This window comes from Acidobacteriota bacterium, assembly GCA_019347945.1.
Lineage (GTDB): Bacteria > Acidobacteriota > Thermoanaerobaculia > Gp7-AA8 > JAHWKK01 > JAHWKK01.
This window is the reverse complement of record JAHWKK010000010.1, coordinates 57672-115342: the sequence shown is the minus strand read 5'-3', so window position 1 is coordinate 115342 and position 57671 is coordinate 57672. Positions and strand designations below refer to the sequence as shown.

Genomic DNA, 57671 nt, shown 5'->3' with positions numbered 1-57671 from the left:
AACGGCGTTCCGGAATAGCCGGCCGCGCCGCTCAGGGGAGCTCCCGTCCGACCGGATAGAGCAGATGCTGGTCATCGATCCATGGCGAGCGCTCGTAGAACCACCGACGCCGCGCAGCAACGGAGCCCGCGAGCTCCGGATCGCCTGCCAGGGCCGCGAGGTACTCCTCGTACAACTCGGGACTCTCCTCGATCATCCGCCGGGCCAGCGGCTCGACCACGTACGCTTCGATGTACTCCGTGCGGGAGAGGATGGAATGGAAAAATCCCCACTGAAGGAGCGAATCCTCCGACAGAGGTTCCAGCAGCAGCGCTGCGAGGTCAGCGAGCGGTTGATCCGCGGGGACGCGGACCGAACCGGCGGGCATCCGCTCCTTCCGAATCAGAGGTGAAATGCCGGTCGTCAGCCTGACGCGGCCCTCGAAAGCTGATTCGGCCAGCCGGGGATCGACCAGCCTGTACATTTCGAGATCGAGCTCCACGGCCTCGGAAGCCGGCTCCATGAGGATTCCGTGAGCTCGCAGGTTCTCGATGACGTCCGACCACTCCGCCGGAATCCACCACGCGGCCGGCCGGGCGGCCTGCTCCGCGATCACCATCTCCCGGTGGAGCGGGATCGACACGATGACGGGCTCGCCGGTCCACTCGGTGTAGAGGCCTCCGGTAAGGCCTGACAGGCGCCTCACGCCCCGAACGCCGCGGAAGTCAATCGTCCCGGGAGTCTCGGAGTAGCCCCAGTCGAGTGGAAATGATTCCGGGTCGAGTGCACGATCGCGGGCGATTGCCCGCCTCAGGGCACTCCCCTCTTCACCCGCGATTCGAAGCGCCTCTCGCAGAAACACGTAGGTTCCGAGCACGCGCTGATCGTACGGGTCGAGCGAATGATTCTCGACGAGGATCGACGGGAGATGGCGTGCATCCCCGTATCCGTTCGAAAAGCGTGGTGGAGCATTCCACTCGAAGATCCCGGCCGAAAGATCGTCGTCGTCGGCTGGAAAGACGAGAGGGCCCGGAACGTGACCGCTGCGAGCGAGCGCGGCGTCGACCGCGGGCCGGAGGACGTTGGCGAGCCAGCCGTTTCCGTGAGGCGAGTGCGAGTGCGTTCCGTTGAATCCGTAAGTGATGTCGTACTCGTAGTCGATGCCGTCGGTGACGTGAACATCGATGTAGAGGTGCGGGTCGTACTCGACGATCGTTCGAATCAGAGCCTGCACTTCGGGGGTATCGAGCTTGGTGAAATCCCGATTGAGATTGAGGTTGCGGGCGTTGGTCCGCCACCCCATTTCGACCGGACCGCGTTGATTGATCCGGCCGAATCTCGACGACCGCTCGTGACCGTCGACATTGAGAATCGGGATGAAGAGAAGATTCACCCGATCGAGAAGCGAAGCGATGCCGTGTGCGCTGTTTCCCGCGACGGTCAGACCGCGGAGGATCATCAGGCCCGCGTCCTTGCCATCGATCTCGCCGGAATGGATCCCGCCGTGAACCAGCACCGTGGGGCGGCGGTTGGCCGCGAGCGCCCGGGCATCGCCTGCGCCTTCGTTCGAAGCAATCACCATCACGATGTCGCGCCCCTCCCCGCTCTCCCCGATCGTCACCATCCGGAGTTTCGGAGAGGCGGCGACGAGTCTTTCCAGCCAGGCGACGGTCTCCTCGTAGGAGGGCGTTTCGGTCAGCCCGGTTCGTTCGGACGGGGTAATCCAGGGGTCGTCGGCCGGAACGATGAGCTCGCGGGTCTGACCATCCCACGGGACCAGAGGTGGTAGGGGGGGCTCCTGAGCGAGACCAGCTGAACCAGCCAGGCAGATCAGCAGGGGTGCAACGGCTCTCATCCGCCGATCATACTTCGAGCGGGGCGAAGCCTGCTTCCCGAGGGGCGACTTGCCAGCGTGGCCATGCTGTGGCACTCTGCATGTGGGTTCAGATGCGCTTGCAGGCGCCTACCGAAACAGTCTCCGAAATCGATGAACCGTCGATTGAGTCCGATGACTACAGGGTCAACGAGGTTCTGAGGTCGATCTGCTGGCTGGGGTTTCTCGCGCACACCGGATTCATTCCGCTCTTTTTCTGGATGGGGATCCCGACGCTGGGATATTTCAATATCTTCAGCGCGATCGCCTGGTTCATCGGGATTCTCCTCACCGCGCGAGGAGGCCAGGGTGCCGCGATCGGTCTGATCACGGTGGAGGTCATCGCTCACTCCTCTCTTGCAACGTGGTGCTTCGGATGGGATGCCGGATTCCAGACGTATCTGATGCCGATGCTCGCCTTCACCATGATGAACACCCGAATCGCGCGGTGGCCGATGCTGCTCCAATCGATCGGTATCGTCGGACTTTACATCGGGCTCTACCTGCTCATGCGGAACGTCCCCACTCCGCTGCCGGACATCGTCGTCGAGATCGCCTTCTATCTGAACGTGGTCATCGTCTTCTCGGCGCTCGGCATCATCACGTACTTTTTCCGGAAGGCATCCGTGAAGGCAGAGACCGCGATGGAGCTGGCTGCATCGACCGACATGCTCACGATGCTGCACAACCGCCGGCGCATGAGAGAGCTTCTCGACCTGGAGTGGAAGCGGTGTGACCGGTCGGGCGTCACGTTCGGCGTTCTGATGGGCGACATCGACAGGTTCAAAAGACTCAACGATCGTCACGGCCACGCCTGCGGGGACGAGGTTCTCCGAAATGTAGCCGCTCGCCTGTCGGCCAACCTTCGCGAGCAGGACATGGCGAGCCGGTGGGGCGGCGAAGAGTTTCTCATTCTCCTGCCGCACACCGACATCGAGCAGGCCCGTCTCACCGCCGAACGGATCCGGAAATCTTTCGAGAGCGAGCCCTTCTACTACGACGGAAAGGAGCTCCGTGTGACGCTCACCTTTGGCGTGGCGGTCTGCTCGCGAGCCGAGCCCGTCGAATCGTGCGTCAACCGGGCCGACGAGGCACTTTACGAAGGGAAGCGGCGCGGGCGCAATCGCGTGATGGTCAGCGAGACGCCGGCGATCTCGGAGGCACGCCCGTCCGGCGATGACGAAGAGTCCAGGCGCAGCTGAAATACCCTTGTCGTGTTCCCGATTACCGTAGCGCCATGAGCAATGCTGAAGACAGAAAAGTGATCTACTCGATGGTCGGCGTTTCCAAGCGCTACGACCAGAAGAAGGTTCTCGACTCGATCTACCTCTCCTATTTCTACGGGGCGAAGATCGGCGTGCTGGGAACCAACGGCTCCGGAAAATCGACGCTCCTCCGGATCATCGCCGGAACCGAGACCGAGTTCGAGGGGGAGACCGTTCTCTCGCCCGGCTACTCGATCGGTCATCTCGAGCAGGAACCGGCACTCGACGACGACAAAACAGTCCGAGAGATCGTCGAGGAGGGTGTCGCCGAGCTGTCGGCGCTTCTAAAGGAGTACGACTCGATCTCGGCCAGGTTCGCCGAGCCGATGTCGGATGATGAAATGAGCGCGCTTCTCGCCCGGCAGGGAGAGGTGCAGGAGCGGATCGAAGCGATGGATGGCTGGGATCTCGATTCCCGCCTGGAGCTGGCTATGGACGCGCTCCGCTGCCCCCCCGGCGATACGAAAGTCTCCGTCCTGTCCGGGGGCGAACGCCGCCGCGTCGCGCTCTCGAGGCTTCTGCTCAAAAAGCCGGACATCCTCCTTCTCGACGAACCGACCAACCATCTGGACGCCGAGTCGGTCGCATGGCTGGAGCATCACCTCCACGATTACGAGGGGACCGTCATCGCCGTGACCCACGATCGATACTTCCTCGACAACGTCGCCGGCTGGATCCTCGAGCTCGATCGCGGCCGAGGAATCCCATGGGAAGGCAACTACTCCTCCTGGCTCGAACAGAAACGGGAGCGGCTCGCAAACGAGGAGAAATCGGAATCGCAGCGGCAGAAGGCGCTCGAGCGCGAGCTCGAATGGATCCGTATGTCGCCGAAGGGTCGCCACGCCAAATCGAAGGCGCGCATCAACTCCTACGAGGAGCTGCTCAATCAGGAGATCGAGAAAGTGGCGAAGGAGCTGGAGATCTACATCCCTCCCGGCCCCCGTCTCGGCGACCTCGTCATCGAAGCGCATGGAGTGAGCAAGGCTTTCGGGGACCGGGTTCTCTTCGCCGACCTCGACTTCTCTTTGCCTCCGGGGGGAATCGTCGGGGTGATCGGTCCGAACGGCGCGGGGAAGACCACGCTCTTCCGCCTCATCACCGGGCAGGAGACGGTCGACTCCGGGACGTTCTCGGTTGGCGAGACGGTTCGTCTCGGCTACGTCGACCAGTCACGCGACACACTCGATGCCGGCCGCTCGATCTGGGAAGAGATCAGCGGAGGCCACGACACGATGAAGATCGGCAATCGCGACGTCAACTCACGAACCTACGTCGCACGGTTCAACTTTTCCGGCTCCGATCAGCAGAAGAAGGTCGGGGCACTTTCGGGCGGAGAGCGCAACCGCGTTCACCTCGCGAAGATGCTGAAACAGGAGGCCAACGTCCTCCTGCTCGACGAGCCGACCAACGATCTCGACGTCCATACACTGCGCGCGCTCGAGGAAGCTCTCGAGAAGTTCGCGGGATGCGCGGTCGTCATCAGTCACGATCGGTGGTTCCTCGACCGGATCGCAACCCACATTCTCGCTTTCGAAGGCGACAGCCGCGTCGTCTGGTTCGACGGTTCCTACTCCGAATACGAGGCGGACCGAAAGGAGAGGCTCGGAACCGACGCAGCCGTTCCGCACAGGATCAGGTATCGCCAACTGACGCGGGACTGATCGGATGGAGTGCCCGAAGTGCGGATTTCAGCAGCTCGATGACGCGTCCGAATGCCATCGCTGCGGAGTGGTCTTCGGCAAGCTCTACGATCGCCCCGACGACGGCCATCCCCCGGTGCTTCCGCCACTCCCCGTCGCGGCTCGGGTTGTCAACCCTGCTGTCGCGAGGCATCCCGCCGAGCCGCCGCCTTACCGGATGCTCGCCGTCGCGGCTCTCGTCGCGATCATCTTCAATTACCTCCCCGTCGTGAGCTGGGCGATGTCGGCGCTGGTCACCCTCTTTCACGAGTTCGGCCATGGGGTCGTCGCCTGGATTCTGGGGATTCCCGCAATCCCGGCGTTCGATTTCGCCTACGGCGGCGGCATCACGCACATGGTGGGCTTTCAGCCGGTGCTCGCCCTCATCGTATTCGGCCTCGCAGCGTGGGGGATCCGGACGCTGTGGGTGCGGGCTCACCGGAACGTCGCGATCGGCCTTTCGATCGTTCTCGCATTCTGGCTGATCGCCGTGACCTCCGAGTGGCGAAGGGAAACCGTGATCGGTGCCGCGGGCGTCGGTGGCGAGATCACGTTCGCCGCGATCTTCCTCTTCATGGGTGTCACGGGCGCCGGGCTTCGTCATCCCGAGCTCGAGCGTCCCCTCGCCGCCTTTTGCGCCTTCTATGCGGCATATCAGACGCTGCGCTTCGGCTGGGGTCTCGCGAACGACCGCGATTTCCTCGAGATCTACCGGCGCGGAAAAGGGGGCGCCATGATGAACGACCTCGAGGTGATCGCGCTCAACCTCCACATTCACACCCCGTTCAATCCCGGGATCGAGACGCTGGCGAAGCTCCTGATCTTCGCGGTTCCGATCGTCATGGGACTCGCGCTCTATGCAGCGATCACGAGACGGGCGATCTGATCGGGGCGGACGAAGGGCGTGCCGTTCTCGGAGACTCGGCGCTTCGCTTTGCCTGACTGTACTTTCAATCGAGATCCCTAACCCCCTGCCGAGCCGGACCACCAGTTAAGCTCCAGATCCGAACGTTGACTTTCTGAACTGTCCCTGCCATTCTCCGACGGTTATCAACCCTGCAGTTTAGGAGATTGTAAGTTGCTCAAGAGTCACTCGCTGTTTGGGGTTTCGATATTCGTATTCCTCACGCTTCCACTCGCGGGGGCCGAATGGTACGACCTCTACGACGAGGCGGTGCGATTGTTCGAACAAGGAAACGGTCGTGCAGCCATCGAGAAGCTGGAGCGCGCGCTCGAGCTCCAGCCTGCGGACAGCCTCCGCCTCAGAGTCAAACCCGGGCTGTACGTAGACTACCTGCCTCACGCATATCTCGCAGCAGCCTATCTCCAGTGCGGAGATCCTGAAGCAGGGCGCCATCATTTTCTGATCGCGGAACGCTCGGGTGTGGCAGAGCGAAGTGAGGTGGGAGAATCACTGATGTCAGCGCTGCGCTCCTCGTTCGGCGGCCCCGCTCCGGTCGAGCCGCTCTACCGCCGCTATGAGAAGAAAAGTCCAGTGCTTTCCGCGGAGGAGTACGCAAACGTTCGAGCCTCCATCGCTCGACGATGTGCGGTCCCGACCGACGCCCCGTCGCAATCGACACCGTGGTACTTCCACTACGAGCTGGCCCTGGAGCTGGAGCGTCGCGGCGATTCGCAGCGGGCGCTCGACGCCATGATCGACGCGACCGATCGGAAGCCGGATCCGCGTCTGCAGAGCAGAATGTACGGCATGTGGTTCACCGACTACACGCCGTACTTCTACATCGCTCGACTCCATGCCTCGCTTCAGAACTGGTCGTGCGCGATCGACGCACTCGAGCTTTCGAAAAAATTGCGCGAACTTCCTCAGTCGTCTCCACTGCAGGTGGAAATGGAGGCTCTCGAGCGGGACCTCGCCTCGAGAACTGTCGAGCAATGAGAGAGAACTGCACGATCTCGAGTGAGATGGCTCTCCCGCGCGGAATCAGCTCGTCGTCCGCACGCGCGATCGTCATTCTCGCGTTCCTGCTGTCTTTCGCTCTTCCGCTGTTCGCCGATTACCGCGACAGCTTTTCGAGAGGAATGCAGGCTCTCGATCGCAAAGACTGGGCGGGAGTCAGGAAGCACATGAGCGACGCCGCGTCTCAACATCCCGGTGAAGGGGAGCGGGTCAAGCTCTACGGGATGCGCTTCGAGGTATATCTCCCCTTCTATTACCTCGGCCTCGCCAACTATCACCTCGGTGATTGCCAGGGCGCCGTCGACGCGTGGAGACGCGCCGACGCGAACGGAGCCGTGAAGTCACAGGGATCGCTCTACAACCAGATGCAGACTTTTGCCGACGAATGCAGTTCGAAACTCGAGCAGGCGACTCCCCCACCGGACCTCGAGCCGCCCGCGCCCGAGCTGAAGCCGCCCGCGCCCGAGCTGAAGCCGCCCGCGCCCGAGCTGAAGCCGCCCGCGCCCGAGCCGAAGCCGCCCGCGCCTGAGCCAAAGCCGCCGGTCGTCGATCCTGTCCGGGTCGACAGGGCGATCAGCACGGCCAGCAGCGTGATCGAGCAGGCAAAGGAGCTGGCAGCGGCGACCGACCGGCTGGGCCGCGCGAGCGATACCAGCGGGTTCTTCGACGGCAATCTGCGGCAACGCCAGCAGCAGGGACAGCGTCTTCTGACCAGCTCTCAGGAAGCACTTCAGGTCGCGAAGAAAGGCACGGGGGCCGGTTCGATCGAAAACGCGGAAGAGGCAGCGACTCTCGCCAACCGAGCGATCGAAGAGTTTCGCGCGCTCGAGGGAATCATCGACGCGCGAAAGGAAGAGCAACGGCGCGCCAGGACGGCGACAGCCTCCGCACGGCAGGCGGCGATGGATCGCCTCGAAGCAGCGGCCCGGAACGGCCGATCCGCCATACGACTCGTTCCAGAAACCGGTCTTTCCCAGGCACTATCCGCCTCCGTCGGTGAATTGGAGACACTGATTTCCAGAGCAGGGCGGTTGAGCGATTCGGCATCAGCGTCGGAGATCGACGCGATCCGGCAGCAAATCGAGCAACTGACTCGCTCGATCGAGTCCGGCATTCAGCAGCTTCCGTCCGAGGATCTTCCGGTGCCGGCCGTGCCCACACCGCTTCTATCGGGCGCAGCCGCTTATTTCAACGGTGATTACGCAAAAGTGATCGGGATCCTCGCAAATGTTTCCTTCGAATCGGAGGAAGCTCGTTTTCATCAGGCGATGTTCCTTGCTGCCGCCCGTTACGCGCTGTATCTCATCAATGGTGGCAGAGACGCGGATCTCAGGAGTCTCGCGCGACAGAACGTGAAGGAAGCAAGATCGCTCTCGCCGGATGTCACGCCGAGCAGGACTCAGTTCTCCCCCAAATTCATCCGATTCTACGAAGATAACGGTTAACGCAGTTTCAACGTTTTACGGAGGCGAAGTATGAAAACGATGAGGGTTCAGGTTTTCCTCACATCTGCAGCAATCCTGCTGTTCCTTCCACTCTTCACCCCGGTTTATGGCCAGGCAGGGCAGAGTGGAGCTGCAAAGCAGCAGATCAGCAACATTCTCGGCTCCGGGGCACGCGCACTTGGAATGGGCGGAGCATTCATCGCGATCGCCGATGACGCCACAGCGGCTTCCTGGAATCCCGCTGGTCTCGCGATCCTCACGAGGCCGGAGGTCTCCCTGGTCTACTCTGATATCGATAGCCAGGAGATCTACGACTACGACTATGCTTTTCTGTTCACCGACGCCTTCGCGCCTGGTGAGGATCTGGCCGCCAATCTCACTGAGTTGGATGACATCGCCGACAGCACCGACTCCGGTATCGACTTTGCCTCCGCCACGTGGCCGGCACAGCTCTTCAATCGGAACGTCGTCACGCAGTTGAGTTATCGTCGGATCTTTTCGCTCCCGGATCTGGTCAACGAGTGGACCGAGGTCATCACGTTCACGGATGTAGCGACCGGAGAGGTGTTGTTTACGAGTCGCTCGCCCGCCCGATTCGAGACCGACGGAGGTGGAAGCGTCGATGCATATTCGGTCAGCTTCGCGCTGCCGATCGTCAGGGGACTGAATGTTGGCGCGACTGTGAACTACGTGGACGGCTCTCTCGGCTCTCGGGCGACATTGACGATCTTCGAGCCGGATGTCGACAATCCGCCGGCGTTTTTCGTCGAAAACTCCGAGCAGGATTTCGATTTCGACGGACTCATGTACGATCTCGGCGTCCAGTACAACATGAACGACCGCTTCTTCGTGGGAGCCGTCTACCATACCGGGTTCACGGCAGATGCCGACGAAACGTTCAGCTTCAGCACCCTTTTCGACGGAGAGGAATTCAGCGACTCGTTCTCGACCTCGGGTGAGGTCGACATTCCAGAAACCTGGGGAGTCGGCGTCGCGTTCCGGCCGATCGATCGGTTGACTCTCTCCGCCGATTACACCCAGTCCAACTGGTCGGAGGGCGTCTTTGTGGACGATGACGGATTCGAGACGCCATTTCCGTCGTTCGGCGAACAGCAGTTCGACTCCACCGCGATCCGTGCCGGCGGCGAGTACGTGTTTTTTCTCGGAAATAACGTCTTTTTTCCGGTCCGTGCCGGCTGGTTCGAGGAAGAGCAGATTTCGAATTTCTGGGGAGGTGAAAGCCAGCCGAGCTTCGACGGCTACTCCCTCGGCGCGGGGATCGCGATCGGCAGCATCCAGTTCGACGTGGCGTGGGTCGACACGAGCGGAGATGAAAGAGGAGTGCTGGGAGTCGTCTTCGATGAACCGGACGATGATCCAAACACCCTCGATCGGATCGAGATCGTGAACCAGAACCGCGACTTCTCGAGCGAGCGCCTGGTGCTTTCGGCGATCTATCGCTTCTGAACCGGGAGCCTGCCCTGGCTCGCCTCACGGCCCGCCGTCACGGCGGGCCGTTTTCGTGGTCCGAGTCGAGGGAACTCCTGTTTCGCTTATGCCGGTGATGTCGAGAATACGTCTTTGAACCCGCCTGATGACGTGTTCTGATCTGGATAGCACCCCCGGCTGCAAACAGGAACGGTGATCGTCGCATCGAACGGCATGTCCCTGCCCACACCGCCCCTCAATTACTGCCGGCCGAAACTTTCGAAATACTCCTCGGCAGTGGGCGGCTCAAATTCTTCCACGACGGTCCTCGCTCCCTGTTCACCGACCTCGATCTCGCGAGTGATCTCTCCATCACCACCCGGGCTGCTCATTCGAATCCGATAGGTCCCGGGGGGAACGCTCAGTGAAAGCGGCGTCGTGTCCGCGGATTCGAGGTAGTTGTTCCCGGCAGCGTCGGTCACTGCCAGCACGTTCGCCCACGGTAGCGCGTCGATCACGAGGTTCGGGCCCGTAGTCGCGACCACCGGATCCTGCGGCGGAGTCGCGATCTCGTCCTGAGAGGTGAGCTGCCACAATGCGATCCCGATCGCAATCACGAAGAGAAGGGCGACGACTCCGATCGCGGCGGGTTTCAGAGGAAATGCGGAGCGATCTCCCAGGGTGATGTCCGCAGGCGATCTCGGGAGAGGCACCTGCTCGGTCCTGCTGCTTTCAAGGCCTGGAACTGCCTGGGTCGGTTGCGACGTGCGAGCTGAAGCCGGCTGCGTGAGCGAGAACTGTCTCTCGCCCGTGACCGCCGGAACTGTAGGTCGCGCCTCCGCTTTTCGATCGAGCGATGCCTGTACCACCGTCTGAACCTGATCCGACCCGTCCGTTGCGGGATGAGGCTCTACCACCGTCTGTACGTCTTCCGGCGCCGGTTCGGCAACCGGCAATGTCTGCACGACGGTCTGCGTCTGATCGGATGGAGACGATTCGCGCGCCTTCTCTTCGAGAGCCGCTCGCGCGTTTCGCGCCTCTGTCGCGTGCGGGCCCTTCGGCCACTGTGCGAGGAAAGCACGCCATTGCTGCAGTCGATCTGCGCTCTGTGCTTCTTCGAATGCGGCTGCTTCCCGGTAAAACTCCCTGGCCTCTGCCTCGCGGCCGGAGCCGGAAAACTCTCGCAGGTAATGATCCCACGCTGCTGCGGTGGTGTTCCGCTGCGCCGCCTCCCATGCTTCCCGTTCCCTGCGCTCGAAATCGGCCTCGAGGCGCGCGAGCGCATCGCGAGCAGCGGCAAGCACCGCAGCGCTCCCCTCGGCGGCGACCCGCTCTTTCAGATCGTCGATCCTGCCCGCCGACTCGAGCTCATGAATCCGCTTCAGCTCTTCCGCTTCCGCATGCTCGAGCTCTCGCAGGCGCTGCGTCGCCGCGTCGGCGAACATGCCGCTCGGGTACGACTCGAGGAAGGAGCGTAAACCTTCGATGCCATCGACGACCGCTTCCCACGCACGAGCCTCCTCCAGATTCGTTCGGGCAGTCGCACTGTGGATGCCATCCGGAAACTCCTGGAGATACAACTCGAAACTTTGGGGAGATCGGCTGCTGCATGCCGCATCCCACGACATGTGATCGCGGATCTCACCGAGACGTGCCTCCGCGGTTCCAGCGTGCCGTCCACGCGGCCAATGGTTCAGATACTCCTTCAGTGCCGGCTCGGAGCCGGACGATGCTGCCTGCTTCCACGCTTCGAGCTCTCCGGCGAGCTCGGCAGCTTCGGCGGCCCGTTCCGACTCGGGAAACTCTTCAGCGAATTTTCGGAATCCTTCCACCGTGTCGGTCTCGATCGCCTCGGCGAAGCGCCGGTCGACCCGTTCGGCGTACAGAGCTTCAACTCGCTCGGTGGCCCGTGATGCGTGCGGGCCTTCCGGCCACCGGGACAGATATGCCCGCCACGCCTTCTCACTGTCGTGCCGGTTCGCCTCTTCGAACGCTTCGGCTTCGGCGATCCGCTCCTGCGCTTCCTGAAGCCGGTCGGAATGAGGATACGAATTGATGAATGCGGTCCAGACGTCTGCCGTACCCTCTTCTTCCGCCAGCGACCACGCCCTCTCCTCCTCTTCTCTCGCGCGAACGAGTGCATCGAGTCGCTTCTGGGCCTCGGGTGCGTGTGCACCTCCCGGCCATGAACCGAGGTATGACCGCCACATGTCTTCGGTGTCGATTTGCCGCGCCAGCATGAACGAGCGGGATTCGTCGCGGTTTTGCCGCGCAGCGTCGAGTCTGGCCGAGCCGGGATACGACTCGATGTACCGATTCCACGACGTTTCGGTTCCCTCGGCTGCTGCCTGCTTCCATGCTTCTTCTTCTGCTCGACGTTGCTCTGTGACCGCCTGTTCGACCCGCTCCAGCGTTTCACGCGCCATCCTTCCGATGTGCGAGTGCCGCGAGTGGGTGGCGGCAATTCTTTTCAGCTCCTCGACGTCATACGATTCCTCGAGTGATGCGAGCCGCGTCAGAATGCGAAGCTCTTCGACCCGGCTCCTCGCTTGCGCGACATGACGTCCTGCGGGATAGGATCTTAGATAGTCTGCATAAGCTTCGGCCGTGCCGAGCTCGTCTGCTTCTTCCCAGGCTTCCTCCTCCGGCCTCTGACGAGCCGTTCGGGCCTGAGGGACGCCGCCCTCACCTCGATGGGTCGAGGGTAGCGGCGTCACTTCTCTCAGGAGCACTTCTTCCTGATGCGAGGGAAGATCGGCGGCGATCTGCTCTCCGTAAACGTCCAGATCGATTTCGAGATTTTTCAAAAAGGGGCGCAGAGCCTGCGAAAACTCTTTTGCCGATTGATACCGCTGATCCCGGCGCTTCGCGAGCCCTTTGAGCAGGACGTCTTCCAGCTTTTCAGGAACTTGCAGCGAACGGTCGAGATCCGTGATCCGAGGTGCCGGCTCAGTGAGGTGTTTCACGGCATATCCCTGCGGATTGTGACTCGTGAACGGCGGAACACCGGCCAGCATCTCGTAGAGCACGACCGCGAGACAGTAGAGGTCGGCCCTCTCGTCGATCGTCTCGTCTTCATTGAGCATTCCGAGTTGCTCGGGAGATGCGTACTTCGGATTTCCCACGAACACACCGACCTGCGTCGCCTGTGTGAGGTCGGCCGGCCCTTCCAGTACTTTCGCGATACCGAGATCGATGATCTTTGCAACGGGTCGCTCGTCATGATCCAGAGTCAGCATGATGTTGTCAGCGGAGATGTCTCTGTGAAGGAGGCCCTTGCCATGGACATGGCGCAACCCGAACAGCACCTGAATCGCGAGGTGGAGTGTCAGATCGAGAGGAAAGCGCCCGTGGCGCTTGCTCCACTGCCTGATCGTGATGCCGTCGATGAATTCGGAGACGAGATAGTACGATCCGTCATGTGCGACGTCGAACTCGTGAACGATCGCGAAGTTGGGATGCTGGAGCCGTGTCGCGATCCGTGCTTCTCGGATGAACCGGCTGCGGAACGACTCATCCTCCATCAGCGACTTCTTCATCAGCTTGACGCAGCGGATGATCTCGAGGGTCTTATGGCGAACCTTGTAGACCTCGCCCATACCACCGACTCCGAGGAGGCTGATGACCTCGTACTTCTCTCCGATGAGGCTGCCGGGCGCGAGGCCCGCGACCCACTTCGGAAGCTCGGAGCCGCACATGCTGCACGATTGCTGTCCGCCTAGGTTGATCGAGCCACAGCTCGAGCATGAATTCGTTCCCGGACTTGCCGGATACATCGGTTGCTGGTGTCCGCCGATCGCCATTGCGGGTTAGACCTATTAGTGTCCGTAAATAAACCCTTGTTTACCTTCGCCTGGAGCGGGAAACTGCTTCATGTGAAGAGTGTCCGGTTCAGCGTCATCTTACAAAGTCGTACGCTTAAAAGCTATGCTTTCGCCTGTTCTACCGGGGCAGCGGGGGTCGAAAAGTGGGAGAAGGGGGGCGCGAAAGTGGGGCCAGTCTTCGGTTTTTCGGTCCGATCGACCCCGTGTGAAGTTTTGCGCCCGAATAGGGTGAAAGGTGGGGAGACCGGACGAAGAACGTCCAGACTCCGACCCCGCTTATGTCGAACCCCGGCATTGAGCCGGTCCCATTCCCTCTCCCCCGACGGAATGGTAGGATCGTTTCATGGCTAATACTTACGAATGCAAGCAGTGCGGAATGAGTGTCGACATGACATGCGGGAAGTGTGGAAAGAAGCTCGAGCACGACTCGATTCAGAAGGACGACGGGAGCAAAGTTGCGATCTCGAAGTGCCCCGAGGGACATGGAAAGATCAAGAGCCCGATGTGCTGCGCTCAGGACATGGTCTGCGTCGCCTGACCGTCGTAAGACGCGCAGTGCTTCAGCTCGTCGACTGACCGGACTTCGTTTTCAGGATCGGAGGCTCGTCGTCCGGTTCCTCGTGCATCCGTCCGCCTCGTACCGTTGCCCCGATCACCAGCGCCGCGCTGATGAGCACGACGTTCTTGATGATGTACTGTCCTTCCAACGTCGGCACGAACGGGATCAGCCGGAACGTCTCGGAGGGGAAAAAGAAGAGCGGCGTCACGGTCCCCAGCATCTGCGCCAGCAGGAGAAAGATCGTCAGCCGGAGCGCCACACCGAAGATCAACCCGAGACCGATGGCACATTCCCAGGCGGCCAGCACGGGGAGCGAGACGGCGGGGTAGACCAATCCCGCGGTCATGACCGAGATGGTCTTCGCCGCAAGGCTCTCGGCCGGACTCAGTCCGGGGAAGAATTTCAGAACGCCGAACCAGAGGAAGATCACTCCCAGACTCACCCTCAGGATCGGAACCCCGTTTTCCGCCATCCAGTGCGTGATCGCGCGGTCGACCCGGTCGAGCCGGCCCGGCAGACGATTTCCGTTTGTCTTCACGCGCAGATCATTTCACCAGGCCGGGGTGCTGTCCATCGGATGCGATGATGAGCTGGCAGAGGACATCCTGATCGACGTCGTCGAGACGCTTGATGTAAAGGCAGGACTGTCCGGTCTTGAACTTGCCCAGCTTCTTCATCAGCTCGTCGTATCGGCCGAAGCCGGCCATGATGTAGAGGGTGAGACTGGATTTTCTCGAGGAAAAGCCGGTCACCATCCAGTCGCCTTCGCGTCCGCTGTCGTAGACGTAGTGATAGCTGCTGAACCCGACGATGCTCTCGCCCTCTTCCGGGGGCTATGAAAGAAGCGGCGGGCGCCGGATGGCGTCGGTGGCGCGCTCGAACCAGCCGCCGATCTCGAACAGCTTCGCTTCGCCGAACGCCGGGCCGGTGATCTGCAGCGAGAGCGGAAGCCCGCCTTCGGTGAAACCCGACGGAATCGCGATCGCGGGGTGACCGGACAGATTCGCAGACGCCGTCATCACGTCGTTGAGATACATCGAGAGCGGATCGTCGATCTTCTCCCCGATCCGGAAGGCCGGTTCCGGTGTCGTCGGCGAGATGAGCGCATCGACTTTCGCGAGCGCTGCGTCGACGTCTCTCCGGATCCGCTCCCTTACACGCTGGGCCCGGCCGTAGTACGCATCGTAATAGCCCGACGAAAGCGCGAAGGTTCCCAGCATGATCCGTCGCTTGACCTCAGGGCCGAACCCTTCGGTTCGCGACCGCGTATACAACTCCTCGAGCGTGCCGGGCCGGTCCGAGCGGTGGCCGTACCGGACTCCGTCGTAGCGCGCGAGGTTGGCGCTCGCTTCGGCGTTCGCGATGATGTAGTAGGTTGCGATCGAGTACGGCAGCATCGGAATGCTCACCTCTCGGACCTCGGCGCCGCCGTTCCTGAGAGTCGCCAGGGAGCGCTCGAAGTTCTCCTTCACTTCGCCCTCGAGCATCTGAACGGCTTCCGCGATGACGCCGATCGTGACGCCTTCGAGATTTTCGACCTTCGAGGATCCACCATACGGACCGACAGCGACGTGCGCGCTCGTCGCATCGAGAGGATCGTGTCCCGCGATGACCTCGAGTACCAGCGCGGCGTCGTCCACCCGCTTGCCGAAGACCCCGACCTGGTCGAGGGACGATGCGAAGGCCACCAGACCCGAGCGGCTCACCCTCCCCCACGTCGGCTTGATTCCGACGATTCCGCACAGCGCCGCGGGCTGCCGAACCGAACCGCCGGTGTCCGAGCCGAGCGCGACCGGAGCCATCCTCGCCGCAACCGCGGCCGCCGAGCCACCCGAAGAACCCCCAGGGACACGCTCGAGGTCCCACGGGTTGCGGCATGGACCGAAAGCGGAATTCTCGTTCGACGACCCCATCGCGAATTCGTCGAGGTTGGTCTTTCCCGCAACGACCGCTCCGGCCGCGAGCAGGCGATCGATCACCGTCGCATTGCGCATCGGGCGGTAGTTTTCGAGCATCCGCGATCCGCACGTCGTACGGAAGCCGAGCGTCTCGATGTTGTCCTTTACGGCGACCGTCAGACCGGAGAGCGGCCCCGCAGGAACCTTCTCCAGCGCGGAGACCGTCCTTTCCGGGTCGCGCTCGAGAAAAGATCCGAGCGACGAATCGTGCCGCGCCGCATTCTGCAGGAACGCATCCGCGTAGTCCGCTCGCGACAGCTCCCCATTCGCCATCGCGCGAACCGCGTAGCGCACCGGCAGCTCGGTCAGCTTCTCAGAGCTCATCCGATCACCGGAGGAACGACGAAGAAGCCATTCCGAAAATCGGGGGCATTCGCGGCAATGGCATCGGCATCGAGCACAGATTCGACGACACGATCGTCGCGAGGCTCCATAGCCGCGATCTCATGGCCCTCGGGCTCCGCCGCCTCGAGCTCCCGAAGCTTGTCGATGTAGTCGAGGATCCGGCTGAGCTCGCCCGATATCTTCTCCAGCCCCTCTGCATTCAGCTCGAGCTTCGCGAGCGAGGCGATTCGCTTGACTTCCTCGACGTCGATCAACCGCTGGCCTCTCCGAGTTTCCGCATCGACGCGATCACTTCCGATTCATCCGGAAAACGACCCGTTTCATGCTTTGAAAAGATCAGTTCATCGTTTACTGAGACGTCGAAGATCCCATCCTTCCCCCGGACGAGCTTCGCTTCGACGCCGAGCTCCTGCTTGATTGCGGCCGCCAGACTGGAGGCTCTCGGCAGGTAGTTTCAAACGACGCAGTAATGGATGACGACATTCATTTTTCATCCTCCTTCTGGTTGTGCTCCCTATTGGAAACTCTTACACATGCTGTCATAAACCGAGAGTGCCGGAGAGGTAATCGTTGGCGAATCTCCCCGACGGATCGAACCGCCGCGCGGTCTCGACGAATTCGTCATATCTCGGATAGAGCCCGCGGAGGTCAACCGCTTCGAGCCGATGAAACTTTCCCCAGTGCGGTCGTGCGCCGAGCTCCCTCGCTAGCGTCCGTGCGATCAGATTGACCATCGCCGCAAAGTTCTCGAGCTCCGGACTGTACGAGAAAAGACTCAGCGAATACCACCATTGTTCCGCGGCGAGCGGAGCGGACATCGAGATCATCGTGTCGTCGTTCAGAACGCGCCGGAAGAAGATGGGGTAATGATGAGTCCAGATCCCTTCGATCCGTTTCGAGCCGGGGATCGCCGGGTCGGCGCGCCGCTCCCCTGCCGCGATCTCCAGAAGCGCTCGGACGAGGTCGACCGCTTCGTGAATGCGGTCCGGCGGAATCAGGAGCTCCATCTCGACGTGCCGGAACCAGTGATGATTCATCGTCAGGATGCGTTCGTTGTCATCGGCAACGACCACACCGGTGATGATCGCCTTCGGCACCACGCGTTTCAGGACACTCTTCGCCCCGGTCGTCCGAATCAGAAGCCAGAGCAGTGCGTGGAGACCGAAGTCCATGAACAGAGCGTTGACCCCCCGGCGAAACAGACGTTTGACCCAGCCGGAAGGGCGCTCGACGACGCGCCTCCGGAAGCTCGTCCAGGTCCATGCCCACGGCATCAGAATGAACTGCTGAAGCGGATACTCCTCCTCCCACGACAGGATCTCGTCGAGGGATTCCGCGTTCTCGAGAGATTCCTCGATCGAGAATTTCGGTACGACCTCGATCGTCACCTCGGTGATCACCCCGAGGGCCCCGAGGCTGCAGCGGACGGCTTCGAGGCCGGACCCCGAATCGATGACTCTCACCGATGGGACACCCTCACGGTCGAGCGTGATCATCCGAACCGCCGTGACGTACGACGAAAGACTTCGGGCGCCCGATCCGTGGGTTCCCGTTGCGATGGCGCCGGCGATCGTCTGCCGCTTGACCGCTCCGATTGTCGGAAGAGTCAGCCCCGCCGAATCGAGTGCGCGGAGGAGGTTCTCGATGGTACATCCGGCGCCGGCGTGAGCAACAGAACGATCACCTCTGCTCTCGACGCGAACGTCGTCGAACCGGCTCAGATCGAGCGCGAGCCCTTTCGTTTCGACAATCCGGTTCCAGGAGTGCAGCGATCCGAGCACCCGGAACGGCCGGTCGCGATTGTTTGCGAGCAGGTCGACAAGCTGGGCTTCATCGACCGGCACCTCGACGGAAGCCGGAATGAACGCGACATTTCTTCCGAAGTTCCAGACGGGAGAGCTGGCCATCGAGCCAACGATATCGAACCTTCAACCGAAGCCGGTGCATCCGCTTCCCGTCAGCCTTGTTCGCGCGCCACCGGGTCAGGCTCGTCGGCGGTCCGCTCCTGGATGTCGAACATCCGCCGGAGAGCGCGCTCAGCCGGGATCCGGATCTCCTCCGGCACCTCGATCCGATACTGAAGATTGGCGAGCGAATCGCGAACATCCTCGAGCGTGGTGACCTTCATGAACGTGCAGACCTTGCAGCCTTTCACGAACTCCTTGTCCGGTACTTCCATCGCCAGGCGATCCGAAAGCCCGCATTCGGTGACGACGAGGAACCGATCGCCATCGTTCTCCTTAGCGTAACGGACCATTCCGGAAGTCGACAGGACGGCGTCGGCGAGATCGGCGACGTCGGCTCTGCATTCGGGGTGGACGAGAATCCGGATCTCCGAATCTTCATCCCGGATCCTGCCGATCTCTTCCGGGGTGATCTGCTGGTGCACGTAACAGAATCCGTCCCACGGAATGATGTTCTTCTCCGGGACTTCCTCGGCGACATGAGCGGCGAGGTTCCGGTCGGGAGTGAAGAGAATGTTCTCGTTTGGAAGCGCCCGAACGATCTTTCCCGCATTCGCCGAGGTGCAGATGACGTCGGACAGCGCTTTGACGGCCGCGGTCGTGTTCACGTAGGAGACGACGGCCAGATCGGGATACTTCTCCCTGAGCTCCTCGATGCTCGCCTCGACCGCGTCGGCGGGAGCCGAGTCGGCGAGCTGGCAGCCGGCGAGAACGTTCGGCAGAAGCACCGTCTTCGAAGGATTGACGATCTTGGCGGTCTCCGCCATGAAGTGAACGCCGCAGAAGCAGATGACGTCGGCATCCGACACCTCGGAGGCCATCAGCGACAGCTCGAGTGAATCGCCGATGAAGTCGGCGACTTTTAGGATCTCCGGCCGGTAGTAGTTGTGCGCGACGATGACCGCGTTCTGCTTTTCTTTCAGCTCACGGATCTCGGCGTGGAGCTCTTCGAAGCGTGTGAAGTCGTCCTCGGTGTAGTCGTACGATTTGACGCGACGAAGATCCTCTGCTAGTGACGTCATCAATCCTCCTTCTCTCTTTATAATAGAAAAGAGCGCCGGGGAATGCCGCGGATTCAGGGATTAGGGGTTAGGGATTAGGGATTAGCGCAATGTCGGGATGGCGAGCGGACCCACTTCGCACGTGGGTCCTGGCTTAGGAAGGTTTTGTCCCCGCAGCCGACACTACGTACTGAATGGGCCGATCTGGCCGTGAAGCGCGAATGCTAATCCCTGATCCCTAATCCCTAATCCCTAAAGTCACGATCGTCGCCCCCCACTCTCCGCCGCCCGGACCGCCGTCGCGAAACGATTCGACGAAGTCGAGCTCCTCGAGCAGCGACCGGATGATCCGTCGCTGCACCCCGATTCCCTTGCCGTGGATAAGGCGGACTTCGCGAAACCCTTTTTCCCGAGCGCACTCGAGATAGTCGAGGACGACGTCGCGAATCTCCCGCGGTCGAAATGGATGGAGGTCGATGAAGTCCTCAATCGGAATCTCGACGACCTCGGGGAAGTCATCATCGGGTCGGTCTTCGTCGTCCATCGCTCTGACAATGGTATGGGATCGTGAATCACCGGTGCCGCTGACTGTGATTTTCTTTCATGAGCCGGCCCCCCGATCCTTCGCCGTCCTTCGGCGGCTCCAGGATGAACTAATGCTGGTTGATCGGCGCTCTGCTTGGTCTGACTGTACTTCCATGAGAGATCCCTCGCCCCCCGCCCGACCGCACGCTCGGGATGACCGGGACGGAGAAGCTTGTGACGTGACCGATCGTCCCGCCGTCTGGCTTCGAATGCCGCAGGTTACGACACCACACGCCGGTATTGACGCTTGAGATACATCCTTCCCCGCCCCGGTCGTCCCGAACGGGCGGCGAGCTTGCGGATTCGTTCCGATTCAGAGTATCGACGGGCGGGGCGTGAGGGACCTCCAGAACGAGTACAGTCAGGCCCAGCGAAGCGCCGACCCCACCTCGCCCTTTCTCCGGCGTAGCACGTGTTCATTTTCCGATCCCACGGGTCTTTTTCCCTGGTTGACGGCTCAGGATGACGAGTATTGGGATTTCGCGAGGGCAAACATACCTCCATGATCGTCCCTTTGCTGCAACGACACAACACTCGTCATTCTGAGCCCGGCGAAGCGCGGGCGGAGAATCCGGGCGGAGGCTCCCGAATCCCCGTTCTATTTCCCGAGGAACGGGTATGAAAAGTGGCGTGCGGGAACAAACGTCTCTTTGATCGATCGTTGCGAGGTCCAGCGGAGGAGATTGAGGTAGGAGCCCGCCTTGTCGTTGGTCCCCGAAGCGCGAGACCCGCCGAAGGGCTGCTGTCCGACGACCGCTCCGGTGGGTTTGTCGTTGATGTAGAAGTTCCCGGCGGTGTGTCGCAGCGTTCGCATCATCTCGACGATCGCATAACGGTCGCGCGCGAAGATGGCACCCGTGAGTCCGTACGGGGAGGTCGTGTCGCAGAGCTCGAGCGCCTCATCGATCTCGTCATCTTCGTAAACGTAAATCGTAAGGACTGGACCGAAGATCTCTTCCTTCATGAGCTTGAACTTCGGGTCCTTCGTGACGACCACCGTCGGCTCGACGAAGTATCCGGTGGAGTCGTCGCAGCCGCCACCGGCGATGATGTCCGCCCCCTCCTTCTTCGCGTGCTCGATGTAGTCTCTGATCGACGCGAAGGATTTCGCATCGATGACCGCGGAGACGAAGTTCGAAAAGTCGAGCGGCGAGCCCATCGAGATCTCATCGAGCTGCGAGGTCATCGAGTCACGAGCCTCGTCCCAGAGCGAAGCCGGGATGTACGCCCGCGATGCCGCGCTGCACTTCTGCCCCTGATACTCGAATGCCCCGCGAACGAGCGCGGTCGCGACCTCGACCGGATCCGCCGAGGGATGGGCGAAGACGAAATCCTTCCCTCCCGTTTCGCCGACGATGCGCGGGTAGGTCCTGTATCGGGCGATGTTTCCACCGATCCGCTTCCACATCGACTGGAAGGTCGCGGTCGAGCCGGTGAAATGAACTCCCGCGAGATCGGGATGATCGAGAGCCGGATCGCCGACGTCGGGGCCGTGGCCGGGAAGGAAGTTGATCACCCCGGGCGGGAGCCCTGCCTCTTCCATCATCCGGTAGAACCAGTAGCCGGAGTAGATCGCCGTTGATGCCGGCTTCCAGAGAACGACGTTACCCATCATTGCGGCGGACGTCGGGAGATTGCCGGCGATCGACGAGAAGTTGAACGGCGTCACCGCGAATACGAAGCCCTCGAGCGCGCGATACTCCACGTAGTTCCAGACGCCGGGCGAGCTCTGCGGCTGCTGGCGGTAGATGAATTCCATGTACGCGGCGTTGAAGCGGAAGAAGTCGATCATCTCGCACGCCGAATCGATCTCGGCCTGATGAACTGTCTTCGCCTGATTCAGCATCGTCGCGGCGTTGATCGTGTCGCGCCACGGCCCTGCCAGCAGGTCGGCCGCCTTCAGGAAGATGGCCGCGCGCGCTTCCCACGGCATCTCCGACCATTCCTCCCACGCCCGTTTTGCAGCCTCGACCGCCTGTTCGACTTCCGGCGCTCCAGCCTGGTGGAAGTCGCCGAGGACGTGCGCGTGGTCGAACGGACAGACGGTCTGATCGAGATTGCCGTTCCGGATCTCTTCTCCTCCGATGATGATTGGAATCTCGATCTTTTCGGACATCATCTCCTCGAGTTTTTTCTCGAGCGACGCGCGTTCCGCCGAGCCGGGCGCATACTCTCGCACCGGCTCGTTGACCGGAGTAGGAATGTTGACGATACCGTTCATCGAAGCCTCCAGCAGAGATGTGGGTCCGCTCGAGCCCGGGTCCGGGCGAGCGGTTCCAGCCTATCGCGCCGGCGGGCCGTTCCGCAATGGCCTCGATGATCGCCCTTCTTCGCGTACGATTCAGGGATGAAACTACGACCGGAACGATGGTGAGAAGGGTGCTGACGGCCATCGCAGGGCTCGTCGTCGTCGCAGCTGTCCTCTTCGGAGGTGCGACGCTGCTTCGGAAGACCTCCCTCTTTTTTCCCTATGCCTACCCTCAGGGTTTCTGGAACATGGACCAGCTCGTTCCGGTGCCGGAGGACGTCTGGTTCGAGACCGACGACGGAGTCCGGCTCCACGGCTGGCTCTTCCGCGCCCGGCCGGAAAAGGGCGCGATCGTCTGGTCCCATGGAAACGCGGGCAACCTGACGTTTCGAGCGGATGCAGCGGCGGAGCTGGCGCGCGCGGGACTGACGACGCTGGTCTACGACTATCGAGGCTTCGGCCGGAGCGACGGAACCCCGTCGGAATCCGCTCTCTACCTCGACTCGATCGCCGCGTACGACACCTTTGCAAAGCTGACCGATGCCCCGATCGCGGTGTACGGAGAGTCGATCGGAGGCGCCTACGCTGCCTGGATCGCCGCGAACCGACCCGTCTGTGCCGTCATCCTCGACTCCTCCTTCGCGTCGCTGCGTGAGGCCGCTCGCGCGATCTACGCTCCGCTGCGAGTCGACCTGCTTACCTGGGAGGGTCTCCGGACCGCGGAGTGGTCCCGCGATTCCGGTTCTCCCGTTCTCGTCATGCACTCGAGAAGCGACACGATTCTCCCGTTCGCCCTGGGCGAGCAGCTCCAGCAGCGGATCGGAACGTCGGCTTCGCTGTCGGTTTTCGAGGCGTCCGGGCATGGGACGCTGGCGTGGGATGAACGGGAGAAGTGGATGTACGAGGTGACTCGGTTCGTCGAAGCGAACTGCGGCGCCGATCGGTGACCGTCACAGATGCGTAACCAAATGCCTCCGCGTTCGTAATTAGAATACAGGAGGTTGCACAATATGAGATCTACCCTCGTGATCGTGGCCGCGCTGTTTGCGACGACCGGGTATGCTCATACCCCTGAAGAGGAACTGCAGGTCGTGCGCGTCGCTCTCAAGTATCACTTCGAGAATGCACAGACGCCAATCCGCGACAACACCATCGTCGTCGGACACGAAACCGAGGCGCTCGCGCCGAATACCCGCGACCAGAAGGCGCGTAAGGATTTCATCGAGCGAAACGAGGAGCGGATCGCGATCCTCCCCGACGGCCTCCCCCGCAACTTCGTCATCACTGACCTCTCCAAGTTCGAACGCGAGCGGGAGTTCGACTGGGAGAACTTCCTCTCGACGTTCCCCACTCCCTACGTGACGTTGAGGGTTGCCCGCCCCGGATTCTCCGATCCTGCTCACGCGGTCGTTCGCTTCGATCTGAAAACACCCGCTCAGGATGGCCCGACCCGGGTCACCTACCGGTTGGCCTACGAGAAGGGCGAATGGCGTGTTCTCGACGGCGGAAGCCGGTCGATCGAAGTCGAGCGCTGAGCTCCCCCTGCGGGCCAAATCTCCGTTTCCCTTTCAGTGCGACCTTTCGATCGTAATTGGGGCGTCGCGGGCTTCATCCGCCCCTGTCGCCATCTCGTGACCGCGTGTCGATTTCCCGGCTCCTGTATGATCCGATGAGGGAGGGATTCATGCGAACCCGATTCATCCTCATACTCGCCTCGCTCGCCCTCGTCGCATCTCCAATCCTCGGTGAGCGCTCCCCCGCCGCCGATGCCGTCGCGGAGAGGGTCATGAACGCGCTCGGCGGAGAGCAGGCCTGGAACGACACGCGGTTTCTCACCTTCTCGTTCGTCGTGGCCGATGGGGAGCAGACACTCGCGCGTCGCACGCACTACTGGGACAAATGGGAAGGCCGGCACCGGGTGGAGGGATCGACTGGCGAGGGCGTGCGCTACGTCGTCATTCAGAATCTGAACGAGAAGAGAGGGCGTGCCTTTCTCGACGGACGCCAGCTGGCGGGCGACGAGCTGCAGACGTGGATCGATCGGGGCTACGCGCAGTGGATCAACGACACCTACTGGTTGCTCATGCCTTACAAACTTCGCGATCCCGGGGTAAACCTCGCGCTCGATCGCACCGAGACGATGAACGGCCGGGACTACGACGTCCTTGCGCTTTCGTTCGAGTCGGTCGGTTTGACCCCGGGCGACCGTTACTGGGTCTGGGTCGATCGGAAGACGGGGATGGTCGACCGATGGGCATTCGTCCTCGAAGGGCAGGAGCCTCCGCCGCGTCCCTGGAGCTGGGTCGGATGGCATCGCGTCGGTAACATCATGCTGGCCTCCGATCGGATCCCTCCCGAGGGAACCCGCACGATCGGATTTCGCGACGTATCCGCTCCCCGCGCAATCCCCGACTCCGTTTTTACGGAGCTCGACGCCCCGGAAGTCACCTCCGTTCTTGTCCGCGCCGTCTCCCGCGATGCCAAGATCGTCGGCAGCGGGGTCGGCGGGGCAGAGATCACGGTCGCCGACGCCCGAACGGGTCGCGAGCTCGCACGAGGGGAACAGCAGGGCGGCACAGGCGACACCGGTCGGATCATCAGCACGCCTCATCCTCGGGACGGGACAATCTACGCGACCGAAGATGCCGCCGGATTCGAGGCGGTGTTCCTTCTCGACTCTCCGACCTGGATCGAAGTGACCGCCCGCGGCCCGCTCGGTCATCGGCAGGCGATCACGGAGAGCTCGAAGCGACTCCTCGTAGCGCCCGGGGACCGAATCGATGGAGAGGGCCTCCTGCTCGAGCTTCACGGGTTCATCGTCGAAGTGCTCGAACAGTCCGCGGGGACCGAGCAGATCGCCGTTCAGGCGCGGGTCCGGATGACCTGCGGCTGCCCGACCGAGCCGGGGGGTCTGTGGGACTCGGACGAGATCGACATCGTCGCTCAGCTGCTCGACGGCGACCGGATCGTGTCGGAAGTTCCGATGACGTATGCGGGGACGGAGAGCACGTTCTCCGCGACGCTTCCCCGTCACGACGCCGCGTCGAACATCCGCGTGATGGCGTCCCAGCCTGATGAAGGAAATACGGGGATGCACACGGTGCCGGTGAGGGCACGCTGATCCTGTCGAAGCTGGCCGGGCCCGGATCGAGGATCGCGCGATGAGAGCGCCGATGCTCGAGCACTGGCTTCTCGATCCGGAGATCGTCTTTCTGAATCACGGATCATTCGGGGCGGCGCCAAAGGTCGTTCTCGCCGAGCAGACCCGTCTGCGGGAGCGGATGGAGCGTGAGCCGGTGATCTTCTTCGTGCGGAAGCTCGAAGAGGCGCTCGACGCCGTCCGGGAGAGAATCGCACGCCTTGTGGGCGCATCCTTCGAGTCGATCGCGCTGGTGCCGAATGCCACCACCGCCGTCAACTCGGTCCTGTCATCAATCGACTTCCGCCCGGGCGACGAGATCCTCGTGACCGATCAGGAGTACAATGCCTGCCGGAACGTGATCGACCGGGTCGCGCAACGATCGGGGGCCGTCGTGAAGGTCGTCGAGATCCCGTTCGAGGGGGTCACCGAGGATGGCATCGTCGACGCGATTCTCGAGAGGGTAACGGATCGTTCCCGGCTGCTTCTCATCGATCACATCGTCTCGCAGACGGCGATCATTTTCCCGGTGCACCGGATCTGCCGTGAGATGAGCCGACGGAACGTCGAGACCCTGGTCGATGGCGCCCACGCGGTCGGCATGGTCCCGCTGGAGCTCGACGAGCTCGGAGCCGCCTGGTACACGAGCAACTGTCATAAATGGCTTTGCGCACCGAAGGGCTCGGCTTTTCTTCACACCCGCGAAGATCGCAGGTCGATGACGCGGCCCGCGATCATCAGCCATGGCGCCAATTCTCCGAGAACCGATCGAAGCCGATATCTCCTCGAGTTCGACTGGACGGGAACGTTCGATCCGACGGCCTGGCTCGCGACCGGCGCAGCGATCGACTTCATGGAGAAGCTTCATCCGGAAGGAATCGCAGGCGTCGCCCGCGAGAATCACGAGCTCGTACTGAAGGGCTACGACATTCTCTGCCGCGCGCTCCGGATCGATCCGCCGGTGCCGCGGGAGATGTTCGGTTCGATGGCCGCCGTGCGACTCCCGGACGGATCGGGCGACGCGCCGCCGACGAGCTTGTACGGCGACCCGATCCAGGACGAGCTGCTCGAGAAGTTCCGGATTGAAGTGCCGGTCGTCGCCTGGCCGGCCCCGCCGAGCCGCCTGCTGCGCGTCTCGGCCCAGATGTACAACGATCTCTCCGACTACGAGGCGCTCGCGGCCGCGCTGACGGAATTGCTGGAGAAGCAGGTTTGAGGTTGGAGGTTGGAGGACGCACGTTCCGCCGCCCAGATTCTTCGCCCGCGCTCCGCCGGGCTCAGAATGACGGATGCGGCGTTTGCGCGAAGCGAGATCATGGAGGAATGTTTACTCTCGCGCGAAAACCACCCCTCGTCATCCTGAGCCGCCGAAGGACAGCGAAGGATCTGGGCGGGGGCTCGTGGCGCAAAGCAACCCGCGGACTGAGTGCAACCGAGTCTAAGTCCTCTCCGTCCACGTCGGCGTGGTAACAATCAACCTGTACAAGGTGGCAACTGACAACTGGCCACCATCCTCCTGTTGCTATCCTCCAACCTCCAACTTCAAACCTCCAACCTCACTCCCCCGCTGCTATACACTTTCCTCTGATGAGCAGTCTCTTCGAGGACATCCGCAACGGTCAGATCGAGCGTGTGAAGGCCGCGATCTCGGAGAACCCCGCGATTCTTCAGCAGCGCGACGAAAACGGCGTCGGTCCATTCCTCACTGCGCTCTACAACCGTCAGACCGCGATTGCGGAGGTGATTCTGACGTGGGATCCGGCCCTCGATCTCTACGAAGCCGCCGCTGCGGGAGAGACGGAACGCGTTGCCGAGCTGATCGAAGCCGATCCGGAAAGCGTCAGCGCCAGCGCCCCCGACGGCTGGACCGCGCTCCACCTCGCCGCGTTCTTCGGGCACGCCGACGTCGTCAGAATTCTCCTCGACGCCGGCGCAGGGATCGACATGGTGTCAGGGGCGATGGGAAACACTCCGCTCCAGGCGGCGACGGCAAACGATCAGACCGAGGTCGTCGAGCTTCTCGTATCGCGCGGCGCTGACGTCTCCTGGGCCATGGCCGAGGGAGGATTCACCGCGCTCCACAACGCCGCGGCCCGCGGCAACGAACGAATCGTCCAGATCCTCCTCGACAACGGTGCGGATCCATCCGCCGAAGCCTCGGACGGGAGGACACCGATCGATTTCGCGCGTCCCCGGCATCCGGAGCTCGCGCAAATGCTCTCATCGAGGATCGCGCGGTAATGGCTACGGAACGGGTGACGGCGACCTGGGAGGAAGGGTTGCAGCAGGTTCGCGCGGTCCTCGACACGCCGCTGATGAAGGATTCCCAGATCACCCTCGGAAAACTTCTCTTTGTCGCGCTTCTCCTTCTTCTTCTATTACTCGTCTCGAAGATTCTCAAATCCCTTCTCGAGAACCGGATTCTCGGGCGGAGCTCGATGGACGTGAACACGCGCACGGTCATCGGAACGCTTTTCCAGTACGTCTTCGTCGTCGTCGGGTTCATGATCATTCTGCAGAGCACGGGCATCGACCTGACGACTCTGACCGTGATTGCCGGAGCGGTCGGTGTCGGGATCGGCCTGGGGCTGCAGGAAGTCTTCAACAATTTCGTCAGCGGCCTGATCATCCTTTTCGAGAGGCCGATCAAGATCGGTGATCGCATCGAGGTAGACGAAGTCAATGGCAGCGTCGTCGAGATCCGGGCTCGATCGACCACTGTGCTGACCAACGACAACGTGGCGATCATCATCCCCAACTCGAAATTCATGACGGAAAACGTCACGAACTGGACCTTCAACGATCGACGAATCCGCTTCGGCGTTCCGGTAGGCGTCAGCTACGACAGCAAACCGCGTGAGGTCGAAAAGGCGCTTCTCGAAGCTGCGGGGAAAGTGGACGCGATCCTTGCCGAACCCAAGCCGAAAGTCTGGTTTCGCGAGTTCGGCGACAGCGCGCTCATCTTCGAGCTTCGTGCCTGGACCGACGAGATGGTTCAGAATCGAGGGGAGTTCATCAGCCAGGTGAACTACGCGATCCACCAGAGCCTGATGGAGCACGACATCCGCATCCCCTTCCCTCAGCGCGATCTTCACGTGAAGAGCGGAGCGCTGCGGGTGATTCAGATTACCGGGGACGAGGATGGTGCGGCCGGGTCGCCTCCACCCGAACCGGTCTCCGGCTGACCCGCCACGATCCCGGAGAGGCGTTCAGGAGTCGAATAGACGATGCCATGCGCTCCGTCGATCTCGACAGTTCCGACTCCCAGATCTTTCAGACACTCGCGATCGAGAAGTGGATCGGTCTCTCCGATCACGAGCCGCGTGTCGGGAGGCAGACTCTCCGGAACGGTTGAAGCATCGCCAACGTAATCGAAGAAGCTGCGGACGAGCCGCAGCAGGCCGGACTCCCAGTAGGATCTGACTGCGATCGCGATCAGACCGTAGGGTTCTCGCAGACCGTCGAGCGCGATCTGAAGTGGCAGGGAAAGCTGGCGATGGGGCTCGCGGCTCCAGATCGGAGAGACCAGGAACGACGCGCGCACGAGATCGGGCCGCGCGCGCTGAACCTTCTCGACGATCTGTGCGCCGGTCGAATGGCCGAGCCAGATGGAATTGCGAAGCCCGACCTCGTCCGCCCACCGGATGATCGCGAGGACGATCTCATCGATCGTCCGGGCGTCCGCGTGCCTGCTGTGCCCATAGCCTGGAAGATCGGGAGCAATCGCGCCGATCCCCCGCGTCCAGAGGGCGCGCGCGAGCCGTCGAAAGTATCCCGAACGAATCCCGAGCCCGTGAATCAGGACGGCATCGGGGCTGCCGGAGCTGGCTCGATGACAGATGCGTCCTTCGCAACCGCGGATCCCCCACGTGAACGCAGCGCCGAGCGAATCGCGCGTGGACCGGGGAGCGCCTTCCAGGGAGACGAGGAAGTCGAGCAGGATCTCGTTGAAGCGAGCGGGCTGGTCCCACATCGGGACGTGTCCGGCCCCATCGAGCACCTCGAGACTCGAGGCAGGAAGAAGCTGCCGAAAGCGCTCTGCGTAGGAAAGAGGAATCACCGGATCGCGATCTCCCCAGATCAGAAGCGTCGGGATGTCGAGCGTCGGCAGGATCGAAGAGACGTCCCGCCGGAGCACTTCCGACAGCGCGAGCCCGACCGAGGTGGGCCCTGCTCTCATTAAATCGCGCAGCAGAACGGGGACGAAGGAGAGCAGCGTCGAAGGAGGCCGAAGCATCGCCCGAACGTGGGGACCAGGCCGAAGCGCGACCGGGAGCCCGGCCGAGGATACCAGCGTGAGCGACCGCGTACTGGCGGGAAAGCTCGCCGCGAAGTGAATCGCGATCGCGCCTCCCATCGAGTGACCGACCAGATGCACCGGCTCACCGATCCGCGTCGCGATCCAGCGCTCGACGAGAGTCACCGCGTCGTCGAGAGGGAGCGGAAGCGGAGCATCCGTCAGCGTCCGTTCGGCGCCGAATCCGACCAGGTCCACACCGAAGACGGTGAACCTCTCCGCCAGCGCGTCGATGTTCTTCTTCCACCATCCGAAGGACCCGCTCAATCCGTGCAGGAGGACCAGCGGCGGTCCCGCGCCAGTCCGATACTCCCGAATCGTCCACGGTGCGAGCTCGATCCGTTCGAATGTGCTCAATTCACTCCCATCCTCAGGTCGGATCGATTATGTCGCAACGTACGAGCGAGAGGGGGCAGGAGCTCTCGATTCCCGGATTGGACCGCCAGCTCCTGCCTGGTCGTTCGCGGCGCGCTCCGCGCGCTGCGGGGAGGATGGAATGAGGACGCGGCGCGGGAGCGACGCGTCAACGGCCGCGTGGAACGCGACACTCTCTCCGATTGTCCACTGGAACACAAGCTCGTGACGGTGCGGCTCGGCAGGAGCCTCGCCCTCCCGGTGGTGTGAGACATCGCGCAAGCTCGTGGCGATCGCAAACCGCATTGCCACCGGCTCGAGGCCCGAAGGGCCGTCACGGCGTCAGCCGGGCCCGGAAGGGCCCGGACAGCAAATCACATGACAGTGCTGAGCCCCGACGGGGCGGCACATTCAATCGCGGATTGTGATGGGTGACGTTGCGCTGCGCCCGCGCGTCACTGGCGAAGCGAGTTCTTCCGCAGTTCGATCATCTGCACGCGGTCGGGAGCTTCCGGTTGCTCCCCTTTTCGTCTGCATCTTTTGCAGACGCCGAGAATCTGGAGATTGTGAAAAGTCGGCTCGAAATCATGGTTCTCGCAGATGAGCTTTCTGCGGGCCTCGAGATCGGCGTCGTGAAACTCGACGACTGCCCCACAGGTCGTGCAGATGAGATGGTCGTGATGCTCCTCGTCACGCGTGACGCGCTCGTAATGGAAGTGATCCTCACCGAGGTGAACGCGCCGAACCATTCCCGATTTGACCAGGAGGTCGAGCGCGCGGTAGATCGTGGCGCGCGAGATCTTGACGTTCTTCTGCTTCAGCCGGAAGAGGAGCTCATCGGCTTCGAAGTGATAATGCGTGGCGAAGATCTCGCGAACGAGCGCTTCCCGTTCCGCGGTCAGCTTCTGGCCGTGCTCTTCGAGAAAATCGCGAAAGCGATCGACTTCGGACTGGATTGACGTCATTGCGGCACTTTGTAGCTTACCAACTTGGAGCGATTCCCGGTTATGCCCCGGGCCGTCAGATGGCGCCTCTCAGATCAGAAGGAGCGTCGCGAGGCCGAGAAACAATCCCATGCTGACGACGTCGGTCGCCGTGGTCAGAAAGATCGAAGAAGCGGTCGCCGGATCTGCACCGAGCTTTCGAAGAATCAGAGGGATCGTCGCTCCCGCGATTCCGCTGACCACGCAGCTTCCGATCATCGCCGCGAAGACGATGAACGAGAGCGTCAGCGGCTCCGCGGCCCCCTGCGCGCGGGCGGCCAGGTACATTCCGATCGCTGCGGTCACCCCCACCATCGCGCCGTTGAAGAGCCCCAGCAGACCCTCCTTCGCGACCAGCGCACGCTCCTTCCCGCTGTCGAGCTCACCGAGGGTCAGTCCTCGGAGTGCAACCGCGAGGGCCTGGCAGCCCGTGTTCCCGGATTGCCCGGCGAGCACCGGAAGGAAGGCGGCGAGAATCACGATTTCGTCGATGGTCCCCTGAAAGATGCCGACCACGGCCGCGGCGATGAACGCGGTGAAGAGATTGAGCTGGAGCCAGGGATGCCGAAACTTGAGGCTTCGCGGCCAGGGGGTCGATAGCCGCTCCTCTTTGTCGACGCCGACCATCCGGCCCGGCTGGGCGCTGATCTCGAAAGCCTGTTCCTCGAAAAGAACACGCCCCCGGACCAGGCCAACGAGGATGTTTCCTTCCTCGACGACGGGATAGATCGGAAAATGGCGGCTGACCACGAGCTTCATCGCCTCGGGCAGTTCCATACGAGGACTGAGGGTGAACGGCTCGGCGGCCATCACATCGCGAAGAATCGCATCATCGTCGGCGAGCAGAAGATCCCGCATCGTGACCAGTCCGAGTAATCGTCCCCCCTCGTCGACCACGTAGAGATACGTCACGAGCGTCGTCCGCGCGAGATCCTTTACGGCGTCGATCGCGTCGCTGATCGTCTGGTGAGGAAGGAGAACCGTGAGCGGTGGTTCCATCAGCCGCCCGACGGTGTCCTCCTCGTAGTTCTCGTTCCGGCTCCATTGGTTCTGCTGAAGCGGCGGCGCCGCTTCGAGGATGGCCTGCCGCGCATCGACGTCCATCTCTTCGAGAATGTCGAATGCAATGGCTGGATTGATCTGCTGCAGCACCTCGACGGAAAGATGCGGATGGGTCTCGTCGAGCAGCTCTGCCGCCTCTTCGCTGCTGAGTTTCACGATCCGGTCGCGGATCTCTCCCGTGGCATCCTTCTCGTCGGCATTCGGCTCGGCGTTCGGCTCGATCTGAGTCATTGGCTCCTCCAGACGGGGGGATTATCGCGCGGTTTCCTGTATACCCGAGTCTTTTCTTCACCCGTTTCATCGGGAGCAATTGCTCGACGCTACGCGCCGGTGAATCGGAAATGAACGCGAGAGAGTCGGAGAAAGGGCGAAGTGGGGCCGGCGCTCCGCTTGGTCTGACTGTACTCTCATGAGAGGTCCCTTCGGTTCCCGCCACCGCTCACCCCTCAGGGCAGGCTCCTCGCGCCCCGCCCGACTACCCGCTCGGGACGACCGGGCGGTAAAAGCATTTGAGTCGAGGGCAAATTGTGCCGCATGGCCTGAATGCGACTGACTGCCCCTAACCGACGCTGACACAGCCTTCCCCGTCCCGGTCGTCCCGAGCGGGCGGCGAGCTTGCGAATTGGTTCGATTCGGCGTACCTACGGGCGGGCAAGCGAGGGACCTCCAGAATGAGTACAGTCAGGCCCAGCGAAGCGCCGATCAAACCAGCAGTTCGTTAGGAAAGCGAGATCGCAAACTTCCGGGATCAGGGTGCGAGTGTGAAGGCGGAGCAGTGCCGCGGCCGCACGGCGGAGAAATGACGCTTGTCCAGTGTGATGATCAGTTCGGTCTCGACGGTCTCGGCGAGACTCACCACCGACGCGTCGGTTCCGCCGAGCGGAAAATCGGCGTACGTTGACACGAGCTCCGAGATTCTGGGCCACTCCTCCCGCGACGGTCCACGAACATCGAAGTCCTGCAGCCCTCGCAGAAACATCGCCTCGACCGCGGGACCATGGCGCCTCCCGAGAATGAAACTCACCTCGGCGACGCAGAAGGCGGGGATGACGAGATGATGGCGGGTGTCCTCGAGGAGGGCCAGACAGCCTTCATGGTCGGGGTCGGCGGAGTTCGCGACCGCCAGAAGCGGACCGCTGTCAACGATCGCGATCAATGACATCCGGCCACTCTCGCTCGAGCTCTTCGTCGATGTCGGCCGCGCGGGGGAGCTCGCCGTCATCACAGATGCCCGCCCAGGAAACGCGTCTGACGGAGGGCGAAAGGACGGCGATGATGGCGTCCCGAATCACCTCCGAGACACTGGTACGCCTCGCCTCGGCCTCGTACTCGACCATCTTTGCCAGGTCCTCCGGAAGGCTCATCGTTATGCGCTTCATACGTTCATACTAACATACTCAAGAGTGGATGATTTCCCAAATCGAGGGGCGGGGTGACTCACCTCTGGGGGTTGGAAGCCGGGCAAAAGGCCCTGACAAGTCTGGTTCGTTCAGTCGCGGAAGGCGACGGCGATGCTCCCGACGATCAGGCCGGCGGCGACTGCGGCGGCGCCCCAACCCTTCGCGAGGAACTGTGTCGGAGCGACCGGGTTTGCGGGAAGGTTGAAATCCCTCGCGCTCCCCCGCATCAGGAAGATCGCATGGGTTTCGCCCACGCTGGTTCCCTTCGCGTCGTAGATCTCCGCGTCGACGACTCCCTGATTCCTGAGCGCGAGGAGCCGCTCCTCGGCTTTGGCCTGCATCTGTTCGAGCGGTCCGAACGCGATCGACTCGGTGGGACACGCCTTCGCGCACGCCGGTGTCAGCCCTTCCTTCTGACGGTCGTAGCAGAACGTGCACTTGAACGCCCGGCCGTCGTCCGGTCGGCGGTCGACGACGCCGAAAGGACAGGTGACGACGCAGTACCCGCAGCCGTTGCAGATGTCGGGCTGGATGTAGACGCCTTCGAACTCGGTGCGGACGATCGCACCGGTCGGGCAGGCCTCGAGGCAGCCGGCGACTTCGCAGTGCTTGCAGACGTCGGAGAGGAACTGCCAGGTTGCAGCTTCCGGTGCGGCGCCACCGGGACCGGGCTCCGGCTCCCCCTCGACGAATTTCACGTGTCGCCATGTCGAATGGCCGAGCTCGACCGTGTTGTCGTACGAAAAGCCGCTCCAGGAGAATCCGTCGTCCGGGACGTCGTTCCACTCCTTGCACGCGACTTCACATGCCTTGCATCCGATGCAGACGGTCGCATCGGTGAAGAATCCGGTCGCCGTCACGTCCGGCTCCCGACGGGACGCAGATCGCACAGCAGACCTTTCGATTCCATGATCTTCACATTCGGCTCTTCCGACAGAGCGACCAGATCGTTCACGATGTCACCGGTCACCACTCCGTTCGAGCCCCAGTGATAGGGCAACCCCACCTGATGAACGACTTTCCCATCGATCTCGAGCGATCGCATTCGTGGCGTAACCAGCGCTTTCGCCCGGATCCGTCCGCGCGGGGTGGCGATCTCGACCTCGTCGCCATTCCGAACCGCGCGCTCCGAGGCGAGCTGCGGCGAGATCTCGCAGAAGAGCTCCGGCTGGAGCTCGGCAAGCCGCGGAAGCGTGCGTGTCATTCCGCCCGCCGTGTGATGCTCGGTCAGGCGGTAGGTGGTCAGAACGAACGGATAGCGCTCGTCCGGCGACTCGGCCCACCGCGTCGGATCGGGCTCCAGTCTCGTCGCGGCGGGATTCACCTGCTGATCGTAGAACGGATTGCGGATCGGTGCTTCGAGCGGCTCGTAGTGCGCCGGAAGCGGGCCATCCCTCAGACCCGACGGTACCCAGATCCACCCGGCTCCATCCTGATGCATGATGAAAGGCCGATCACCTCGCAGAGCATCGTCCCCCGTCGCACCGTCGTCAGGGATGTAATCAGGCCGCTTCGATGACGCGAAATCGGGCGTGTCGAGCCCCGTCCATTTCTCCGCGACCTCGTCCCACCAGACGAGCTTCTTGCTCTCGCTCCATGGGGCGCCGTCGGGTCTGGCCGACGCGCGGTTGTAGAGGATGCGGCGATCCGAGGGCCACGCCCAGCCCCATCCCTGGGCGTAGGGGCCGGTGGGGGCTCTCTCCCGCGCCCGGTTCCGCCCTTCCTCCGGAAACACGCCCGAATAGATCCAGCATCCGCAGGAAGTCGAACCGTCGGCCTCGAGGTCCCCATAGCCCGAAACGAGCTCTCCGGTCGCCGTTCTGGAGCCGTTGATCTCCCGCAGAACCTCCTCGGCGTCCGGCTCCCCTTTCGAATCGGTCCGGTAGTCCCAGGTGAGAGCGCGGAGCGGCTCGTCGATCTTCCGATTCTCCTCCTCTGCGCGCGCCTTGAGCAGGCGCCCGAGGTGGACCATGAACCACGTCTCGCTGCGGGCGTCGCCCGGAGGCTCGACGGCGCGGTCGTGCCACTGGAGAAGGCGTTGGGTGTTCGTGAACGTCCCATCCTTCTCGGCGTGGCCCGCCGCCGGAAGGAGAAAGACCTCGGTTTCGATCTCCTCCGGTTTCGTCTCGCCACGCCGCACCTCGGGGGAGTTCCGCCAGAAGCTCGCCGTCTCGGTCTCGACCAGATCGCGAACGACCATCCAGTCGAGCTGCGCGAGCGCCTTTCGCTCGAAACCGGAGCTCGGGGCGCCGACCGCCGGATTCTGCCCCATCACGAAGAGCCCCTCCAGCTCGCCTCTCGCCATCTCGAGCCAGTAGCCCTGATGAGAATGATCCCCAGTCACGCGGGGGAGCCAGCCGAAGCCCCAGTCGTTCGACTCGGTCGCCGCGCTTCCGTAATACGCCTTGAGCAGACTGACGAGATACCGGTCGTAATTCGCCCACCATCCTTTATCGACCTTGTGAGCGAATAGATGTGCGTCGAGGTTTGCCGACTCTCCGAGTTTCGGCATCGCGAGATAACCCGGCAGGATGTCGAACAGCGTCGGTATGTCGGTCGACCCCTGGATCGACGCATGTCCTCGCAGAGCGAGAATGCCGCCACCGGGCCTTCCGATGTTACCGAGCAGCATCTGGAGGATCGCGGCCGTCCGGATCGTCTGGACGCCCGACGAATGCTGGGTCCATCCGACCGCATAGCAGATCGCCGCCGTCTTCTCCGGTCCCGACGCTGCGCTGAAGATCTTGGCGATCTCAACGAAGCGATCCCGCGGCACTCCGCAGACTCGCTGGACCATTTCGGGGGTATACCGGCTGAACTGCGCTTTCAGCTTCTGATAGACCGTGCGAGGATCTTCGAGCGTGTCGTCGCGCTCGATCCCTTCGAAGTCGAGTCCCTCCCCTCCACGGTCGGAGGAGTCGGGTTCACGGTTCGCACGCTCACGGGAGTTCCGATAGAACCAGCTCTCCGGATCGTAGCGGGTCGGATCCTCTTCACCGTTCCACCCCGAAAACAGCCCTTCGTTCTCGTCCGGAAGGCGGAGGTCGTCTCTCAGAAGGACGGGCGCATTGGTGTACGCGACGACATAGTCGCGAAAGATCCGATCGTGCTCGATCACATGATTGACGAGTCCCCCGAGGAATGTGATGTCGGATCCCGCGCGTAGAGGAAGCCAGTAGTCGGCGACGGCCGACGTGCGGGTGAACCGCGGATCGACGTGGATGACCTTGGCACCACGCTTTTTTGCCTCCATCACCCACTGAAAGCCGACCGGATGGTTTTCGGCCATCGACGATCCCATGATGAGGATCGCGTCGGAGTTCGCGAGGTCCTGCTGGGCGGTCGTCGCCCCGCCGCGTCCGAACGAGGTGCCCAGACCGGGCACCGTGGAGCTATGTCATATCCTGGCCTGGTTGCTGACGCGCGTCATCCCCAGGCCGGCGGTGAAGAGCTTTTTGATGAGGTAGTTCTCTTCGTTGTCGAGCGTCGCACCACCGAGGTGCGCGATCCCGGCGCACTGCATCCACTGGTGGCCGTCGCGTTCGGGCACGAAGGTCCGCGAGCGCGATTCCCAGACGCGCTCGGCGATCATCTCCATCGCACGATCGAGCGGGATCTCGGTCCATTCGGTGGCGCGTGGGGCGCGATACTTCACCTTCGTCAGTCGTCCGGCATGGGTGAGCAACTGATGACTCGCCGAACCTTTCGGGCAGAGGCGCCCCCGTGAGATCGGCGATTCAGGATCCCCTTCGATCGCGACGAGCCGGTCATTCTTCGCATAGACGAGTTGTCCGCAACCGACGGCGCAGTAGGGACAGATCGATTTCGTTGCGCGCAGACCCTTCGTCTTCGTTTCGAGCGTTCGGGTTCGATCGGACATCGCCTCGGCGCCCGTTCCGTCGCTCCCGGTTCTGATCTGCCGGAGGAGAGGCCAGGCGTCGAGAAGAAATCGCTTCTTCATCGGGCGCGCTCGCTCGAGCCGGTCGTGACCGTTTCGCGCATCGAAGCGAACATGCCCGATTCGAACGCCGTGATCCGCCCGGTGAACGCGGATGCCGCGACGGTCAGCGGCGAGGCGAGCCAGAGCCGTCCCGGGCCGGAGCGCCCCTTGTAGTTCCGGTTGATCGCGCTGATCGTCACCTGCTCGGATTCGGTCGAGACGCCCGGCCCGCAGCCGATGCAGGCGCCGCATCCGGGGTGGATCAGCTCGACCCCCGCCTTCTCGAACGTCTCGATCATCCCCTGTTCGCGACAGAACTCCTCGACCATGCGCGAGCCGAACTGGATGTAAAACCTCACGCCGTCAGCGACTTTCAACCCCTCCTGCACCGCCTCGGCGCAGACGCGGTGATAGAAGATGAGATCATCGATCTTTCCAGCGGTGCAGCTTCCGCCGTACGCGATGTCGATCTCGACGTCGGCGACGTTGGCGACCAGCTCTCCGTTGGTCGGATCCGACGGAATCCCGTGATCGGGATCGCCCGGGTGCGCCACCATCGGAACGATCACGGCGAGATCGATGACGTGCGTGCCGCCGGCGTACTCGGCTCCGTGATCGGGTGCGACCGACCGGGCCCGCATCGCATCGACGTCGGCATCGGGTCGAAGTGACGCGATCCAGCGGTACGTCTCCTCGTCCGCGGCAACGATTGCTCCGCGTGCCGAGCATTCCGTCGCCATGTTCGCGAGCGTCGCCCGTTCGTCCATCGAGAGGGTCGCGAGGCCGGCGCCGGTGAACTCCATGACCCGGTTGAGCGTTTTCTGCGGACGTGCGTACTCGAGCAGGATGTGGAGCATCACGTCCTTCGCGGTCACGCTCGGCTGCAGCTCGCCCACGAGATCGAACCGGATCGCTTCGGGAATCTCGACCTGCGTGAATCCCGAATGGACGAGGTTCGCGTATTCGGTGGCACCGACACCCCACGACAGCGCATTGTTCACGCCCCCCATGCACGTATGGCTGTCGGTCGCCTGGATGAAGTCTCCCGGATCGACGAGCTCCTCCCGCGCCACCTCGTGACAGATTCCGGGCGAGATTCGATCGACCGCCGAGAAATCCCGAACTCCCGTGTGCTGCTGAAACTCCCGCTGCATCCGCCGCAGCGTCTGGATCTCGGGGATGAAGGGACGCATCTTGTCGACGTCGTCCGCGTAAATCAGGTGATCTTCGAAGACCGCGAATTTGGCGGGATTCCTGATCTCGTAATCGGGGCCATACTCCTGAGTCAGGAAATGATGGACCTGGGCGGTCGTGAACTCGTGCGTGTATCCGCCATCGACGTTGACGAGAACGGCATCACCCGGTTTGACGTACTCGCTTCCACAGCCGGGAAGGAGGTGCCGGGCGAGCACCTTCTCGGTCATGTTCATCGGCCGCTCGCCGGTGTCGATCGGTGGAATCTCGATCTCTCCGCTCTCGAGCGCCTTCGCAAAGGGAAAGAGTCCACCCCAGCGAACGATCAGCTGCGTGATCGGGTCGTAGTCCTCGTAGAGCTCCGAGAGGGGAATAGAATCGCCCTGCATCAGTCGCCGGAGAACCTCGTAATCCCCCATGAGGACGCCCTGATTGATGTTGTTCTGGGCGTGAATCGGAGCGAACGATTCGGCGATCGCGATCCGGATCCCGCTCCACTTCTCCGCCTGGACGGCGGTCTCCCTCGAGCTTCCCGTCCCCTTCCGGTAGCCGGAAACGATCACCTCGAAGTTGCCGTCGATCAGTGCGTCGGTCTCGAAAAGCCGCGCCCCATCGACGATCAATCCGGCATACGCATCCCTGGCAATGTCCTCGGGGCGATGCCGGAAGCAGACCCAGGCAGGGGTCATGGCGTCCGTGTTGATGTCGTCTAAAAGATCGTCGGGCACCTGAAGGTCGTCGAGCGTGAGGTCGAGCTCTCCGGAGAGCTGTTTCCGGATCAGATCCGGATCTTTGGTGAGAAACAGGACCCGTCTGCCGGATGTGAGCGTGACTTTTTCGGCTGGCTTCATCTGTCTGGATTCTATAACGCGGTCTGAGCGTGCAGGATTCGGGCACGTCACCCAATTTCAGCCAGGTAGTTGCCGGGCCATGATCGCGCCGTGCTCGGTAAACGCCCAGGGCAGCTTTCGGCGGCCACCATGTCCACTTGATGTCACAGATTGTGATTTCAAGTTCTCGAGCTCCTGCCGGGTGAGCTGGAATCGAAAATTGTCCGGAAATCGGGATTCGTTGCGTCTCACCGCCTGGTTCAGAGCCGACGTCGTGACGCCGTAGACCTCCGCAAGGTCGAAGTCGATCATCACCTTCTGACCCCGGATTTCGAAAATTCGGGAATCGACGTCGATCGATTTGACGCTCTTTGCCATCATCCTGTCCCGACGCGGTCGGCCGGCGAGCTCTTTACGGGCACCTCGAGCTTCGCGCATCGGCCATCTGCCGGAGCTGTGTCGTCTTCGCCTTCCCATTGGCATTCGTGATGCGCCCATTCTGTCAGAAGCAGGCGAGTCCGCGCTCACACAACCGGGTGCAGCAGGTTCAGCAGGAACATCGAGAAGAGGCCGACCAGAAAGAATCGGCCTATCTTCGCGTGCTGGCTCGACAGCCGGTGCATCTCCGGCAGCAGTTCGTAGACGCTGATGTAGATGAATGTTCCAGCCGAAAAGAGGATTAGACGGCCCACCGCCACCGGTTGATCGTCGCCGAGCCGGTGCATGACCGGGTCGAAGATCAGGACGCCCAGCGGGATCATCAGCAGTGCCCCCAGCAGCATCAACATGATCTTCCCCTTCCGGTAGCCGCCATGCCACAGCAGGACGGTCAGCGAGAACGCCGTCGGCACCTTGTGAAGCACCAGCGCGGCGAAAAGCGACGGCGTGAGCTCCGGTACGTGATGGCCCGAACCGAGCGCGATGCCATCGACGAGATCGTGCACCGCGATCCCGATGAAGGTCAGCAGCCCGAGCTCGTGAAATGCACCCGATTCTTCGTCGTGTGAGTGATGATGCGACATCGTGAGTTGTTCGATTCCGTAGAGCAGCAGAAAGCCGCCGAGAAGCCAGGCGAGGTTGCGGATGCCGGCGAGCTCGAGCGCTTCCGGGATCATGTGGATGAATGCAGCTCCGAGGATGACGCCGGCGCCGAACGCGATCCACTGGTGCGCCTGACGGTGAGACCATTCGAAAAACAGCGGAATTCCGCCCGCGAGAAGCCCCGCGGCGACGATGATCAGGCTGGATGTGAGTGCCGGGTCCAAATCGGGTCAGCTTTCGGAATCGCCCTCCGAATCGCCGGTGGATGATAGCCCACTCGTGGATCTGTCGGCCTGCTGCGGCTCAATTTCGCGCTGCGCCGTCGTTCTCGATTCGCTCCAGTTCTTCGATGCAGTCGGCTAGATGTTCCAGGACAGGATCGTCAACGAACTCGCCGGGCGGGAGTCGATGGAGCGTTCGGTCATTCGTCCATGATCGTTGCTTCGCGCAAACAAAACACTCGTCATTCTGAGTCCGGCGGAGCGCGGGCGAAGAATCTGGGTGGCTCGTGACTCACCTTGCATCAATCCGCCACGTTGACTCACGATCCCCCGACCAGATCCTTCGCGTCCTTCGGCGGCTCCTGATGAACGACCATGAAATTGTTGGACTTCGACCCTCCTGCAGCGCTTCGCCTGGTCTGATGTCCCAACCTGCGAGGTCCTTCGCCTGCCCGCCCGACCGCCCGCTCAGGATGACGTTGGTTTGAGTACGCGAGTTCGGTTGTTTCTGCAGGCTCGGCGATCCCCGCGCGTGCGCTAATCCCTGATCCCTGATCCCTGATCCCTGAAATCAGCTATGCCGGAGTGCGTCCGCCGGCTGGACTCGCGTCGCTCGGGAGCTCGTGGCATACGCGGCGATGAAACAGATGCCGATCGAGAAAGCGGCGATCGTCAGAAGATCGAGCGGACGGTTGATGAATGGAATCGAAGAGACGAAATAGACCTGCGCGATCTCCGGCCCGAACGATACGAGCTCGTATCGGGTGATGATCAGCGATGCGACCACGCCGATGCCGACACCGAGAGCGCTTCCCACGATCCCGACGATCAAGCCGTAGTAGATGAACGTCTTCCGGATCAGGCGCGACTCCCCGCCCAGAGTGATCAGCAGCGCGATCTCCCGTCCCTTCTCGTGAATCGTCATCACGAGCATCGACACGATGTTGAATGTCGATACCAGCACGATCATCCCGATCACGAGGAAGAGCCCGAACTGCTGAAGCGCCAGAAGATGGAAGAGCTGCTGGTTGCCTCTGCGCCAGTCGGTGACGGTGACGCCGTCTCCGAGCTCCCGCTCGAGTCCCGCGATCACGGTGTCGAGGTTGCTCCCCTCGACGACGTGAACCTCGATCGCAGCCGTGATGCCGGGCGAAGCGAGAAGTTGCCGCGCCGCTTCGATGTCGGTGAAGAGCCAGGAATCGTCGAGCTCGAAGAACCCGGTCTCGTAGACATTCCCGACCGTCCAGGTCTCCGAGCGCGGCAGGAAGGACCCCGAACGCTCGGTCGGAACGGTGATGGTCACGACCTCGCCGACGGTCACGCCGAGCCGGCGCGCGAGATGGGTGCCGATCGCGACGGTCCACTCTCCGCCGGCGCTTCTGAGCTCCCGCCCTCCGACGATTCTGGCAAGCTGCTCGCCGGGAGGGAGCGGGGAAGCCAGCCCCTTGATCATGACTTCTTCTCCCCGCACGTTCTTTTCCGAGGTGACGATCCCCCCCTGAAAGACGGCAGGCCACGCCCTCGCGACTCCTTCGACGGATTCCGCCCGGGCGATCATCGCGTCGGGGTCGCGGATCAGGCCCGTCTGGCTGAAAAGCATGATCTCCGCGTTACCGCCGAGGATCTTCTTTTCGAGATCCTGCCGGTAGCCGGTCATGAGCGCCATCGAGATCACGAGTGCCGTCACGCCGATGACGATGCCGCCGAGAGAGAGCAGACCGCCGAGCGTCACCAGCCGGTCGGTCGGACGGCGGAGATAGCGAAGCGCCAGTAGAAGTGGAAGATTCAACGGTTCGCCGTGCGGGAGCCGGAGTGTTCCTCGATCATCCGGAACAGCTCGCCGAAGAGATGCACCGAGTCGGAAGGACCGGGTGCGGCTTCCGGATGAAACTGAATCGCGATCACCGGTTCCGAGGTATGTCGAAACCCTTCGAGCGTCTGATCATTGAGATTGATGTGTGTCGGTTCGACACCGGGCGGAAGGGACTCCGGATCGACCGCGAACCCGTGATTCTGCGCGGTGATCTCGACCCGCCCCGTCCTGAGGTCCTCCACCGGGTGGTTCCCGCCGTGATGGCCGAACTTCAGCTTGTACGTTCGACCACCGAGCGCGAGGCCGAGCAGCTGATGACCGAGGCAGACACCCATGACGGGGATTCTGCCGATGAGATTCCGGATGTTCTCCTGTGCATAGGTGACGGGCTCGGGATCCCCGGGACCATTCGAGAGGAGCACGCCGTCGAAGCCCCCTTCGAGGATCTCCGATGCGTCGGTATCCGCGGGATAGATGACGACCTCCGCGCGTCGCGCAAGCTGATCGACGATGCGCTTCTTGATTCCGTAATCGTAGACGGCGATTCTCGCGGGTGTCTCGCCTTCGCCGGCAAAGGGGACCGTTCGGGGCGATTTCGAAGTGACCTCGCCGACGAGATCGCGGCCGGTCATCGACGGTGACTTACGAATGCGGTCGAGCGCTTCGTCGTTCGATTCGGACGCATCGACGATGACTCCTCGCGCGGCCCCTCCATCTCGGATCAGCCGGGTCAGCGCACGTGTATCGATCCCCATGATGCCCGGAATGCCGGCTTCGCGCAGGTACTGATCGAGATTCATTCCGGACTCCCGATGATGCGATTCGCTCATCTCCCGCACCACGAAGCCAGCCACCTGTGGTTTCGAGCTCTGAAGTCCCTCATCGCTCAGCCCGTAATTTCCGATGTGCGGACTCGTCATCACGACGATCTGGAAGCTGTACGACGGGTCGGTCAGAATCTCCTGGTACCCGGTCGAGGACGTATTGAAGACGACCTCCCCGACGCGCGGCTCTTGCGAGCCGAATCCTTCCCCTTCGAACACTGCGCCGCTCTCGATTACGAGCTTCACTGACATTCGGCCTCCCCGGTATCCCTCTGTTCTTCGGGTTGCTCTCCAATACCGAAGGCATGGAGCCATCTCACCCACTTCGGATGTTTCTTCTCGATCTTCGCAATCAGCTTGACGACCTTCGGGTGTTCGGGAAAGAGAAGGACGAAAGCGATCAGGAAGAAGAGCCATCCCTGGAGAACGGGAAGAAAGGATCCGACGATCCCGAGGAGGACGAACACTGCACCAATGAAGATGCGGAAGGTCCTGCCGTAGCGTTTTTTGTCAGATCCCGTGTTCTGTATGTTCACCGAATGTGTCCTTCAGGGCGTTTACGATCTCGCCGACCGTGGCGAGGCGCCGAACCGCCTCGACGATCGGAGGAAGCAGATTCCGATCCCGTGCCGCCGCCTCGGCGAGCTGGCGAAGTGCGGACCGGTGCTCTTCCGAGCGCGTCGAGTCGGAGTCTCGTGATGCGCGGAAGCTGCGCAGGCGCTCCACCTGTTCTTCCTCGCTCCGCTCGTCGAGTGTCAGAATCGGGAGGCTCTTCCCGGAGTCGTCCTCGAACCGGTTGACTCCGACCACCACCGAGGAGCCCTTCTCGGTGCTCAACTGCGCGCGGTATGCCGAGTCGGCAATCTCGTTCTGGATCCATCCGGCGTCGATCGCCTCGAGCGATCCGCCCATCTCGTCGATCTTTTCGATCAGAGCCCAGGCGCGTTCCTCCAGATCGAGGGTCAGCGATTCGACCGCGAAAGACCCCGCCATCGGATCTGCCGTCGATGCAACCCCGGTCTCGAATGCGAGGATCTGCTGGGTTCGCAGCGCGAGCGTCGCAGCATCTTCCGTCGGAAGAGCCAGCGCTTCGTCCTTCGAGTTGGTATGGAGCGACTGGCAACCTCCGAGGACCGCGCTCAGAGCCTGATAGGCCACCCGGACGACATTGTTCTCTGGCTGTTGCGCGGTAAGAGTCGATCCCGCAGTTTGCGCATGGAACCGCAGAGCCATCGCCTTCTCGGTCTTTGCTCCGAAGCGCTCGCGCATGATCTTCGCCCACATCCTGCGGGCAGCGCGAAACTTCGCGATCTCCTCCAGAAACTCGTTGTGAGCGTTGAAGAAGAACGAGATACGGGGAGCGAACAGATCGACGTCCAGTCCGCGCTCGACCGCTCGGGTGACGTACTCGATTCCGTTCGCGAGGGTGAAAGCGAGCTCCTGGACGGCCGTAGATCCTGCCTCGCGAATGTGATACCCGGACACCGAGATCGTGTTCCAGTTCGGCACTTCACGCGCGCAGAATTCGAAGGTGTCGGTGACGAGCCGCAGCGAGGGGCGCGGCGGAAAAATGTAAGTCCCGCGAGCCGTGTACTCCTTCAGAATGTCGTTCTGAATTGTTCCTCGTAGCTTTTCCCACGGGATTCCCCGCCGCTCGGCGACGACGAGAACCATCGCGAGCAGGATCGACGCGGGAGCATTGATCGTCATCGACATCGAGATCTCGGCGAGCGGAATCCCGTCGAGCAGCGTCTCCATGTCGTCGATGCTGTCGATCGCGACTCCGACCTTCCCCACCTCCCCCCGGGCGAGGTCCGCGTCCGAATCCATACCGATCTGGGTCGGAAGGTCGAAGGCCACCGACAACCCCGTCGTGCCACGCTCCAGAAGCATGCGATATCGGCGGTTCGACTCCCGAGCGGTGGAGAATCCGGCGTACTGGCGCATCGTCCAGAGCTTTCCCCGGTACATCGTCCTGCGGGGACCGCGCGTGTATGGATACGAACCAGGCTCGCCGAGATCGGCCGGATCGAAGCCGCGCTCGGCGAGGTCGTCCGGACCGTAGGCATTCGGCAGCGGGATCCCGGACGTCGTCTCGATATCGGCGTCGTCACTCGACATGAGCCGGAAGTATATCCGCCGATGTCTCGTTCCCGTCATATACTTACGCGGCTGTTTGAACGGTGTCCGCGGGGGCGGATGCCCGCATGGGATGGGACTCAGCGGAAACCTCCAGACGATGTCCACCGGCGATCTGCTGCAGTGGGCGTCACTCGCGAGAAAATCGGGTACTCTGCTCGTACGCCGTTCAGCTACTGAGAAGCGGATCTATTTTCGCCACGGTCGCATCCTCTCCTCTGCCTCCAATGACCCTCGCGAATACCTCGGTCAGTTCCTGATGTCGCATGGCTACATCACCGAGGAGGAGCTGAGCAAGGCGATGCAGGTTCAGAACGAGTCCGGCATGCTTCTCGGCAAGATTCTGGTCACGATCGGCGTCATCGACGAAACGGATCTGCTGCGACTGATGCGTCTGAAGGCCGAAGAGACCATTTACGATCTCTTCCTCTGGAACGAGGGTACCTTCGAGTTCGACGACGATCTGCTTCCCTCCTCGCAACTGGTCCCGCTGAGCGTAGACATGACAGGGCTGATGATGGAAGGATCCCGCCGCGCCGACGAATGGAAGCTCATCAGAGAGGTCATTCCGAGCGACGCGCTGATCCCGGTCCCGAAGAAAAAGATCGTCATCAGCGAAGCCGACGAGCAGATCCGACGTGTCGCCCAGGCGATCGACGGTAAGCGCAGCATCGCCGACATCATGCTCGAGAGCCGTGCGACGTCTTTCGCGGTCAACAGCACGATCAGGAATCTGCTCAGGGCGGAAGCGCTCACGCTGGAAGAGCGCGTCCGCGAGCTCCATGACGAAGAGTCGCGGGAAACCGAAACGGATGAGGACGGCCGTGACCCCGTCGACACCCTCCTGCAGCAGGGGCAGAAACATCTCCGTGCCGAGCACTACGAGCAGGCGATACGTGCTTTCCGAGCCGCGCAGGAGCTGGACCCGAAGGCCGCGAAGGTCCGGAAGGTCGTGGCTGATGCGGAGCTGGCCATCGGAAACGTACTGAAGCAACGCGGCATCCGCTCCGATATGGTTCCCGTGCTCACCCGGCCAGTCGAGGAGATCCTGGAGATGGATTTGAGTCCGAACGAGGGATTCGTCATCTCGCGCATTGATGGACACTGGGATCTCGGATCGATTCTCAAGGTCAGTCCGATCCGGGAGATCGACGGGCTTCTGATCTTCCACGAGCTCCAGGAGCGCGGTGTAATCGAGCTCCGCAGCGAGCCGTCGAAATCCGCCTGAGTCCCGAGCCGGCGTCCATTGTGTATGCTTGCCCGGCCACGCCACCCGGCATGGGACTTCCTACAGGACCGACCTCATGACTATGAAGCTCGACCGACTGCAGACCAAACTGTTCATCAACGGTGAGTTCACCGATGCGGAGAACGGCGAAACTTTCGCCACGATCAATCCCGCCACAGAAGAAAAGATCGGCGATGTAGCCTCGGCATCCCCCGCCGACGTCGACCGCGCGGTGAAGGCTGCGCGCGCTCAGCTCGAGCCCGGCTCCGCCTGGCAGAAGATGGCGCCGAGGGAACGCGGCAAGGTCCTCTGGCGTACCGCGGACCTGCTGATGAAGTACGCACCGGAGATCGGGAAAATCGAGACCGCCGACAACGGCAAACCGATCTTCGAGAGCCAGTACGTCGACATCCCCGCTGCTGCGGAATGCCTCTATTACTTTGCCGGATGGTCCGGAAAGAACACCGGAGAAACGATTCCAGTCAACGCGAGGGCGTTCACATACACGCTGCGCGAGCCCGTCGGCGTCGTCGGCTCGATCACCCCCTGGAACTTTCCGCTGATGCTCGCCGTATGGAAGATCGCGCCGGCGCTGGCCTGCGGCAACACGATGGTCTGCAAGCCGGCATCGAACACGTCGCTCTCGCTTCTCGCCTTCGCCGAGCTCGCCCGGGAAGCTGGACTTCCCGAAGGGGTCCTGAATGTGATTCCGGGTCGCGGGAGCGTCGTCGGCAATGCGATCGTCGATCACCCCGGCGTCGATGCGATCGCTTTCACCGGATCGGCCGAGGTCGGGCGCGGGCTGATGGCCAGAGCGGCGAAGACGCTGAAGAAGGTGTCGCTGGAGCTCGGTGGAAAGTCGCCCAACATCGTTCTCGCCGATGCCGATCTCGACGCCGCGGCCAAGGGGTCGCTGAACGCAATCTTCTACGGTAAGGGGGAAGTCTGCGCTGCCGGCTCCCGTCTGCTCGTCGATGACGCCATTCACGACGACCTGATGGACAGGATCCAGGGACGCGCGAAGAAGATGGTCGCCGACGATCCGATGAATGAGAAAACACGCCTCGGAGCCATCGTCTCCAAGGAGCAGATGGAAACGGTGCTCGGCTACATCGAGAAGGGAAAATCCGAGGGTGCAAAACTCGTCAGCGGTGGCGAACGGACCGACATCGGGACCGGAAAGGGCTACTTTCTGGAGCCGACCATCTTCGACGATGTCAGCCCGGAGATGACGATCGCCCGCGAGGAGATCTTCGGCCCCGTGCTCGCGACCATCCGGTTCGACGGTGAGGAGGATGCGGTGCGGAAGGGAAACGACACCGTCTACGGGCTCGCCGCGGCGGTCTGGACCCGCGACGTCTCCCTCGCCCATCGGGTCGCTCATCAGCTCAAGGCCGGCACCGTCTGGATCAACACGTACAACCTTTACGATCCTGCACTCCCCTTTGGCGGATTCAAGGAGTCCGGTTTCGGGCGGGATCAGGGACGGGACGCGCTCGAGAAGTACACCCAGACGAAGTCGGTCTGGCTGGCGCTGTGACGGGGTCGGATTCTAAATCTGACCCTCCAAATCACTTTTGGTTTCTCGGGCTCTTCCGGAGGTACAGGGCTGGCACCACGACGAGGTTCAGGAATGTGGAGGTGATGAGGCCGCCCAGAATGACCTGCGCCATTGGGCTCTGGATCTCGTTGCCGGGGGCACCCGAGGCGATGACGAGCGGGATCAGCGCCAGACCCGCCGTGATCGCCGTCATCAGAATCGGGGCCATACGCTCCTCGGAACCCTGACGCACCGCCTCGGCTACGGGAAGTCCTTCCGCGAGCAGTCGCTGGTAGTTGTTCACGAGCAGCACGCCGTTGCGCATCGCGATGCCGAAGAGCGTCACGAATCCTACGAGCGTCGCCACCGAGAGAATCCCTGCACCGAGCCGTTCACTCGTTCAGCTGCGGCGAGCAGATTCGAAAGCTGGTTCCTGGCTTCTTCAGCTCCTGTCCGGCGGGTGCGAATCATGATCTGCGAAAAACTGTACTGCACCTCACAGAATTTCGCCAGCCTCGCGACAAGGACACTGACGCTTCCGCTTGGTCTGGCGCTCGCGCCGAACTGTCTCGAGACGGAGTGGACTCTGGCGAAGTTGGATCCGCGGGACAAGGGGCAGGCACGGGAAGGCTATCGCCGGTTTGTTGCTGATGCTCGAGGAGCTTCATGCGAGCCGTGGGAGTCGCTGGTCGGTCAGATTTACCTGGAGGGAGGCGTTTTGCGACATGATTGAGACGATGATCTCGTCGCAGCCGCGAAAGTCGTGCGCATGCGCGCACCCAGCTCGAGATCGTGCAACCGACGCTGGACCACGTCATCGAGCTGGTACTCAGGTGGCCCTGACGTACCTGCTCATCGAATCCACGCTCAGCCTTTTGCCAGCTTGATCTTGTCGAGTGCCGCCTTCAGGCCCCGCGCCAGCTCCCCAGGCTCACCCACACCCCAGAAGTGCATGAAGAACAGACGCGGTTCCTCTTCCAGCATGTGATTGTGCAGCGCCGTCACCTCAATACCATGCTTGCGCAAGGTCCGAAGCACCGGATTGACCTCCTCGGCCTTAAGCACGAAATCGCCCGTGGTCGCCGCCTTGCCGTCGCCGACCGGCTGGAAGTTGATGGCGATCGCCGTACCCATCGATGGCGGCACAGCCATGGCTCCGGCCGTAATCTGCTCGGCGCGCGGAATGCTAACTTTGTAGACGCCGCCCTCGGCTTTACCCTCATGGCCCAGCACCCGCGCGATCGTTGCCGTGTCGATATCAAGCGCCGGCTCGCAGGCCGTATTGCCAGCGCGGTCCCCCGGCGTGCCGCTCAGTGCGATGGCATGGCGCAGCGTGCGGGCGAGTTCGACCGGATCGCCATGACCCTCGACGTGCATGTACATCGGGAAGGGCTCTGCTCGGAGCAGGTGATTGTGCAGCGCGGTGACTTCGATCCCGCCCTCGGCGAGACGTTTCATCACGGGGTTGACCTCTTCTTCGGTCAACACGAGGTCGCCCATGACCATGACCCGGTCGCCGCCGGCCGGGTGGAAGGCGATCCAGGAGCCGAGCGCGAGCCCGGGGCTGATCTTCACACCATCGAGCGTGACGGTGAGGTCCGTGCGTGGGAACCCGAAGCGGTGAATGCCGCCGGGCTGCTCAGTGGCCGGGCGGGCGAAAATCTGTTCGAGCTGGTTCCAGTCGATGTCGGCGCGGGCAGGACCGGCCAGTAATGCCAGGACAAGGGCCGCGGCGAGCGGCATAATCCGCATATTCGTCTCCCTTGGTAAATCTCCCCTGGAAGAGGCCCGAAATTCGATTCGTGCCACTGCATACATCATGGAATAATGATACAGGTGTGTCAACAGGTCATTGCGTCCCTAACCATGGAGACGGCAAACGAAAAACATACAGAACCCGCCGAGCATGGCATTCCCTTCCGTGACGCGCTGCGAGTCTGGACGCGTGTCGCCGCGCTCTCGTTTGGCGGACCCGCCGGCCAGATTGCGGTGATGCACCGCATCCTCGTCGATGAGAAGAAATGGATTGGTGAGAACAGGTTCTTGCATGCACTGAACTACTGCATGCTTTTGCCGGGTCCGGAAGCCCAGCAGCTCGCCGTTTATATCGGGTGGCTGCTGCATAAGACCAAGGGCGGCCTAGTCGCCGGCACGCTCTTCGTGCTGCCGGGCTTTATCGCCATCCTGGCGCTCAGCATTATCTATGCGCTCTTTGGCAATGTCGGGCTGGTCGAAGGGCTCTTTTTTGGCCTCAAGGCGGCGGTGCTGGCTATTGTGCTTCAGGCGGTCGTGCGCATCGGCTCACGCGCCCTCAAGAACAACATTATGTTCGGGCTCGCGGCGGCGGCCTTCATCGCGATTTTCTTCTTCGACGTCCCGTTTCCGCTCATCATCCTTACGGCAGCCGCGATTGGCTTCGTCGGCGGACGTGCGGGTATTCCCGCCTTCCTCGTCGATGGCGGACATGGCGGACACGGCAAGGGACTGTCGGACGCCGATTCCGCCCTTGGCGAGACCATACCCTCCCACGCGAAGCCGTCCGTCAGCTGGTCGATCAGAATCTCGGCGATTCTCCTATTGCTCTGGCTCGGGCCGGTCCTCGCTCTGTTGCTCACGCTTGGACCGGATGATGTTTTTACAAACGTTGCCGTGTTTTTCAGCAAAATGGCTGTTGTCACTTTTGGCGGGGCCTACGCCGTTTTGGCGTACGTCGCTCAGGAAGCAGTGCAGAGCCATGGTTGGCTCGCGCCGGGCGAGATGCTTGACGGCCTCGGCATGGCCGAAACCACGCCCGGACCGCTTATCCAGGTGGTTCAGTTCGTCGGTTTCATGGGCGCCTTCCGCGATCCGGGTACGCTCGATCCGCTGATGGCCGCAATCATGGCTGCCGTTCTCACTACCTGGGTCACCTTCGTGCCGTGTTTCTTATGGATCTTCCTAGGTGCGCCCTTCATCGAAACGATCCGCGGCAACAAGGCCCTCTCGGCGGCGCTCGCAGTCATCACCGCAGCCGTTGTCGGCGTGGTCATGAATCTGGCCGTCTGGTTCGCCCTGCATGTGCTGTTCGGCGAGGTGCGCGAGGTACACACATTCGGCATGAGCGTGGACGTACCGGTGATTGCGACCATCAACATCCCATCGCTCATCCTCACGGCCGCCGCCATGCTCGCGGTGTTCCGGTTCAAGATCGGCATGATCAAGGTGCTTGCGGCGTGCTCGGCCGCCGGTGTGGCCTTCTATCTCGCCTCCGGCTCCGTCGGCTGATCGGTGAGAACGGGGCCGGCGGGAGTATCGGGGAAGCGAAGGCTCGGCATCCTGCCGGAAAGTGCCGGAAGCGACGCCGCCCTGCTGCTGACATCGCGGGGCTTGCGCGCGTTCGGCGACGGCCTGGTCAGCCTGCTGCTGCCTGTGTATCTCGCCACGCTCGGCTACGGCGCTCTTGAGGTCGGGATTGCCGCCACGGCGACCCTGGCCGGTTCATCGGTACTCACCCTCCTGATCGGCCTTTACGCTCACCGGTTCTCCGGACGCAGGCTGCTGATGGGCGCAGCGCTGCTCATGATGCTTACGGGTATCGCCTTTGCGCTGGTTGACGATTTCTGGCCCCTTCTCATCATCGCCTTCGTGGGCACCCTCAACCCATCCTCAGGCGATGTCAGCCTGTTCCTCCCGCTGGAGCAGGCGCAACTTACCCGCACTGTAGCAGACCGTGACCGCACGGCGCTGTTCGCCCGATACAGCCTCGTAGGCTCGCTGGCCGCCGCCGTCGGCGCCCTTGCGGCCGGGCTGCCCGAGATAATGGGAGAACACTTCGCAGTTGGCCTCAAGACTGCCTTGCAGGCGGCCTTCCTGCTTTATGCGCTGCTCGGGCTTGCGGCCTTGCTCCTTTACCGGCGGCTGCCCGCCGTAGTGCCCGGTTCAACAGCCGAACCGGCCGAGCCATTGCGCAAGTTTCGCCGCATTGTCCTGAAGCTGGCCGCCCTGTTCAGCCTGGATTCATTCGGCGGGGGCTTCGTCGTTCAGTCGCTTCTGGCACTCTGGCTGTTCGAGCGGTTCGGCCTTTCACTTACCGCGGCGGGGGCGATCTTCTTCTGGACCGGGCTACTCTCGGCCTTCTCCTATCTGGTCGCTGTGCCGATTGCGCGCCGGATCGGGCTGGTCAACACGATGGTCTTCACCCATCTGCCGGCGAATATCTGCCTGGTGCTGGTGCCGTTCATGCCGAGCCTCGGTCCGGCCGTCGCTCTCCTGCTGGTACGCAGCGCGCTCTCGCAAATGGACGTGCCGACCCGCACCTCCTATGTGATGGCGGTCGTCACGCCCGGCGAGCGCGCAGCGGCGGCGAGCGTGACCGCCGTACCGCGCAGTCTCGCGGCGGCAGCCAGTCCGATGATGGCGGGTGCATTGCTCTCAGCCTCCGGCTTTGGCTGGCCGCTGGTACTCGGCGGCAGCCTGAAAATTGTCTATGACCTTCTGCTTCTCACAATGTTCCGCAATGTCCGGCCACCCGAGGAGAGCGATACAAATCCAGTCCAGCAAAGGAGCTCATCAGAAGACACGTCCCAAGAAGAATGAAAGCAGGTCGCGTTGTTCACCAGAAACTCAACTTTACGTCAGCGTTCGAAGTCTGCCGGTCCTTCCGGAGGTACAGGGCTGGCACGACGACGAGGTTCAGGAATGTGGAGGTGATGAGGCCGCCCAGAATGACCTGCGCCATTGGGCTCTGGATCTCGTTGCCGGGGGCACCCGAGGCGATGACGAGCGGGATCAGCGCCAGACCGGCCGTGATCGCCGTCATCAGGATCGGCGCCATACGCTCCTCGGAACCGCGGCGCACCGCCTCGGCTGAGCATGACGGCGACCGCACGAAGACCCCGACTCACGCGCCGGATTCTTCCAGATCGCAATCACCGACGTCCAGTCGGCACATCAAACTCGCTGCCATTCGGCCTCGCCGAGGAGCTTTGAGCGAACCAAGATTAAAACCGGCAAGATGGGTGGCGTGGCCTGCATTCGGGGACTTCGCATCCCTGTTGCGACCGTCGTGGAAATGCTTGCCGAGGGCCGGAAAATTGGAAAATTGGGGTTCCAAGTTCAGACCCGACCCCGGGTTTCGATAGAATTCGACCGATGACCGAAACCACGTCGATTGCGAACGAAGCGTCGGCGCTCGCCGCCGAGATGAGCTCGGGAGCCGGCGAGGAACCGATCGCCGCCGATGGATCCCGCAAGCGCTCGCTCCCGCCCGAGCTCCGGGACCGCTTCATCGCCTTCAGAACGATGCTCGTGCAACGTGGAATGATCGATCCGATCCTTCAGCGCTTCGATTCCTACACGGTCGAGCAGGCGCCCACGGACGAAATCGTCCAGCGGCTGCGCGAGATCGCCGAGTCGTTTCGAGGCTGACTCTCCCTCCGGCGAACCCGCCGGCGGATCAGCCCTGGATTCCGAGCCGCTTCATGACCGCCCGCATGTCCGTCCAGACATCCTTCTTCGCCGAAGGATTTCGCAGCAGGTAGGCCGGGTGGTAGGTCGGCATCAGATCGACGTCGAGGAACGACTGCCAGTGTCCTCTTGCTCGCGAGATCGGCTGATCCGATCCGGTCAGAGCCTGAAAGCCGAACTTTCCGAGAGTCACGATCACCTCCGGCGAGACGTGCTCGATCTGCTGCAGAATGTAAGGATGGCAGGAGGCGATCTCGTCCGGAAGCGGGTTCCGGTTTCCGGGGGGGCGGCACTTGATGACGTTGGCGATGTAGACCGCCTCGCGCGTAAGCTTCATCGCCCGGATGATGTCGGAGAGCAGCTGCCCGGCGCGCCCGACGAAAGGAAGCCCCTGAAGATCTTCTTCGTGACCGGGCGCTTCTCCGATGAACATCAGCCTCGCGCGAGGGTTTCCGGAGCCGAACACGACGGTCGTGCGCGTTTCGCTCAGACGGCACCGAACGCATCCCGCTGCAACTGCCTCCACCGCCGCGAGTCGCTCGACATCCTCGCCGCTCGACGTATCCTCTTCGGGACTGACCGTTCGCGGCTTCAGATGGGTCCAGCCGAGATCTCTCAGCATCTCCGCTTCCCAGCGGAGGCGCTCACCCAACGGTATGTTCCTCCCGGCTGGGCGTACGGCGTTGGTTCAGCAGAGCTCGAGTCTGATCGAGAATTGCGTGCGCGATCTCCCGTTTCGACGCCTTGCCGAGCCGGGTGAGGTCACCGTCGCGCCCGACAATGACGACTTCGTTGTCCGGAGAGTCGAAACCGATGTCCGTCCGGGAGACGTCGTTTCCCACGACCAGATCGACCCCCTTTGCGGCGAGCTTGGACTTCGCGTTGTTCTCGAGATCGTTCGTCTCAGCCGCAAAGGCGACGACGACGCCCGGTCGCGGTTTGAGCGCCGCGAGCTCGGAGACGATGTCGGGCGCCTTCACGAAGTCGATGCTGAACCGTTCATGTGCGTCCTTCTTGATCTTCGATCCCGAAACCACTTCTGGCGTGAAGTCAGCCACGGCCGCAGCCATGATGACGGCGTCCTGCTCGGGAGCCAGAGCGATGACCGCGTCCCGCATCTCAGAAGCGGAAGTCACGCGTTCCACGCGGACGTCGACCGGAGGGGCGATCTCGACGGGACCCGAAACGAGAATCACGCTCGCCCCGCGCCGCGATGCGGCCTCGGCGAGCGCATAGCCCATTCGACCCGACGAGCGGTTCGTCATGTACCGGACGGGATCAATCGCTTCACGCGTCGGACCGGCGGTGATCAGAATCCGGATACCTTCGAGGTCGCGCCCCACGACATTCCGGCTTTGCAGCCGGGCGATGATGACTTCGGGATCCGGCAGGCGGCCACGACCTTCATCCCCGCATGCAAGAAGCCCGGTATCGGGCTCGATCACCTCGATGCCCCGATCCTCGAGGATGCGGAGGTTGTGGCGAACGGTCACATGGTCGAGCATGAAACTGTTCATTGCCGGCGCTAGGATCACCCGGCCGCGATGAGCGACCGCATAGGTCGACAGCGCGTCGTCGGCAATACCGGTCGCGAGTTTGGCGATCGTGTTCGCCGTCGCGGGAGCGATCAGAAGAACGTCAGCCCAGCGAGCCAGCTCGACGTGGTCGACGCCGCCGCGCGACGGATCTCCCCATTGGTCGGTGATGACGCCATGAGCGGATACGGCGGCGATCGAGAGCGGAGAAACGAATCTCGTCGCGTTGGTCGTCAGAATCGTCCGAACGTCGTGACCGGCGTCGCGCAGGCGGCGGACCAGATCCGGCGTCTTGTACGCCGCGATGCCACCGGAAACGCCGAGCAGAACGTTCACGGGATCATTCTTCCAGCGAGGCGGCGTCCTCGAAGCCAGCCGCCTGGAGCTCTTCCTCGCTCATTTCGGCGAGGCTCCACTGCACCAGATCGTTGTCGACCTCATGCATTGCGATCCGCGAAGGTTTCGAATGCTTCGTCTTCTCCTTCGGCATCGAGCCTCCGATGATCTGTTCGGCTCTTCTCGCCACGAGCATCACGTACTGAAACTTACTGCTCAGCCCCTCGGGGAGATTGTCAAACGTGTACTTATGCGCCATGTACCCTCCTGAATCTCTCTGCCATTTCGCGCAGCTGCCCGGCAACCGATGCGCCCCTCAGCTTCCGGGCGATGATTGCAGCCTCCAGCGATTTGGCCGCAACTTCGAAATCGTCGTTGATGATGACGTAATCGTAGAACTCCAGACCGTGCTCGATCTCGTGAAGCGCCTTGTTGAGCCTCATTTCGATCTCGGCTTCACTGTTCAGACCCCTTTTCTTGAGCCGCTTCTCCAATTCCTCGAACGATGGGGGAAACACGAACACGCTGAGCGAGTGCGGGAGCAACAGAGCATCTTCCGCAATGATACGGGCGCCCTGAACGTCGATGTCGAGGATCACGTCTTCCCCGTTCGACAGTCTCCCCTGCACTTCCGACCGCGCAGTACCGTACCGTTTGCCGTGAACGTTGGCCCATTCCAGAAATTCCCCCCGCTCGACCATCCCGGTAAAGGTGTCGTCGTCGACGAAATGGTACTGCTGACCGTCGGATTCGTTCGGTCTCGGAAGGCGCGTCGTGTGGCTGACGGAGAAGTGGAGATTGACTCCGCACAGTCGAGTCGTGACCCTCACGTGCTCGATCAGGGAAGTCTTACCGGCCCCGGACGGACCCGACACAATGAAGAGAATTCCGTCGGGATGCCGTTCGGCATTCGATCTATTCGACATTCTGAACCTGTTCGCGGAGCCGCTCGATCAGCGTCTTGAATTCTACAACGGAGCTTCGGAGGCCCGTCGTTCGCGCTTTCGAGCCGATCGTGTTCACTTCCCGATTGAGCTCCTGACAGAGGAAATCGAGCTTCTTTCCGATCTCGCCACCCTCCTCCACCACGCTGTCCATCTGATCCAGATGGCTTCCGATTCTGTTGAGCTCCTCTTCGATGTCGGTTTTCTCCGCCATCAGGGCAAGCTCCTGAGCGAGGCGATCCTCTCTGATCTCGACGTCGAGGGTTCCCGCCAGATCGTCGAGGCGCTTGCGAAACGACGAGACCAGCTCGTCCCTTGCTTCGTGGCGAAGCGCGACCAGATTGCCGAGCTCCTGGCGCGCGGCAGCCAGGATCCCCCCCAGATGCTCCGCGATCGCCCGCCCCTCCTGCCGTTTCATCTCCATGAGGGCGTCGAGCGCTGTTTCCAGAAGCTCCACGACCGTCTGCTTCCAGGTTTCGTCCTCATCGCTCATTTCGACGGTGACAACTCCCGGAATCCGGAGAAGCGTGTCGAGCCCCGGTTTCTCGTCGATCTCAAGGCCCCGCGCCACGATTTCGAGGCGGTGGATGGCATCGACCGCGAGATCCTCGTCGATGAGCAGCCGCCTGCCGGAGGATTCGGACCGCGTGGTTCGTACAGCAATCTCCACCTTTCCCCTCCGCAGGCGTTCGGAGACCTGTGCTCGCACCCGAGGCTCGAGCTCCCACAGCGGCTCGGGGAGCCGGACGCTGAGATCGAGAAAGCGGTGGTTGACCGACCGGATCGATACCGTGACGGATCCCGATTCGTCGGAAATGGCACTTCGACCGAAGCCGGTCATGCTGATTACGTCGCCGGACGCTCGCTTTGCGCTCTCAACCATAACGACTCGAATTCCTCCTCTCCCGCCGCGGCCATCCGCTGGAGCGTTTTCTCGAGATCGTACCGCAGCCGCTCCTGCTCGTCCGAGTCGGCCGACCGCTCCACCTTCATCGGCGCTTCGAACCAGAAAACCCCTCGTGAGAACGGATAGGGCACCTCGAACCGGTCCCAGGAGGTCGCGACGAATTTCCGATCACTCACGAAGGCCGCGGGCAGAATTGGTAACCCGGAAGCGCGTGCGAGAGCGATCGCACCCGGTTGGGCGACGTGCCGCGGCCCTCTCGGACCATCGGGAGTGATCGCGAGATTCGATCCGTCTCTCGCTGCCCGAACCATGTCGCGGACGGCTCCGCTCCCGCCTCGCGTAGTGGAGCCACGCGCGGCCGTCGCCCCGAATCTCGCCATGGTGTCGGCGATCATCTGTCCATCGCGATGCTGGCTGATCATCGC

General features: G+C 62.3%; 55 protein-coding genes (2 of these 55 cut by a window edge). 19 read left to right on the top strand and 36 right to left on the bottom strand.

Annotation, left to right across the window (positions count from 1 at the left end; all coding sequences use genetic code 11):
• Positions 1 to 2, bottom strand: partial view of a DUF3052 domain-containing protein gene (locus tag KY459_08690; GenBank protein MBW3564789.1) — a 2-nt sliver only. 382 nt of this gene lie to the left of the window's left edge; just 2 of its 384 coding nucleotides fall inside the window; only part of the start codon is in view: it crosses the left edge, with 2 bases visible at positions 1 to 2; the stop codon falls past the left edge of the window.
• A gap of 29 nt (positions 3 to 31) precedes the next feature.
• Entirely contained in the window at positions 32 to 1834 is a 1803-nt protein-coding gene (locus KY459_08685) for a M14 family metallopeptidase (protein MBW3564788.1), read from the bottom strand.
• Between the two features lie 98 nt (positions 1835 to 1932).
• On the opposite strand from KY459_08685, the gene KY459_08680 reads away from it, so the two are divergent.
• The 6 genes from KY459_08680 to KY459_08655 all read left to right on the top strand — a co-directional run bounded on the left by KY459_08680 (position 1933) and on the right by KY459_08655 (position 9629).
• Positions 1933 to 3054 carry a diguanylate cyclase gene (locus KY459_08680; protein ID MBW3564787.1) on the top strand — a complete coding sequence of 374 codons (1122 nt, stop codon included), beginning with the start codon at positions 1933 to 1935 and terminating at the stop codon, positions 3052 to 3054.
• A gap of 35 nt (positions 3055 to 3089) precedes the next feature.
• A complete protein-coding gene (ettA, locus tag KY459_08675) occupies positions 3090 to 4778 on the top strand; it encodes an energy-dependent translational throttle protein EttA (protein ID MBW3564786.1) in 1689 nt (562 codons plus the stop codon).
• A 4-nt stretch (positions 4779 to 4782) separates the two neighbouring features.
• Positions 4783 to 5682: a hypothetical protein gene (locus tag KY459_08670; protein MBW3564785.1), complete on the top strand. Its 900-nt coding sequence runs from the start codon at positions 4783 to 4785 to the stop codon at positions 5680 to 5682.
• Positions 5683 to 5874: 192 nt separating this feature from the next.
• On the top strand, positions 5875 to 6696 hold the full coding sequence (locus KY459_08665) for a hypothetical protein (protein MBW3564784.1): 822 nt from the start codon (positions 5875 to 5877) through the stop codon (positions 6694 to 6696).
• Positions 6693 to 8162 (top strand): hypothetical protein, encoded by a 1470-nt coding sequence (locus tag KY459_08660; protein ID MBW3564783.1) that lies wholly within the window; start codon positions 6693 to 6695, stop codon positions 8160 to 8162. The genes KY459_08665 and KY459_08660 overlap by 4 nt, the downstream gene beginning before the upstream one ends.
• Positions 8163 to 8192: 30 nt before the next feature.
• The gene (locus tag KY459_08655; GenBank protein ID MBW3564782.1) at positions 8193 to 9629 is read left to right on the top strand and encodes an outer membrane protein transport protein; all 1437 of its coding nucleotides are present in this window, start codon (positions 8193 to 8195) and stop codon (positions 9627 to 9629) included.
• A gap of 221 nt (positions 9630 to 9850) precedes the next feature.
• Here KY459_08655 and KY459_08650 read toward each other — a convergent pair whose 3' ends face one another.
• Positions 9851 to 13393 carry a protein kinase gene (locus KY459_08650; GenBank protein MBW3564781.1) on the bottom strand — a complete coding sequence of 1181 codons (3543 nt, stop codon included), beginning with the start codon at positions 13391 to 13393 and terminating at the stop codon, positions 9851 to 9853.
• 364 nt (positions 13394 to 13757) lie between these two features.
• Here KY459_08650 and KY459_08645 point away from each other — a divergent pair, with 364 nt between their 5' ends.
• Positions 13758 to 13952 carry a hypothetical protein gene (locus tag KY459_08645; protein ID MBW3564780.1) on the top strand — a complete coding sequence of 65 codons (195 nt, stop codon included), beginning with the start codon at positions 13758 to 13760 and terminating at the stop codon, positions 13950 to 13952.
• Positions 13953 to 13974: 22 nt separating this feature from the next.
• Here the strand turns inward: KY459_08645 and KY459_08640 are convergent, their stop codons facing one another.
• From KY459_08640 to pruA, 9 genes are all read right to left on the bottom strand, one after another.
• A complete protein-coding gene (locus tag KY459_08640) occupies positions 13975 to 14445 on the bottom strand; it encodes a DoxX family protein (GenBank protein MBW3564779.1) in 471 nt (156 codons plus the stop codon).
• Positions 14446 to 14518: 73 nt separating this feature from the next.
• Entirely contained in the window at positions 14519 to 14785 is a 267-nt protein-coding gene (locus KY459_08635) for a DUF1801 domain-containing protein (protein ID MBW3564778.1), read from the bottom strand.
• Positions 14786 to 14806: 21 nt separating this feature from the next.
• Entirely contained in the window at positions 14807 to 16255 is a 1449-nt protein-coding gene (gene gatA, locus KY459_08630) for an Asp-tRNA(Asn)/Glu-tRNA(Gln) amidotransferase subunit GatA (GenBank protein ID MBW3564777.1), read from the bottom strand.
• Entirely contained in the window at positions 16252 to 16530 is a 279-nt protein-coding gene (gene gatC, locus KY459_08625; GenBank protein ID MBW3564776.1) for an Asp-tRNA(Asn)/Glu-tRNA(Gln) amidotransferase subunit GatC, read from the bottom strand. Before gatC ends, gatA begins: the two co-directional genes overlap by 4 nt.
• On the bottom strand, positions 16527 to 16724 hold the full coding sequence (locus KY459_08620) for an Rdx family protein (GenBank protein ID MBW3564775.1): 198 nt from the start codon (positions 16722 to 16724) through the stop codon (positions 16527 to 16529). The genes gatC and KY459_08620 overlap by 4 nt, the downstream gene beginning before the upstream one ends.
• Positions 16725 to 16815: 91 nt before the next feature.
• Positions 16816 to 18183: an FAD-binding protein gene (locus KY459_08615; GenBank protein MBW3564774.1), complete on the bottom strand. Its 1368-nt coding sequence runs from the start codon at positions 18181 to 18183 to the stop codon at positions 16816 to 16818.
• Positions 18184 to 18233: 50 nt separating this feature from the next.
• Positions 18234 to 19262, bottom strand: coding sequence for a quinolinate synthase NadA (gene nadA, locus KY459_08610; protein MBW3564773.1), 1029 nt, complete (start codon positions 19260 to 19262; stop codon positions 18234 to 18236).
• A 217-nt stretch (positions 19263 to 19479) separates the two neighbouring features.
• Complete coding sequence (locus tag KY459_08605) at positions 19480 to 19785, bottom strand: Smr/MutS family protein (protein MBW3564772.1); 306 nt, start codon at positions 19783 to 19785, stop codon at positions 19480 to 19482.
• Between the two features lie 639 nt (positions 19786 to 20424).
• Positions 20425 to 22047 carry an L-glutamate gamma-semialdehyde dehydrogenase gene (gene pruA / locus KY459_08600; protein ID MBW3564771.1) on the bottom strand — a complete coding sequence of 541 codons (1623 nt, stop codon included), beginning with the start codon at positions 22045 to 22047 and terminating at the stop codon, positions 20425 to 20427.
• Between the two features lie 95 nt (positions 22048 to 22142).
• On the opposite strand from pruA, the gene KY459_08595 reads away from it, so the two are divergent.
• The 6 genes from KY459_08595 (at position 22143) to KY459_08570 (ending at position 28398) form a co-directional block, all read left to right on the top strand.
• Entirely contained in the window at positions 22143 to 23021 is an 879-nt protein-coding gene (locus KY459_08595) for an alpha/beta hydrolase (GenBank protein ID MBW3564770.1), read from the top strand.
• A 63-nt stretch (positions 23022 to 23084) separates the two neighbouring features.
• Positions 23085 to 23609 carry a hypothetical protein gene (locus KY459_08590; protein MBW3564769.1) on the top strand — a complete coding sequence of 175 codons (525 nt, stop codon included), beginning with the start codon at positions 23085 to 23087 and terminating at the stop codon, positions 23607 to 23609.
• Between the two features lie 149 nt (positions 23610 to 23758).
• Complete coding sequence (locus tag KY459_08585) at positions 23759 to 25195, top strand: hypothetical protein (GenBank protein ID MBW3564768.1); 1437 nt, start codon at positions 23759 to 23761, stop codon at positions 25193 to 25195.
• 40 nt (positions 25196 to 25235) lie between these two features.
• The gene (locus KY459_08580) at positions 25236 to 26429 is read left to right on the top strand and encodes an aminotransferase class V-fold PLP-dependent enzyme (GenBank protein MBW3564767.1); all 1194 of its coding nucleotides are present in this window, start codon (positions 25236 to 25238) and stop codon (positions 26427 to 26429) included.
• Positions 26430 to 26800: 371 nt separating this feature from the next.
• Positions 26801 to 27454 (top strand): ankyrin repeat domain-containing protein, encoded by a 654-nt coding sequence (locus KY459_08575; protein ID MBW3564766.1) that lies wholly within the window; start codon positions 26801 to 26803, stop codon positions 27452 to 27454.
• Positions 27454 to 28398: a mechanosensitive ion channel gene (locus tag KY459_08570; protein MBW3564765.1), complete on the top strand. Its 945-nt coding sequence runs from the start codon at positions 27454 to 27456 to the stop codon at positions 28396 to 28398. The genes KY459_08575 and KY459_08570 overlap by 1 nt, the downstream gene beginning before the upstream one ends.
• Here the strand turns inward: KY459_08570 and KY459_08565 are convergent.
• From KY459_08565 to KY459_08495, 15 genes are all read right to left on the bottom strand, one after another.
• On the bottom strand, positions 28335 to 29867 hold the full coding sequence (locus KY459_08565; GenBank protein ID MBW3564764.1) for an alpha/beta fold hydrolase: 1533 nt from the start codon (positions 29865 to 29867) through the stop codon (positions 28335 to 28337). The genes KY459_08570 and KY459_08565 overlap by 64 nt on opposite strands.
• 452 nt (positions 29868 to 30319) lie before the next feature.
• A complete protein-coding gene (locus KY459_08560) occupies positions 30320 to 30829 on the bottom strand; it encodes a transcriptional repressor (GenBank protein ID MBW3564763.1) in 510 nt (169 codons plus the stop codon).
• A gap of 69 nt (positions 30830 to 30898) precedes the next feature.
• Positions 30899 to 32140, bottom strand: coding sequence for a magnesium transporter (locus tag KY459_08555; GenBank protein MBW3564762.1), 1242 nt, complete (start codon positions 32138 to 32140; stop codon positions 30899 to 30901).
• Between the two features lie 517 nt (positions 32141 to 32657).
• Positions 32658 to 33071: a PIN domain-containing protein gene (locus KY459_08550; GenBank protein MBW3564761.1), complete on the bottom strand. Its 414-nt coding sequence runs from the start codon at positions 33069 to 33071 to the stop codon at positions 32658 to 32660.
• A complete protein-coding gene (locus KY459_08545; GenBank protein MBW3564760.1) occupies positions 33049 to 33288 on the bottom strand; it encodes a ribbon-helix-helix domain-containing protein in 240 nt (79 codons plus the stop codon). The genes KY459_08550 and KY459_08545 overlap by 23 nt, the downstream gene beginning before the upstream one ends.
• 110 nt (positions 33289 to 33398) lie before the next feature.
• Positions 33399 to 34169 carry a 4Fe-4S dicluster domain-containing protein gene (locus tag KY459_08540; protein ID MBW3564759.1) on the bottom strand — a complete coding sequence of 257 codons (771 nt, stop codon included), beginning with the start codon at positions 34167 to 34169 and terminating at the stop codon, positions 33399 to 33401.
• Complete coding sequence (locus tag KY459_08535; GenBank protein ID MBW3564758.1) at positions 34166 to 36694, bottom strand: molybdopterin-dependent oxidoreductase; 2529 nt, start codon at positions 36692 to 36694, stop codon at positions 34166 to 34168. The genes KY459_08540 and KY459_08535 overlap by 4 nt, the downstream gene beginning before the upstream one ends.
• Positions 36695 to 36706: 12 nt before the next feature.
• A complete protein-coding gene (locus KY459_08530) occupies positions 36707 to 37270 on the bottom strand; it encodes a dehydrogenase (protein MBW3564757.1) in 564 nt (187 codons plus the stop codon).
• The gene (locus KY459_08525; protein ID MBW3564756.1) at positions 37267 to 39294 is read right to left on the bottom strand and encodes an aconitate hydratase; all 2028 of its coding nucleotides are present in this window, start codon (positions 39292 to 39294) and stop codon (positions 37267 to 37269) included. Before KY459_08525 ends, KY459_08530 begins: the two co-directional genes overlap by 4 nt.
• Positions 39295 to 39351: 57 nt before the next feature.
• A complete protein-coding gene (locus KY459_08520) occupies positions 39352 to 39654 on the bottom strand; it encodes an ORF6N domain-containing protein (protein ID MBW3564755.1) in 303 nt (100 codons plus the stop codon).
• 143 nt (positions 39655 to 39797) lie between these two features.
• Positions 39798 to 40538, bottom strand: coding sequence for a ZIP family metal transporter (locus KY459_08515; GenBank protein ID MBW3564754.1), 741 nt, complete (start codon positions 40536 to 40538; stop codon positions 39798 to 39800).
• A gap of 568 nt (positions 40539 to 41106) precedes the next feature.
• Positions 41107 to 42324 carry an ABC transporter permease gene (locus KY459_08510; GenBank protein ID MBW3564753.1) on the bottom strand — a complete coding sequence of 406 codons (1218 nt, stop codon included), beginning with the start codon at positions 42322 to 42324 and terminating at the stop codon, positions 41107 to 41109.
• Complete coding sequence (carA, locus tag KY459_08505) at positions 42321 to 43424, bottom strand: glutamine-hydrolyzing carbamoyl-phosphate synthase small subunit (GenBank protein MBW3564752.1); 1104 nt, start codon at positions 43422 to 43424, stop codon at positions 42321 to 42323. Before carA ends, KY459_08510 begins: the two co-directional genes overlap by 4 nt.
• The gene (locus KY459_08500; protein ID MBW3564751.1) at positions 43415 to 43708 is read right to left on the bottom strand and encodes a hypothetical protein; all 294 of its coding nucleotides are present in this window, start codon (positions 43706 to 43708) and stop codon (positions 43415 to 43417) included. Before KY459_08500 ends, carA begins: the two co-directional genes overlap by 10 nt.
• Entirely contained in the window at positions 43683 to 45332 is a 1650-nt protein-coding gene (locus KY459_08495; GenBank protein ID MBW3564750.1) for a methylmalonyl-CoA mutase, read from the bottom strand. Before KY459_08495 ends, KY459_08500 begins: the two co-directional genes overlap by 26 nt.
• A 52-nt stretch (positions 45333 to 45384) precedes the next feature.
• Here KY459_08495 and KY459_08490 point away from each other — a divergent pair, with 52 nt between their 5' ends.
• Positions 45385 to 46539: a DUF4388 domain-containing protein gene (locus tag KY459_08490; protein ID MBW3564749.1), complete on the top strand. Its 1155-nt coding sequence runs from the start codon at positions 45385 to 45387 to the stop codon at positions 46537 to 46539.
• 76 nt (positions 46540 to 46615) lie between these two features.
• A complete protein-coding gene (locus KY459_08485) occupies positions 46616 to 48079 on the top strand; it encodes an aldehyde dehydrogenase family protein (protein ID MBW3564748.1) in 1464 nt (487 codons plus the stop codon).
• 31 nt (positions 48080 to 48110) lie between these two features.
• Here the strand turns inward: KY459_08485 and KY459_08480 are convergent, their stop codons facing one another.
• Together KY459_08480 and KY459_08475 are read right to left on the bottom strand one after the other, a co-directional pair.
• Positions 48111 to 48455 carry an efflux RND transporter permease subunit gene (locus KY459_08480; GenBank protein MBW3564747.1) on the bottom strand — a complete coding sequence of 115 codons (345 nt, stop codon included), beginning with the start codon at positions 48453 to 48455 and terminating at the stop codon, positions 48111 to 48113.
• 491 nt (positions 48456 to 48946) lie between these two features.
• Positions 48947 to 49831: a DUF1259 domain-containing protein gene (locus tag KY459_08475; protein ID MBW3564746.1), complete on the bottom strand. Its 885-nt coding sequence runs from the start codon at positions 49829 to 49831 to the stop codon at positions 48947 to 48949.
• A gap of 114 nt (positions 49832 to 49945) precedes the next feature.
• Between KY459_08475 and chrA the strand changes: the two genes are divergently transcribed.
• The gene (chrA, locus tag KY459_08470; protein ID MBW3564745.1) at positions 49946 to 51343 is read left to right on the top strand and encodes a chromate efflux transporter; all 1398 of its coding nucleotides are present in this window, start codon (positions 49946 to 49948) and stop codon (positions 51341 to 51343) included.
• 87 nt (positions 51344 to 51430) lie between these two features.
• A complete protein-coding gene (locus KY459_08465; GenBank protein MBW3564744.1) occupies positions 51431 to 52654 on the top strand; it encodes an MFS transporter in 1224 nt (407 codons plus the stop codon).
• A 16-nt stretch (positions 52655 to 52670) separates the two neighbouring features.
• On the opposite strand, the gene KY459_08460 is transcribed toward KY459_08465, so the two are convergent.
• The gene (locus KY459_08460) at positions 52671 to 52892 is read right to left on the bottom strand and encodes an efflux RND transporter permease subunit (GenBank protein ID MBW3564743.1); all 222 of its coding nucleotides are present in this window, start codon (positions 52890 to 52892) and stop codon (positions 52671 to 52673) included.
• A gap of 180 nt (positions 52893 to 53072) precedes the next feature.
• On the opposite strand from KY459_08460, the gene KY459_08455 reads away from it, so the two are divergent.
• Together KY459_08455 and KY459_08450 are read left to right on the top strand one after the other, a co-directional pair.
• Positions 53073 to 53213, top strand: a complete 141-nt coding sequence (locus KY459_08455; protein MBW3564742.1) for a DUF433 domain-containing protein — start codon at positions 53073 to 53075, stop codon at positions 53211 to 53213.
• Positions 53210 to 53485: a hypothetical protein gene (locus KY459_08450; GenBank protein ID MBW3564741.1), complete on the top strand. Its 276-nt coding sequence runs from the start codon at positions 53210 to 53212 to the stop codon at positions 53483 to 53485. The genes KY459_08455 and KY459_08450 overlap by 4 nt, the downstream gene beginning before the upstream one ends.
• 28 nt (positions 53486 to 53513) lie before the next feature.
• Here KY459_08450 and KY459_08445 read toward each other — a convergent pair whose 3' ends face one another.
• The 6 genes in view from KY459_08445 to KY459_08420 are tightly spaced (at most 22 nt apart) and all read right to left on the bottom strand, a layout consistent with a single transcriptional unit that may run on beyond the window.
• Positions 53514 to 54146, bottom strand: coding sequence for a uracil-DNA glycosylase (locus KY459_08445; GenBank protein ID MBW3564740.1), 633 nt, complete (start codon positions 54144 to 54146; stop codon positions 53514 to 53516).
• A gap of 22 nt (positions 54147 to 54168) precedes the next feature.
• Positions 54169 to 55395 carry a bifunctional phosphopantothenoylcysteine decarboxylase/phosphopantothenate--cysteine ligase CoaBC gene (gene coaBC / locus KY459_08440; GenBank protein ID MBW3564739.1) on the bottom strand — a complete coding sequence of 409 codons (1227 nt, stop codon included), beginning with the start codon at positions 55393 to 55395 and terminating at the stop codon, positions 54169 to 54171.
• Positions 55396 to 55399: 4 nt separating this feature from the next.
• Positions 55400 to 55654, bottom strand: coding sequence for a DNA-directed RNA polymerase subunit omega (rpoZ, locus tag KY459_08435; protein ID MBW3564738.1), 255 nt, complete (start codon positions 55652 to 55654; stop codon positions 55400 to 55402).
• Positions 55644 to 56321: a guanylate kinase gene (gene gmk, locus KY459_08430; protein MBW3564737.1), complete on the bottom strand. Its 678-nt coding sequence runs from the start codon at positions 56319 to 56321 to the stop codon at positions 55644 to 55646. Before gmk ends, rpoZ begins: the two co-directional genes overlap by 11 nt.
• Complete coding sequence (locus tag KY459_08425) at positions 56311 to 57222, bottom strand: YicC family protein (protein ID MBW3564736.1); 912 nt, start codon at positions 57220 to 57222, stop codon at positions 56311 to 56313. Before KY459_08425 ends, gmk begins: the two co-directional genes overlap by 11 nt.
• Positions 57186 to 57671 carry the 3' portion of a lysophospholipid acyltransferase family protein gene (locus KY459_08420; protein MBW3564735.1) on the bottom strand. The gene runs 210 nt beyond the window's last position, so only the last 486 of its 696 coding nucleotides appear in the window; its start codon lies beyond the right edge, outside the window — the gene reads right to left on this strand; the stop codon is at positions 57186 to 57188. The genes KY459_08425 and KY459_08420 overlap by 37 nt, the downstream gene beginning before the upstream one ends.

Coding starts and splice junctions, on each gene's coding strand:
- KY459_08485 (MBW3564748.1), top strand. CDS start 46,616: ATGACTATGAAGCTCGACCGACTGCAGACCAAACTGTTCATCAACGGT.
- KY459_08555 (MBW3564762.1), bottom strand. CDS start 32,140: ATGACTCAGATCGAGCCGAACGCCGAGCCGAATGCCGACGAGAAGGAT.
- KY459_08670 (MBW3564785.1), top strand. CDS start 4,783: ATGGAGTGCCCGAAGTGCGGATTTCAGCAGCTCGATGACGCGTCCGAA.
- rpoZ (MBW3564738.1), bottom strand. CDS start 55,654: ATGGCGCATAAGTACACGTTTGACAATCTCCCCGAGGGGCTGAGCAGT.
- KY459_08580 (MBW3564767.1), top strand. CDS start 25,236: ATGAGAGCGCCGATGCTCGAGCACTGGCTTCTCGATCCGGAGATCGTC.
- KY459_08685 (MBW3564788.1), bottom strand. CDS start 1,834: ATGAGAGCCGTTGCACCCCTGCTGATCTGCCTGGCTGGTTCAGCTGGT.
- KY459_08455 (MBW3564742.1), top strand. CDS start 53,073: ATGGGTGGCGTGGCCTGCATTCGGGGACTTCGCATCCCTGTTGCGACC.
- gmk (MBW3564737.1), bottom strand. CDS start 56,321: ATGTCGAATAGATCGAATGCCGAACGGCATCCCGACGGAATTCTCTTC.
- KY459_08590 (MBW3564769.1), top strand. CDS start 23,085: ATGAGATCTACCCTCGTGATCGTGGCCGCGCTGTTTGCGACGACCGGG.
- KY459_08605 (MBW3564772.1), bottom strand. CDS start 19,785: ATGGACGACGAAGACCGACCCGATGATGACTTCCCCGAGGTCGTCGAG.
- KY459_08550 (MBW3564761.1), bottom strand. CDS start 33,071: ATGTCATTGATCGCGATCGTTGACAGCGGTCCGCTTCTGGCGGTCGCG.
- KY459_08595 (MBW3564770.1), top strand. CDS start 22,143: ATGATCGCCCTTCTTCGCGTACGATTCAGGGATGAAACTACGACCGGA.
- chrA (MBW3564745.1), top strand. CDS start 49,946: ATGGAGACGGCAAACGAAAAACATACAGAACCCGCCGAGCATGGCATT.
- KY459_08560 (MBW3564763.1), bottom strand. CDS start 30,829: ATGACGTCAATCCAGTCCGAAGTCGATCGCTTTCGCGATTTTCTCGAA.
- KY459_08645 (MBW3564780.1), top strand. CDS start 13,758: ATGGCTAATACTTACGAATGCAAGCAGTGCGGAATGAGTGTCGACATG.
- KY459_08650 (MBW3564781.1), bottom strand. CDS start 13,393: ATGGCGATCGGCGGACACCAGCAACCGATGTATCCGGCAAGTCCGGGA.
- KY459_08585 (MBW3564768.1), top strand. CDS start 23,759: ATGCGAACCCGATTCATCCTCATACTCGCCTCGCTCGCCCTCGTCGCA.
- KY459_08425 (MBW3564736.1), bottom strand. CDS start 57,222: ATGGTTGAGAGCGCAAAGCGAGCGTCCGGCGACGTAATCAGCATGACC.
- KY459_08615 (MBW3564774.1), bottom strand. CDS start 18,183: ATGGCCAGCTCTCCCGTCTGGAACTTCGGAAGAAATGTCGCGTTCATT.
- KY459_08520 (MBW3564755.1), bottom strand. CDS start 39,654: ATGATGGCAAAGAGCGTCAAATCGATCGACGTCGATTCCCGAATTTTC.
- KY459_08545 (MBW3564760.1), bottom strand. CDS start 33,288: ATGAAGCGCATAACGATGAGCCTTCCGGAGGACCTGGCAAAGATGGTC.
- KY459_08570 (MBW3564765.1), top strand. CDS start 27,454: ATGGCTACGGAACGGGTGACGGCGACCTGGGAGGAAGGGTTGCAGCAG.
- KY459_08460 (MBW3564743.1), bottom strand. CDS start 52,892: ATGGCGCCGATCCTGATGACGGCGATCACGGCCGGTCTGGCGCTGATC.
- KY459_08450 (MBW3564741.1), top strand. CDS start 53,210: ATGACCGAAACCACGTCGATTGCGAACGAAGCGTCGGCGCTCGCCGCC.
- KY459_08475 (MBW3564746.1), bottom strand. CDS start 49,831: ATGCGGATTATGCCGCTCGCCGCGGCCCTTGTCCTGGCATTACTGGCC.
- KY459_08525 (MBW3564756.1), bottom strand. CDS start 39,294: ATGAAGCCAGCCGAAAAAGTCACGCTCACATCCGGCAGACGGGTCCTG.
- carA (MBW3564752.1), bottom strand. CDS start 43,424: ATGTCAGTGAAGCTCGTAATCGAGAGCGGCGCAGTGTTCGAAGGGGAA.
- KY459_08490 (MBW3564749.1), top strand. CDS start 45,385: ATGGGACTCAGCGGAAACCTCCAGACGATGTCCACCGGCGATCTGCTG.
- gatA (MBW3564777.1), bottom strand. CDS start 16,255: ATGAGCTCTGAGAAGCTGACCGAGCTGCCGGTGCGCTACGCGGTTCGC.
- nadA (MBW3564773.1), bottom strand. CDS start 19,262: ATGACGTCACTAGCAGAGGATCTTCGTCGCGTCAAATCGTACGACTAC.
- KY459_08640 (MBW3564779.1), bottom strand. CDS start 14,445: ATGGCGGAAAACGGGGTTCCGATCCTGAGGGTGAGTCTGGGAGTGATC.
- KY459_08495 (MBW3564750.1), bottom strand. CDS start 45,332: ATGACGGGAACGAGACATCGGCGGATATACTTCCGGCTCATGTCGAGT.
- KY459_08530 (MBW3564757.1), bottom strand. CDS start 37,270: ATGAAGAAGCGATTTCTTCTCGACGCCTGGCCTCTCCTCCGGCAGATC.
- KY459_08660 (MBW3564783.1), top strand. CDS start 6,693: ATGAGAGAGAACTGCACGATCTCGAGTGAGATGGCTCTCCCGCGCGGA.
- pruA (MBW3564771.1), bottom strand. CDS start 22,047: ATGAACGGTATCGTCAACATTCCTACTCCGGTCAACGAGCCGGTGCGA.
- KY459_08655 (MBW3564782.1), top strand. CDS start 8,193: ATGAAAACGATGAGGGTTCAGGTTTTCCTCACATCTGCAGCAATCCTG.
- ettA (MBW3564786.1), top strand. CDS start 3,090: ATGAGCAATGCTGAAGACAGAAAAGTGATCTACTCGATGGTCGGCGTT.
- KY459_08445 (MBW3564740.1), bottom strand. CDS start 54,146: ATGCTGAGAGATCTCGGCTGGACCCATCTGAAGCCGCGAACGGTCAGT.
- KY459_08575 (MBW3564766.1), top strand. CDS start 26,801: ATGAGCAGTCTCTTCGAGGACATCCGCAACGGTCAGATCGAGCGTGTG.